56 protein-coding genes and 1 pseudogene (2 of these 57 only partly in view) are annotated in these 57,671 nt (G+C 32.3%); 29 read left to right on the top strand and 28 right to left on the bottom strand.

The window, feature by feature from the left end:
- Positions 1-221, top strand: the end of a protein-coding gene (locus ACFQ1R_RS09350; RefSeq protein ID WP_379925906.1) for a PepSY domain-containing protein. It extends 1,972 nt beyond the left edge of the window; the window shows 221 of its 2,193 coding nt (coding positions 1,973-2,193); its start codon lies off the left edge, out of view; it ends in the stop codon at positions 219-221.
- A 15-nt stretch (positions 222-236) separates the two neighbouring features.
- Entirely contained in the window at positions 237-587 is a 351-nt protein-coding gene (locus tag ACFQ1R_RS09345; protein WP_379925905.1) for a DUF6686 family protein, read from the top strand.
- On the opposite strand, the gene ACFQ1R_RS09340 is transcribed toward ACFQ1R_RS09345, so the two are convergent.
- Positions 584-1,138, bottom strand: a complete 555-nt coding sequence (locus tag ACFQ1R_RS09340) for a CvpA family protein (protein WP_379925904.1) — start codon at positions 1,136-1,138, stop codon at positions 584-586. The genes ACFQ1R_RS09345 and ACFQ1R_RS09340 overlap by 4 nt on opposite strands.
- 106 nt (positions 1,139-1,244) lie before the next feature.
- Here ACFQ1R_RS09340 and ACFQ1R_RS09335 point away from each other — a divergent pair, with 106 nt between their 5' ends.
- Together ACFQ1R_RS09335 and pheS are read left to right on the top strand one after the other, a co-directional pair.
- Positions 1,245-1,601 (top strand): hypothetical protein, encoded by a 357-nt coding sequence (locus ACFQ1R_RS09335; RefSeq protein ID WP_379925903.1) that lies wholly within the window; start codon positions 1,245-1,247, stop codon positions 1,599-1,601.
- Between the two features lie 136 nt (positions 1,602-1,737).
- Positions 1,738-2,757, top strand: a complete 1,020-nt coding sequence (gene pheS / locus ACFQ1R_RS09330) for a phenylalanine--tRNA ligase subunit alpha (RefSeq protein WP_379925902.1) — start codon at positions 1,738-1,740, stop codon at positions 2,755-2,757.
- Here the strand turns inward: pheS and ACFQ1R_RS09325 are convergent.
- A complete protein-coding gene (locus ACFQ1R_RS09325) occupies positions 2,741-3,280 on the bottom strand; it encodes a hypothetical protein (RefSeq protein WP_379925901.1) in 540 nt (179 codons plus the stop codon). The genes pheS and ACFQ1R_RS09325 overlap by 17 nt on opposite strands.
- A 153-nt stretch (positions 3,281-3,433) precedes the next feature.
- On the opposite strand from ACFQ1R_RS09325, the gene ACFQ1R_RS09320 reads away from it, so the two are divergent.
- The 4 genes from ACFQ1R_RS09320 (at position 3,434) to ACFQ1R_RS09305 (ending at position 7,364) form a co-directional block, all read left to right on the top strand.
- Positions 3,434-4,405 (top strand): NAD-dependent epimerase/dehydratase family protein, encoded by a 972-nt coding sequence (locus ACFQ1R_RS09320; RefSeq protein WP_379925900.1) that lies wholly within the window; start codon positions 3,434-3,436, stop codon positions 4,403-4,405.
- Between the two features lie 33 nt (positions 4,406-4,438).
- Positions 4,439-5,029: a HupE/UreJ family protein gene (locus ACFQ1R_RS09315; RefSeq protein WP_379925899.1), complete on the top strand. Its 591-nt coding sequence runs from the start codon at positions 4,439-4,441 to the stop codon at positions 5,027-5,029.
- 311 nt (positions 5,030-5,340) lie between these two features.
- Positions 5,341-5,772 carry a deoxycytidylate deaminase gene (locus tag ACFQ1R_RS09310; protein ID WP_379925898.1) on the top strand — a complete coding sequence of 144 codons (432 nt, stop codon included), beginning with the start codon at positions 5,341-5,343 and terminating at the stop codon, positions 5,770-5,772.
- Positions 5,772-7,364 (top strand): S41 family peptidase, encoded by a 1,593-nt coding sequence (locus ACFQ1R_RS09305; protein ID WP_379925896.1) that lies wholly within the window; start codon positions 5,772-5,774, stop codon positions 7,362-7,364. The genes ACFQ1R_RS09310 and ACFQ1R_RS09305 overlap by 1 nt, the downstream gene beginning before the upstream one ends.
- Before the next feature lie 55 nt (positions 7,365-7,419).
- Here the strand turns inward: ACFQ1R_RS09305 and ACFQ1R_RS09300 are convergent, their stop codons facing one another.
- From ACFQ1R_RS09300 to ACFQ1R_RS09290, 3 genes are read right to left on the bottom strand one after another with little or no spacing between them, the layout of a single operon-like run.
- Complete coding sequence (locus tag ACFQ1R_RS09300; RefSeq protein WP_379925895.1) at positions 7,420-8,025, bottom strand: FAD-dependent oxidoreductase; 606 nt, start codon at positions 8,023-8,025, stop codon at positions 7,420-7,422.
- On the bottom strand, positions 8,025-8,228 hold the full coding sequence (locus tag ACFQ1R_RS09295) for a hypothetical protein (protein WP_379925894.1): 204 nt from the start codon (positions 8,226-8,228) through the stop codon (positions 8,025-8,027). The genes ACFQ1R_RS09300 and ACFQ1R_RS09295 overlap by 1 nt, the downstream gene beginning before the upstream one ends.
- An 11-nt stretch (positions 8,229-8,239) precedes the next feature.
- Positions 8,240-8,827, bottom strand: coding sequence for a MarC family protein (locus ACFQ1R_RS09290; RefSeq protein ID WP_379925893.1), 588 nt, complete (start codon positions 8,825-8,827; stop codon positions 8,240-8,242).
- A 108-nt stretch (positions 8,828-8,935) separates the two neighbouring features.
- Between ACFQ1R_RS09290 and ACFQ1R_RS09285 the strand changes: the two genes are divergently transcribed.
- The 3 genes from ACFQ1R_RS09285 (at position 8,936) to ACFQ1R_RS09275 (ending at position 13,470) form a co-directional block, all read left to right on the top strand.
- Entirely contained in the window at positions 8,936-9,502 is a 567-nt protein-coding gene (locus tag ACFQ1R_RS09285) for a DUF3109 family protein (RefSeq protein WP_379925892.1), read from the top strand.
- Between the two features lie 285 nt (positions 9,503-9,787).
- Complete coding sequence (locus tag ACFQ1R_RS09280; protein WP_379925891.1) at positions 9,788-10,768, top strand: ribonucleotide-diphosphate reductase subunit beta; 981 nt, start codon at positions 9,788-9,790, stop codon at positions 10,766-10,768.
- 224 nt (positions 10,769-10,992) lie between these two features.
- Positions 10,993-13,470, top strand: a complete 2,478-nt coding sequence (locus ACFQ1R_RS09275; RefSeq protein ID WP_379925890.1) for a ribonucleoside-diphosphate reductase subunit alpha — start codon at positions 10,993-10,995, stop codon at positions 13,468-13,470.
- Positions 13,471-13,586: 116 nt separating this feature from the next.
- Here ACFQ1R_RS09275 and ppnP read toward each other — a convergent pair whose 3' ends face one another.
- Together ppnP and ACFQ1R_RS09265 are read right to left on the bottom strand one after the other, a co-directional pair.
- Positions 13,587-13,868, bottom strand: coding sequence for a pyrimidine/purine nucleoside phosphorylase (ppnP, locus tag ACFQ1R_RS09270; RefSeq protein WP_379925887.1), 282 nt, complete (start codon positions 13,866-13,868; stop codon positions 13,587-13,589).
- Between the two features lie 99 nt (positions 13,869-13,967).
- Entirely contained in the window at positions 13,968-16,391 is a 2,424-nt protein-coding gene (locus ACFQ1R_RS09265) for an inorganic phosphate transporter (RefSeq protein ID WP_379925885.1), read from the bottom strand.
- A 472-nt stretch (positions 16,392-16,863) separates the two neighbouring features.
- Between ACFQ1R_RS09265 and ACFQ1R_RS09260 the strand changes: the two genes are divergently transcribed.
- A complete protein-coding gene (locus ACFQ1R_RS09260; protein ID WP_379925883.1) occupies positions 16,864-17,199 on the top strand; it encodes a toxin-antitoxin system YwqK family antitoxin in 336 nt (111 codons plus the stop codon).
- 82 nt (positions 17,200-17,281) lie between these two features.
- Here the strand turns inward: ACFQ1R_RS09260 and ACFQ1R_RS09255 are convergent, their stop codons facing one another.
- The 3 genes from ACFQ1R_RS09255 to ACFQ1R_RS09245 all read right to left on the bottom strand — a co-directional run bounded on the left by ACFQ1R_RS09255 (position 17,282) and on the right by ACFQ1R_RS09245 (position 22,007).
- Complete coding sequence (locus ACFQ1R_RS09255) at positions 17,282-18,400, bottom strand: hypothetical protein (protein WP_379925882.1); 1,119 nt, start codon at positions 18,398-18,400, stop codon at positions 17,282-17,284.
- Positions 18,401-18,608: 208 nt separating this feature from the next.
- Complete coding sequence (locus ACFQ1R_RS09250) at positions 18,609-21,371, bottom strand: TonB-dependent receptor (protein WP_379925881.1); 2,763 nt, start codon at positions 21,369-21,371, stop codon at positions 18,609-18,611.
- A gap of 249 nt (positions 21,372-21,620) precedes the next feature.
- Positions 21,621-22,007, bottom strand: coding sequence for a carboxypeptidase-like regulatory domain-containing protein (locus ACFQ1R_RS09245; protein ID WP_379925880.1), 387 nt, complete (start codon positions 22,005-22,007; stop codon positions 21,621-21,623).
- A 160-nt stretch (positions 22,008-22,167) separates the two neighbouring features.
- Here ACFQ1R_RS09245 and dgt point away from each other — a divergent pair, with 160 nt between their 5' ends.
- Positions 22,168-23,508 carry a dGTP triphosphohydrolase gene (dgt, locus tag ACFQ1R_RS09240; protein ID WP_379926327.1) on the top strand — a complete coding sequence of 447 codons (1,341 nt, stop codon included), beginning with the start codon at positions 22,168-22,170 and terminating at the stop codon, positions 23,506-23,508.
- Positions 23,509-23,589: 81 nt separating this feature from the next.
- On the opposite strand, the gene ahcY is transcribed toward dgt, so the two are convergent.
- Positions 23,590-24,906 (bottom strand): adenosylhomocysteinase, encoded by a 1,317-nt coding sequence (gene ahcY, locus ACFQ1R_RS09235; RefSeq protein ID WP_379925878.1) that lies wholly within the window; start codon positions 24,904-24,906, stop codon positions 23,590-23,592.
- A gap of 136 nt (positions 24,907-25,042) precedes the next feature.
- Between ahcY and ACFQ1R_RS09230 the strand changes: the two genes are divergently transcribed.
- Positions 25,043-25,669 carry a 4'-phosphopantetheinyl transferase family protein gene (locus tag ACFQ1R_RS09230; protein WP_379925876.1) on the top strand — a complete coding sequence of 209 codons (627 nt, stop codon included), beginning with the start codon at positions 25,043-25,045 and terminating at the stop codon, positions 25,667-25,669.
- Between the two features lie 56 nt (positions 25,670-25,725).
- Entirely contained in the window at positions 25,726-26,460 is a 735-nt protein-coding gene (locus tag ACFQ1R_RS09225) for a geranylgeranylglyceryl/heptaprenylglyceryl phosphate synthase (RefSeq protein WP_379925874.1), read from the top strand.
- A 4-nt stretch (positions 26,461-26,464) separates the two neighbouring features.
- Here the strand turns inward: ACFQ1R_RS09225 and ACFQ1R_RS09220 are convergent, their stop codons facing one another.
- Both ACFQ1R_RS09220 and ACFQ1R_RS09215 read right to left on the bottom strand, forming a co-directional pair.
- Entirely contained in the window at positions 26,465-28,255 is a 1,791-nt protein-coding gene (locus ACFQ1R_RS09220) for a rhamnogalacturonan lyase (RefSeq protein WP_379925873.1), read from the bottom strand.
- 99 nt (positions 28,256-28,354) lie between these two features.
- Positions 28,355-30,418, bottom strand: coding sequence for a rhamnogalacturonan lyase family protein (locus tag ACFQ1R_RS09215; RefSeq protein WP_379925872.1), 2,064 nt, complete (start codon positions 30,416-30,418; stop codon positions 28,355-28,357).
- 266 nt (positions 30,419-30,684) lie between these two features.
- Between ACFQ1R_RS09215 and pnuC the strand changes: the two genes are divergently transcribed.
- From pnuC to ACFQ1R_RS09190, 5 genes are all read left to right on the top strand, one after another.
- The gene (pnuC, locus tag ACFQ1R_RS09210) at positions 30,685-31,323 is read left to right on the top strand and encodes a nicotinamide riboside transporter PnuC (protein ID WP_379925871.1); all 639 of its coding nucleotides are present in this window, start codon (positions 30,685-30,687) and stop codon (positions 31,321-31,323) included.
- The gene (locus ACFQ1R_RS09205) at positions 31,278-31,844 is read left to right on the top strand and encodes an AAA family ATPase (protein ID WP_379925869.1); all 567 of its coding nucleotides are present in this window, start codon (positions 31,278-31,280) and stop codon (positions 31,842-31,844) included. The genes pnuC and ACFQ1R_RS09205 overlap by 46 nt, the downstream gene beginning before the upstream one ends.
- Before the next feature lies 1 nt (position 31,845).
- Entirely contained in the window at positions 31,846-33,387 is a 1,542-nt protein-coding gene (locus tag ACFQ1R_RS09200) for a DUF4301 family protein (RefSeq protein WP_379925868.1), read from the top strand.
- A gap of 2 nt (positions 33,388-33,389) precedes the next feature.
- Positions 33,390-33,797, top strand: a complete 408-nt coding sequence (arfB, locus tag ACFQ1R_RS09195; RefSeq protein WP_379925866.1) for an alternative ribosome rescue aminoacyl-tRNA hydrolase ArfB — start codon at positions 33,390-33,392, stop codon at positions 33,795-33,797.
- A gap of 250 nt (positions 33,798-34,047) precedes the next feature.
- The gene (locus ACFQ1R_RS09190; protein ID WP_379925865.1) at positions 34,048-36,273 is read left to right on the top strand and encodes a TonB-dependent receptor; all 2,226 of its coding nucleotides are present in this window, start codon (positions 34,048-34,050) and stop codon (positions 36,271-36,273) included.
- Between the two features lie 54 nt (positions 36,274-36,327).
- Here ACFQ1R_RS09190 and ACFQ1R_RS09185 read toward each other — a convergent pair whose 3' ends face one another.
- Positions 36,328-36,768 (bottom strand): hypothetical protein, encoded by a 441-nt coding sequence (locus ACFQ1R_RS09185; RefSeq protein ID WP_379925864.1) that lies wholly within the window; start codon positions 36,766-36,768, stop codon positions 36,328-36,330.
- A gap of 243 nt (positions 36,769-37,011) precedes the next feature.
- On the opposite strand from ACFQ1R_RS09185, the gene greA reads away from it, so the two are divergent.
- Both greA and ACFQ1R_RS09175 read left to right on the top strand, forming a co-directional pair.
- Positions 37,012-37,485, top strand: a complete 474-nt coding sequence (gene greA / locus ACFQ1R_RS09180) for a transcription elongation factor GreA (RefSeq protein WP_379925863.1) — start codon at positions 37,012-37,014, stop codon at positions 37,483-37,485.
- A gap of 4 nt (positions 37,486-37,489) precedes the next feature.
- Positions 37,490-37,879, top strand: a complete 390-nt coding sequence (locus ACFQ1R_RS09175) for an HIT family protein (protein WP_379925862.1) — start codon at positions 37,490-37,492, stop codon at positions 37,877-37,879.
- Here ACFQ1R_RS09175 and ACFQ1R_RS09170 read toward each other — a convergent pair.
- Positions 37,874-38,224 carry a hypothetical protein gene (locus ACFQ1R_RS09170; RefSeq protein ID WP_379925861.1) on the bottom strand — a complete coding sequence of 117 codons (351 nt, stop codon included), beginning with the start codon at positions 38,222-38,224 and terminating at the stop codon, positions 37,874-37,876. The genes ACFQ1R_RS09175 and ACFQ1R_RS09170 overlap by 6 nt on opposite strands.
- A 9-nt stretch (positions 38,225-38,233) precedes the next feature.
- The gene (locus ACFQ1R_RS09165; RefSeq protein WP_379925859.1) at positions 38,234-39,373 is read right to left on the bottom strand and encodes a sensor histidine kinase; all 1,140 of its coding nucleotides are present in this window, start codon (positions 39,371-39,373) and stop codon (positions 38,234-38,236) included.
- Positions 39,374-39,581: 208 nt separating this feature from the next.
- Between ACFQ1R_RS09165 and ACFQ1R_RS09160 the strand changes: the two genes are divergently transcribed.
- The 3 genes and pseudogenes from ACFQ1R_RS09160 to aat all read left to right on the top strand — a co-directional run bounded on the left by ACFQ1R_RS09160 (position 39,582) and on the right by aat (position 41,686).
- Entirely contained in the window at positions 39,582-40,451 is an 870-nt protein-coding gene (locus tag ACFQ1R_RS09160) for a flavin reductase family protein (RefSeq protein WP_379925858.1), read from the top strand.
- A gap of 51 nt (positions 40,452-40,502) precedes the next feature.
- Positions 40,503-40,880 carry a DUF3127 domain-containing protein gene (locus ACFQ1R_RS09155; RefSeq protein WP_379925857.1) on the top strand — a complete coding sequence of 126 codons (378 nt, stop codon included), beginning with the start codon at positions 40,503-40,505 and terminating at the stop codon, positions 40,878-40,880.
- Between the two features lie 182 nt (positions 40,881-41,062).
- Positions 41,063-41,686 (top strand): annotated as a pseudogene (gene aat, locus ACFQ1R_RS09150) (leucyl/phenylalanyl-tRNA--protein transferase).
- A gap of 127 nt (positions 41,687-41,813) precedes the next feature.
- Here the strand turns inward: aat and ACFQ1R_RS09145 are convergent.
- Positions 41,814-42,815: an NADP-dependent oxidoreductase gene (locus ACFQ1R_RS09145; protein WP_379925856.1), complete on the bottom strand. Its 1,002-nt coding sequence runs from the start codon at positions 42,813-42,815 to the stop codon at positions 41,814-41,816.
- Between the two features lie 3 nt (positions 42,816-42,818).
- Complete coding sequence (locus tag ACFQ1R_RS09140) at positions 42,819-43,625, bottom strand: SDR family oxidoreductase (protein ID WP_379925855.1); 807 nt, start codon at positions 43,623-43,625, stop codon at positions 42,819-42,821.
- A 100-nt stretch (positions 43,626-43,725) separates the two neighbouring features.
- Between ACFQ1R_RS09140 and ACFQ1R_RS09135 the strand changes: the two genes are divergently transcribed.
- Positions 43,726-44,142 (top strand): winged helix-turn-helix transcriptional regulator, encoded by a 417-nt coding sequence (locus ACFQ1R_RS09135; protein WP_379925853.1) that lies wholly within the window; start codon positions 43,726-43,728, stop codon positions 44,140-44,142.
- A 198-nt stretch (positions 44,143-44,340) separates the two neighbouring features.
- On the opposite strand, the gene ACFQ1R_RS09130 is transcribed toward ACFQ1R_RS09135, so the two are convergent.
- Entirely contained in the window at positions 44,341-44,907 is a 567-nt protein-coding gene (locus ACFQ1R_RS09130; protein ID WP_379925852.1) for a DNA-3-methyladenine glycosylase I, read from the bottom strand.
- 97 nt (positions 44,908-45,004) lie between these two features.
- Here ACFQ1R_RS09130 and ACFQ1R_RS09125 point away from each other — a divergent pair, with 97 nt between their 5' ends.
- Positions 45,005-45,622, top strand: coding sequence for a thioredoxin family protein (locus ACFQ1R_RS09125; RefSeq protein ID WP_379925851.1), 618 nt, complete (start codon positions 45,005-45,007; stop codon positions 45,620-45,622).
- On the opposite strand, the gene ACFQ1R_RS09120 is transcribed toward ACFQ1R_RS09125, so the two are convergent.
- The 9 genes from ACFQ1R_RS09120 to ACFQ1R_RS09080 all read right to left on the bottom strand — a co-directional run bounded on the left by ACFQ1R_RS09120 (position 45,606) and on the right by ACFQ1R_RS09080 (position 54,487).
- Positions 45,606-46,325: a hypothetical protein gene (locus ACFQ1R_RS09120; protein ID WP_379925850.1), complete on the bottom strand. Its 720-nt coding sequence runs from the start codon at positions 46,323-46,325 to the stop codon at positions 45,606-45,608. The two genes, ACFQ1R_RS09125 and ACFQ1R_RS09120, sit on opposite strands and share 17 nt — an antisense overlap.
- 51 nt (positions 46,326-46,376) lie before the next feature.
- Complete coding sequence (locus tag ACFQ1R_RS09115) at positions 46,377-46,928, bottom strand: hypothetical protein (RefSeq protein WP_379925849.1); 552 nt, start codon at positions 46,926-46,928, stop codon at positions 46,377-46,379.
- Between the two features lie 33 nt (positions 46,929-46,961).
- Positions 46,962-47,654, bottom strand: a complete 693-nt coding sequence (truB, locus tag ACFQ1R_RS09110) for a tRNA pseudouridine(55) synthase TruB (RefSeq protein ID WP_379925848.1) — start codon at positions 47,652-47,654, stop codon at positions 46,962-46,964.
- Positions 47,654-48,439, bottom strand: a complete 786-nt coding sequence (locus tag ACFQ1R_RS09105) for an undecaprenyl-diphosphate phosphatase (RefSeq protein ID WP_379925847.1) — start codon at positions 48,437-48,439, stop codon at positions 47,654-47,656. The genes truB and ACFQ1R_RS09105 overlap by 1 nt, the downstream gene beginning before the upstream one ends.
- A 108-nt stretch (positions 48,440-48,547) precedes the next feature.
- Complete coding sequence (locus ACFQ1R_RS09100) at positions 48,548-49,699, bottom strand: PepSY-associated TM helix domain-containing protein (protein ID WP_379925846.1); 1,152 nt, start codon at positions 49,697-49,699, stop codon at positions 48,548-48,550.
- A gap of 64 nt (positions 49,700-49,763) precedes the next feature.
- Positions 49,764-51,920 carry a TonB-dependent siderophore receptor gene (locus ACFQ1R_RS09095; protein ID WP_379925844.1) on the bottom strand — a complete coding sequence of 719 codons (2,157 nt, stop codon included), beginning with the start codon at positions 51,918-51,920 and terminating at the stop codon, positions 49,764-49,766.
- A 190-nt stretch (positions 51,921-52,110) separates the two neighbouring features.
- On the bottom strand, positions 52,111-52,377 hold the full coding sequence (locus ACFQ1R_RS09090; RefSeq protein ID WP_379925843.1) for a DUF3098 domain-containing protein: 267 nt from the start codon (positions 52,375-52,377) through the stop codon (positions 52,111-52,113).
- A 182-nt stretch (positions 52,378-52,559) separates the two neighbouring features.
- Positions 52,560-53,438, bottom strand: coding sequence for a cell division protein FtsX (locus ACFQ1R_RS09085; protein WP_379925842.1), 879 nt, complete (start codon positions 53,436-53,438; stop codon positions 52,560-52,562).
- A 101-nt stretch (positions 53,439-53,539) separates the two neighbouring features.
- On the bottom strand, positions 53,540-54,487 hold the full coding sequence (locus ACFQ1R_RS09080) for a DMT family transporter (RefSeq protein WP_379925841.1): 948 nt from the start codon (positions 54,485-54,487) through the stop codon (positions 53,540-53,542).
- Between the two features lie 111 nt (positions 54,488-54,598).
- On the opposite strand from ACFQ1R_RS09080, the gene ACFQ1R_RS09075 reads away from it, so the two are divergent.
- Entirely contained in the window at positions 54,599-57,556 is a 2,958-nt protein-coding gene (locus ACFQ1R_RS09075) for a leucine--tRNA ligase (RefSeq protein WP_379925840.1), read from the top strand.
- A gap of 104 nt (positions 57,557-57,660) precedes the next feature.
- A protein-coding gene (locus ACFQ1R_RS09070) for a DUF6370 family protein (RefSeq protein ID WP_379925839.1) crosses the window boundary here: on the top strand, positions 57,661-57,671 show its 5' end (the start). It continues 301 nt past the right edge of the window; only the first 11 of its 312 coding nucleotides appear in the window; the start codon lies at positions 57,661-57,663; its stop codon lies beyond the right edge, outside the window.

The raw sequence follows: 57,671 nt of genomic DNA, 5'->3' as shown, positions 1-57,671 counted from the left end.
TATCGCAAGAAGCTAAAAAACAGTATGTGCAAGACGCTTTAAGTTTAGATGCAGCATTTGTTGCACAAACCTTGTACAATGGTGGTGTAGTAATGATTTGTGGTTCTTTAGCAATGCAAAAAGGCGTACTAAGTGTATTGGAATCTATTTGTGTAAAATACAATAATAAGCCGCTTAGTTACTATCAAAATAACCAACAACTAAAAATGGATTGTTATTAATTTAAAAACAACACTATGTGCCATAATTTAAAAATAATATCAAAAGTTAAAAGCGGAGAATTGGCTTTGTGTAATAAATGCAACATATATCATTTAGAGTTTAACAATATTTATTTTGAATTAAGTAGCGAGCAATATTCATATTTTAAATCCTACCTGTTAGGAATTGATAGTCAATTTTGGGAACAAAAATATGCCTGTGCTAGTTTTAAAAGAAAAATACCAATTCCATCAATGCAAGATAATCTGGTTTTAATGTTTAATAGACAAGAAATTGAAGAGTTAAAAACATTAATAAGTAGCAAACAAGGAAATAATATAATTTTAAATGTAGATGATATAGATTATACGTTTGTATTAAACTAATTAGTAGCTTTTTGTAAAGCACTTTCAGGCATATCTCTATCCTCATCCAAATCATCGCCAATAGGTTTTCCATTCACAATTATACCAGGAAAAATCAATGGAATTATAGATTTTACAGGTTCATAAACCTCAGAAGTTGCTTTATCTTCTTCAGTTGTAAAAGGTAATGTTCTATTCATTTTTTCAAAAATAATAAGAACAGCACTTAAAATAACAGCAACTTTAAGTCCGCCAAAAAGCGCACCTAAACCTTTATTAAAAAGTCCTAAAGCTGCAAAATCGGCAATTTTAGTTAAAGCTTTGCCCGCTAAGGCAATTGCTAAAACAATTAAAATTAAAGTACCAATAAATGCGACTATATTTATTGTGTTTTGGTTCCAGTCAACCTTTTCTTTTAAAAATTCTGAAGCAAAATTACTAAAATGAAACGCACCATAAACACCAGCAACCAAAGCAACCAACGATGCTATTTCAACAAAAAGTCCGCGCCAAAAACCACGTGCCAACCCAAAAATTAAAAAAGCTAGTAAAATTAAATCTAAAGCATTCATTAATCTGTTTTTTTGTAAATATATAATTTTTAAAATTGAAGTATCATGTCAAGCTAAGCTTTACTAACTTTGCAACTTTCAAAAATCAAACTTTTCAACCTAATAAATGGCTAGAGACGAACAATTAAAAGAACGCTGGGACTTGGTAGTAACCAAACTATCCAAACAATTTGCCGATGGCGATACGCTAGACCTAGATGCCATTATTTATTTAATAGGCGTGCAAGAATTAGGGCAGTTTAACCGCGAATTTAAAAAAGACCATAAACTCGATTTAATGCACATAGCCATTTGTAAGTTGCTAACCCCGTACGGCTATTACGAACTCGATTTTGTAGATGCCGAAGGTTGGCCACATTACAAAACCATTGAAACCTTGCCACACTTAAAAGCAGGCGAACAAAGTGTTTTAATGAAAGAAGCCATCGTAAACTACTTTTTAGAAACCGAATATATACAGTAGTTTTTGGACGTTACCACAAGGGTCGGGCTTTTCGTTACAATCTTTTTTGCTTTTAATGGCAAAAAAGGATTTCCACTGCAATCCCTAACGCAAATTCCGTAAAAAACAGTAAATTTGCCATCATTTTGAACGAATCATGATAGACAAGATAAAAGAACTTATAGCCGAAGCCGAAGCTTTTAAAGCCCAAACCAAAGAGGAAGTTGAAGCCTTCAGAATAAAATATTTAGGTAAAAAAGGATTGCTAAACGACTTTTTTGCAGAATTTAAAAACGTTGCAAACGACCAAAAAAAGGAATTTGGACAAGTAATAAATACGCTTAAAAAAACTGCTGAAGAAAAAGTAAATACCTTAAAAGAAGAGTTAGAAAGCAAGGAAGAAGTAAAAGGTATATATGGCGATTTATCTCGCCCAGGAAGTTCTGTTCAAATAGGTGCGCGCCATCCAATTTCAATTGTTAAAAATCAAATTATCGATATTTTTTCAAACATTGGTTTTAATGTAAGTGAAGGTCCAGAAATTGAAGACGATTGGCATAATTTTACCGCATTAAACTTGCCAGAATACCATCCAGCACGCGATATGCAGGATACGTTTTTTATTCAAACAAATCCAGATATTTTATTGCGTACACATACCAGTTCGGTACAAGTGCGTTATATGGAAAACAACCAACCGCCTATTCGTACTATTTCACCAGGTCGTGTTTATAGAAACGAAGCTATATCTGCGCGTTCGCATTGTTTTTTCCATCAACTTGAAGGTTTGTATATTGATAAAAATGTAAGTTTTGCCGATTTAAAACAAACGCTTCAATATTTTACAACCCAAATGTTTGGAAAAAGTAAAATACGTTTACGCCCATCATACTTCCCGTTTACAGAACCAAGTGCAGAGATTGATGTGTATTGGGGTTTAGAAACCGAATCGGATTACCGTATTACCAAAGGTACAGGATGGTTAGAAATTGGTGGTTGTGGTATGGTAGACCCAAATGTACTTGAAAACTGTAAAATAGACTCTAAAGAATATTCAGGTTTTGCCTTTGGAGTTGGTATAGACCGTATTGCAATGTTACTACATCAAATTAGCGATATTCGTTTACTTAGCGAAAACGATGTTCGATTTTTAGAACAGTTTAAATCGGCATTATAGTGTCTTGAGGCCTTTCAATTATAATATTATCGTTTTCTATTTTCTTATTCATTTGCAAATTCAAATTAGAAAATGAAACTAAAAACTCTTTAATTACAGAAAGTAATTCTGGTTTTTTGGTAGTCGATAAATTTGATAAACTTTCAAGTTTTAAAACTTTAGTTTCTAAGGCAGTAATTCTAGCTAAAATAGCATCACTATTAACCTCAAGCGGAATGTTTTGTTTTAAGTTAGTCATTAGCTCATTAACCGCTTTTTCATTCGCAATAAAAAAACTTAAATCACCTTTTTTTATATTGGTTATTATTGTTTCAAGTTGTTTGTATTCATTCCAGCTTGCAATAGAATCACCTGCTCTGGTGTCTAAAATATAATCGGTATATTTAAGTTTAGCAATGTCTTTGGCTTTTATGGTTTTACTTTCATTAGGTTTTTCAACAACCTGTTCCTTGGCATCTTGATTTTTTTTACAAGAAAACATCAAAGTACAAATACATAAAATGCTAAAAAATTTAATAGTCATAGGTTTAGGTAAAATAGTAACACAAATATATAGCATTCGTTTGTTTTTTTGAAAGACAGCGGTAAATCAAATTAACAATATTTTACATTTTAAATAAAATATTATCAATAAAAACTTATTATTTTTGAAAATTCTTTATAAATAATACATTGAATGAAGTCTAAAATATTAATAATTGGTGCATGTGGACAAATTGGTTCAGAATTAACATTTAAACTGCGCGAATTGTACGGTGATAAAAATGTAATTGCTAGCGATATAAGTTATAGTAATTTAGATGTTGTAAATTCGGGTATTTTTGAAATTGTAGATGCACAAAATTATGCAAGTATAAAAGTTTGTGTTGAAAAATATAAAATTGATACAGTGTATTTAATGGCAGCCATGTTAAGTGCTACTGGCGAAAAATATCCTCAAAAAGCTTGGGATTTGAATATGGAATCATTATTTCATGTACTAAATTTAGCAAGAGCAAAATTTATAAAAAAAGTATTTTGGCCTTCAAGTATTGCTGTATTTGGACCAACAACACCCAAAGAGTATACACCACAATATACCGTTATGGAACCAACCACTGTGTACGGTATTACAAAACAAGTAGGCGAGCGTTGGTGCGAATATTACTTTAATAAATATGGTGTAGATGTTAGAAGTTTGCGATACCCGGGAATAATAAGTTGGAAAACATTACCCGGTGGCGGCACAACCGATTATGCTGTTGAAATTTACCATAAAGCCATAACCAATGGTACTTATGAATGTTTTTTAAAAGAAGATACCGAACTACCTATGATGTTTATGGACGATGCCATTAAGGCTACCGTAGATATAATGATTGCAGATAAAGATGCCATAAAAATAAGGTCGTCTTACAACCTTTCGGCAACCAGTTTTACGCCAAAGGAAGTAGCCAATGCCATAAAAAAACATATACCCGAATTTAAAATAACCTATGCTCCAGATTATAGGCAAGATATAGCTAAAAGTTGGCCAAAAAATATTAACGACTCATACGCAAGGCAAGACTGGAAATGGAAACACCAATTTAACCTAGCCGATATTACAAACGAGATGCTAAAACAACTCAATAAAAAGTATAAAGCTACGTTAAAGAAATCTAATTAATTGTATCTTTGGTTTCCCTAAATTGTAAGTAGCATGTTTGATAATTTTTGGTTTAATGTTCAGTACGGTATCAACCACGTGTTAGATATTAACGCCTACGACCACGTTTTATTTCTTATCGTACTAACCGTACCATACCTTTTTAAAGACTGGAAACGCGTACTACTTTTAGTATCCATGTTTACCTTAGGGCATACGCTTTCACTAGTGTTATCGGTCTATGGCATTATTACTGTAAAAGCGCAATTAGTAGAGTTTTTAATACCAATTACCATATTAATTGTAGCACTTTTTAACGTATTTACATCGGGCAAAGGCGCACAAAAAGAAAAAGTAGGCATACTATTTCTATCAACATTATTTTTTGGCTTAATACATGGTTTGGGCTTTGCACGTGAGTTTAAAATGCTACTAAGCGATTCCGATAATAAACTAATTTTGTTACTAGAATTTGCATTAGGCATCGAACTAGCACAAATAATAATCGTATTTGCAGTATTACTTCTAGGCTATATTATGCAAACCGTTTTCAGGTTTAATAAACGCGATTGGATAATGGTAATTTCAGCTATCGTAGTAGGATTAGTAATCCCAATGATACTTAATAGCGAGTTTATAGCATAAATTTTTTTTGCGTTACCCAAGGGTCGGGCTTTCGCAAGTCGCACTCTGCGAGGTGCTCCAACAATTGCTCAATCCCTAACGCACCAATCAGCCAAATTAGCTACCATTCAGCCAACTTTTGTAAAACTTTAACGAACTTGCGTTGTAATTAAAATACGAACCAAGTATCTTCGTTATATTGTTTTGCGTTAGGGATAGTAGTGAAAATCCTTTTTTGCCATTAAAAGCAAAAAAGATTGCAACGTATAGCCCGACCTGATTCCTGAACTTTTTTCAGGATAAAGGTAACGCCATAATTATAAATAAAATTAATGCCAGAACAAAAGCAACTTAAATACGATAAAGCCTACTTACGAATTGCACAAGAATGGGGAAAATTGTCCTATTGCCAACGCCGTCAAGTTGGTGCGTTAATAGTAAAAGACCGCATGATAATTTCTGATGGGTATAATGGTACGCCATCAGGTTTTGAAAACTTTTGTGAAGATGATGAAGGTTATACAAAATGGTATGTGCTTCATGCCGAGGCTAATGCTATTTTAAAAGTAGCAGCTTCAACCCAATCGTGCAAAGGAGCAACGCTTTACATTACCATGTCGCCGTGTAAGGAGTGTAGTAAACTAATACACCAAGCTGGTATTGTAAAAGTAGTATACCATGAGGCTTATAAAGACGATTCTGGACTAAAATTCCTAGAAAAAGCAGGAATAAAACTAAAACAAATAACCGATTTAACAGCATAATGCCATACAAAAAAAAATACTTGCCATTAATTTTAGGTGTTGCAGTAGCAGCAGGTATTCTTATTGGCGCCAAATTAAATTTTAGCGATTCGACCGATAAATTGTTTTCTAAAAACAGTAAAAAAGATAAACTTAATAGGCTTATAGATTATATTGATTACGATTATGTTGATAATATCAACACCGATAGTATTGTAGATGTTACCGTTAATGGCATCTTAGAAAACCTCGACCCACATTCGGTTTACATTCCAAAATCGGAAATGCAAAGTGTAGCCGAAAACATGAAAGGCGATTTTGTAGGTATTGGTGTTAGTTTTTATCCATATCGCGATTCTATTGCAGTAATAAGAGCTATTGAAGGTGGACCAAGCGAGCAAGCAGGTATAAAAGGTGGTGATAGAATTCTTATTGCCGATGGCGATACACTTTTTGGTAATAAATTTAAAGATGGCGATTTAGTTAAAAAACTTAAAGGACCATTAAACAGTAAAGTAAATTTGAAAGTATATAGAAAAGGTGAACCAAAACTTTTAAATATTACCGTAAAACGCTCAAACATACCAATAAAAAGTGTAGATGCGGCGTATATGCTTACCAAAAAGCTGGGCTACATAAAAGTAAACCGTTTTGCAGAATCTACTTATAAAGAATTTGACAAAGCCTTAAAAAAACTTTTAAAAGAAGGCGCTACTGAAATTGCCTTAGATTTACGAGATAACCCAGGCGGATTTTTAGGTATTGCCGAAGAAATTGTTGATGAGTTTTTAGAAGATGAAAAACTTATTTTATTCACCAAAAATAAACGTGGTACAATTGAAAAAAGCTTTGCAACTAGTAAAGGCGATTTTGAAAAGGGAAAAATTTACGTACTAATAAATGAAAATTCAGCTTCAGCAAGTGAAATTGTTGCAGGGGCATTACAAGATAACGATAGAGGTACTATTGTTGGGCGTCGTTCCTACGGAAAAGGTTTGGTGCAACGCGAAATGGATTTGGGCGATGGTAGCGCGGTACGATTAACGGTTTCACGATATTACACACCAACAGGTCGTTCTATTCAACGCCCATATAAAAATGGTAATAAAGATTATTACGATGAATATTTTGAGCGTTTAAATAGTGGCGAATTGCTTGATCCAGAAAAAATTCAAGTTGCCGATTCGTTAAAATATAAAACGCCAAAAGGTAAAATTGTATATGGTGGTGGCGGTATTATTCCAGATGTTTTTGTGCCAATTGATAGTGGTATGGAAAATGAAACTTTAACTTATTTACAACGTCGTGGGTTTATTGGTTATTTTGTTTTTGAAACGTTGGAGAAAACTAGGAAATCATACACAGGTATTTCAAGACAAGAGTTTATTGATAAATTTGAAGTTAGCGAAGCTATGGTTTATGCTTTTCAAGAGTATTTAAATTTAAGAACGGAGTCTAAATTAACCTTTGTAGCTTACCACGATCAAGTAAAACAATACCTAAAAGCCACATTAGCAGACCAACTTTATGGTGCAGGTGCTTTTGAAGAAGTTTTCAATAAGCATGATATTATGATTGAAGAAGTTATTGATTTGAGTAACGGTAAGAAATAGGGCTTCTTTTAAGTGCTAATAGTTTTGTTTTTAAACCAAAAGCAGCTGTGGAGGATTAACCAATCTTATCATGCACTTTCACATGCTTACCGCCGTTCCAAAGCGTTAAAATATCGGTAGCTACATGCGCACCACTACCAGCACAAATTGCAAACTGGCTACGCCAACCCGCAAGCGAACCCGCAACATACAAGTTTTTGTCAACTAAATGGTCGGTGTTTTTTAACCAAATTCTATTTTTTTCAATTTCGGCTCTTGGGTGTGGTTCTATATAATTTTCTAATCCTTTAATGGTTATTAAGTTTGTATAACCAACAGCAACAACTACAATTGCAGCTTTGTATGTATGCTTATTGGTTTTAACTTGAAAAACACCTTCAATTTTTGAAAGTTCTAAAACCTTTTCATGTTCAATTTGTTCAACGTGTGGGTATAAGGTTTTTAATTGTGTTTTTCCATCGTTTAGAATAGATTCACCTGTAGTTCCAGGTGTTAAACCTAATACATTATTAAATAAAGCAGTTTGTAAATGCGATGTTTTTTGGTGTATAATAATGCCAATTTGCTTATTTTCAGCAAAGGGTTTACCATTAGCAGAACCCAATACCAAAGCACATTGCAAACCTGCGGCACCGCCACCAATTATTAACGCATCAAACATTAGTTACGGCCTTTTACTTTAGCTTCAATACGTTTAGAAATTCTAAGGATTGTCATCATTAAAATAACACAAAATCCTGATAGAATAGTTATTAAAGCTATAATGCTTTCGCCTTCAAAAGGCGTATTAAAATCAACTTTAGTAAAGTTAAAAGCAATAAGAGCTAAAGCAAGAACACTAATTATAATAGTTAAAATTTTCATGAGTATATAAATTATATGATTTCAAATAGCGCTTTAATGTTGTGGGCAAAAAGCTTTACAGCAATGGCTAAAAGTACCACGCCAAACACTTTTCTAACAATGCTAATACCGTTTTGCCCCAAAAATCGCTCAATGGTTTTTGATGTTTTTAAAACAATAAAAATAACAATAACGTTTAATATAATGGCAATTATAATATTTTCGGTTTTAAATTCAGCTCTTAACGATAGCAAGGTTGTTAAACTACCTGGACCAGCAATTAGTGGAAATGCTAACGGAAATACCGAAGCAGTATCGGCAGTGTGTTCTTCATGTTTATAAAGCGTAATACCCAAAATCATTTCCAAAGCAATAAAAAATAGTATAAACGAACCTGCAACAGCAAACGAGTTTACGTCAATACCAATTAAATTTAAAATGCTTTTTCCTAAAAATAGAAACGATACCATTATTATGCCCGAAATAATAGCGGCTTTTCTACTATTAATATGTCCTACTTTTTTACGTAAATCTATAATAATAGGAATGTTGCCTACAATATCAACCACTGCAAACAATACCATAAAAGCTGTAAATATTTCTTTAAAATTAAGTTGCATTTGTATGCGTATTAAAATTTGATGCAAAAGTACAGTATTGAAATTAATAACTATGACAGCTAAAAGCTAAAGTTTCGTTATTTTTGCCAACTACTACATAAAATAAATATGTTTCAAATAGGTAAAACCATTGTTTCAGAAGAAATTATAGAAAAAGATTTTTTATGCAATCTTTCAGCATGCAAAGGTGCTTGTTGCATTGATGGTGATGCCGGCGCGCCACTTGATGCAGATGAAGCCGAAATTTTGAAATCTATTTATCCTAAAGTGAAACCCTTTTTACGTAAAGAAGGCATAAAAGCTATTGAAGAACAAGGTGTTTATACAACCTCTGAACATGGCGATTTAGAAACACCGTTAATTAATGGTGCCGATTGTGCTTACGTTATTTTTGATAAGAAAAAAGTAGCACTTTGTGCAATTGAAGAAGCTTATAATCAAGGTGAAATTTCATGGAAAAAACCAGTTTCTTGTCATTTATACCCAATTCGTGTGCAAGATTACACCGAATTTTCTGCAGTAAATTATAATAAATGGGATATTTGCGATGATGCTTGCACACTTGGTAAAGAGTTGCAAGTACCGGTTTATAAATTTGTAAAAGAAGCATTAATTAGAAAGTTTGGAGCCGATTGGTATGCCGAGTTAGAAACCATTGCCAACAACTTGAAATAGCTTTAAAAACCGCCCAAAACACCTTTAAAACAAGGGTTTTAAAAATGAAAATCTATTTTTTTTCTGTAAACTTTTTGAATTTATAAAAAGCATAAAACACTAATTATCAAATAATTAATCTTTTTTATTTGTAAACTTCTCATACCTAGTGTTTTTTGTAATTGTTAAAAACTTCTTAACAATGTTTATAACTAAACCTTTCATTTTTAACATCATTTTTCAATCTTTGTTACTTCCCAAATCGACATAAATCAATTGTCTAATTTTAATATAAACACAACAACAATGTCTCAAGCTATCGAACCCATTTTACAAGAAAACAAAGATCGTTTTGTTATTTTTCCTATTCAACATCATGATATTTGGGAATGGTATAAAAAATCGGAGGCAAGTTTTTGGACCGCAGAAGAAATTGACTTACATCAAGATCTTACAGATTGGAAAAATAAATTAAATGATGATGAACGTTATTTTATAAAACACATTTTAGCATTTTTCGCAGCTTCTGATGGTATTGTAAATGAAAATTTAGCTGAAAATTTTGTAAATGAAGTACAATATAGTGAAGCGAAATTCTTCTACGGGTTTCAAATCATGATGGAAAACATTCATAGTGAAACCTATTCACTTTTAATAGATACCTACGTTAAAGACGAAAAAGAAAAAGACCTATTATTTAATGCCATAGAAAATTTTCCTGCTATTAAGAAAAAAGCAGATTGGGCTTTAAAATGGATTGAATCGCCAAGTTTTGCAGAGCGTTTAATAGCTTTTGCTGCTGTAGAAGGTATTTTCTTTTCAGGTGCGTTTTGTTCAATTTTTTGGTTGAAAAAGCGTGGTTTAATGCCAGGATTAACATTTTCAAACGAATTAATTTCTCGTGATGAAGGTGTGCATGCCGATTTTGCAGTGCATTTGCATAACAAGCATTTGGTAAATAAAGTGCCAAAATCAAGAATTAGAGAAATTTTAGTAGACGCATTAAATATTGAGCGTGAGTTTATTACAGAATCATTACCAGCAAGTTTAATAGGTATGAATGCCAAATTAATGGCGCAGTATTTAGAATTTGTAACTGATAGGTTGCTAACTGAATTAGACTGTGAAAAAGAATATAACACAGCCAATCCATTCGATTTTATGGATATGATTTCACTACAAGGAAAAACCAATTTCTTTGAAAAACGTGTGTCTGAATACCAAAAAGCAGGTGTTCTTAATAAAGAAGAAGAAAAAGATAAGTTTACGTTTGATGCAGATTTCTAATAGAAATTAATTCAAAAAAGTAAATAATCTAAAAACTTATATTAAGTGTTATTCTCATGCACTTATACTGAATTTATTTCAGTTATATGAGAAATTTCAATTTTATCAAACCAACTAAACCAACTAAGTATTAAACTAATTGTTAATTAGATTAGTATTTGGAATAAGTAATTAACCATTTTTCTGAAGGTGTATCAGGAAATTTAAAAAACAGTGTAATAATTATGTATGTAGTAAAAAGAGATGGCAGAAAAGAACAGATTATGTTCGATAAAATCACCGCAAGGGTGCGAAAATTATGTTATGGATTAAACGAATTAGTAGATCCATTAAAAGTAACCATGCGCGTCATTGAAGGCTTGTATGATGGCGTTACTACTAGCGAACTTGATAATTTAGCTGCCGAAATTGCTGCAACCTTGACTACGGCACACCCAGATTACGCACGTTTAGCTGCACGTATTTCTGTATCAAACTTACATAAAAACACCAAGAAAACCTTTAGTGAGGTTATGCACGATTTATATACTTACATAAACCCAAGAACAGGCAAAGAAGCACCACTTTTGGCCGATGATGTTTATGAGGTAATAATGAAAAACAAAGATGTTTTAGATTCAACAATTATTTATAACCGCGATTTTGGGTATGATTATTTTGGGTTTAAAACCTTAGAACGTTCTTATTTATTAAAACTTAATGGCGCTATTGCAGAACGCCCACAACACATGTTAATGCGTGTGGCAGTTGGTATACATTTAGACGATTTAGAGTCGGTTATTGAAACCTACGAGTTAATGTCTAAAAAATATTTTACACACGCTACACCAACACTATTTAATGCTGGCACACCAAAACCACAAATGTCATCTTGTTTCTTGTTAACTATGAAAGATGATAGTATTGATGGTATTTACGATACATTAAAGCAAACAGCCAAAATATCGCAATCTGCAGGAGGTATTGGTTTAGCAATACATAATGTTCGTGCTACAGGAAGCTATATTGCTGGTACAAATGGCACAAGTAACGGTATTGTGCCAATGCTTAAAGTATTTAACGATACCGCTCGTTATGTAGACCAAGGTGGCGGAAAACGCAAAGGAAGTTTTGCAATGTATATTGAAACATGGCATGCAGATATTATGGATTTTCTAGATTTAAAGAAAAACCATGGTAAAGAAGAAATGCGCGCACGCGATTTATTTTACGCTATGTGGATTTCCGATTTGTTTATGAAACGTGTTGAAGAAAATGGCTCTTGGACGCTTATGTGCCCTAATGAATGCCCAGGTTTAGATGAAGTACATAGTGAAGCGTTTGAAGCCTTATATTTAAAATATGAAGCTGAAGGAAAAGGCAGAAAAACCATTAAAGCGCGCGAACTTTGGGAAAAAATATTAGAATCTCAAATTGAAACAGGCACGCCATACATGCTGTATAAAGATGCCGCAAACCGTAAATCGAACCAACAAAATTTAGGAACCATTCGTTCTTCAAATTTATGTACCGAAATTTTAGAATACACATCTCCAGACGAAGTTGCTGTTTGTAATTTAGCATCTATCGCTTTACCAATGTTTGTTAAAAATGGCGAATTCGATCATAAAGAATTGTTCCGTATTACAAAACGCGTTACCAAAAACTTAAATAAAGTAATTGATAGAAACTATTACCCAGTAATAGAAGCAGAAAACTCAAATATGCGTCATCGTCCTATTGGATTAGGGGTGCAAGGTTTGGCAGATACGTTTATACAACTGCGTATGCCTTTCACAAGTGATGAAGCAAAACAATTAAATCAGGATATTTTTGAAACGTTATATTTTGCTGCAGTTACTGCCAGTATGGAAGAAGCTAAGGCAGATGGTCCGTATCAAACTTATGAAGGTTCACCAATAAGCAAAGGGCAATTTCAATATAACCTTTGGGGCTTGAAAGAAACCGATTTAAGTGGTATGTGGGATTGGGATAAATTACGTAAACAAGTACTAAAACATGGTGTACGTAATTCACTTTTAGTAGCGCCAATGCCAACAGCATCTACATCTCAAATTTTAGGAAATAACGAATGTTTTGAACCATATACATCAAACATTTATACACGTCGTGTTTTATCGGGTGAATTTATTGTAGTAAACAAACATTTACTTGAAGATTTAGTAGAATTAGGACTTTGGGATGATAATTTAAAGCAAGAAATTATGCGTGCTAATGGTTCGGTACAAGGTATCGATATCATTCCACAAGATATTAAAGAACTATACAAAACCGTTTGGGAGTTAAGCATGAAAGACATTATCGATATGTCTCGCCAACGTGGTTATTTTATAGACCAGTCACAATCACTTAATTTATTTATGGAAGGTGCAACTATGGCTAAATTAACCTCTATGCATTTTTATGCATGGAAAAGCGGTTTAAAAACAGGTATGTATTATTTACGTACTAAGAGTGCTGTTGATGCTATTAAATTCACGCTACAAACTACTAAAAAGGAAGAACCTGTAGCAGAAGAAACTATAGTAAACCAAGAAGTAGAACAAGAACAGAAAAAACATATTGCAGAAGTAAATGCCGCTAAATTTGCTAAACAGCATAAACCTGTTGAAGTAGAACCTATGAGTGCAGAAGAAATGAAAGCACTTATAGCACAAGCAAAGGCAGCAGAAGGTGATGATTGCCTAATGTGCGGATCATAATAAGTTTTGCCCCAAGTTATTTAAAGTGTATTTGAAAGTAGTTTTTCAAGTATAATGTTTAAAAAAGAAGCACCTCAATTGAGGTGCTTTTTATTTTATTATATTTAAAGTGTTTTTTATTTATACTGGCACAAATAAGATGTTTGAACAGAAACTTTAACCTGAAACTTTTTATTAGCATCAATTTCATATGCCTCACCAGCTTTATATGTAACCCATTCTGAAGCTTCTGGTAATAAAACCGTCATTTCACCTTCTATAACACGCATGGTTTCGTGTTTTGAGGTTCCAAATTCATAACTACCAGGGTTCATAACACCTAAGGTTGAATTTCCTATTGCTGTGGTGTAACCTATAGATTTTACATTGCCTTCAAAATATTCGTTTACTGAAATCATTTTTATATCATTTTAATTTTAAACAAAAGTAAATAAATTATAGAAACAACAAAGCCAACACTGTAAATGCTGGCTTTGTTTTAGAATAAAAATTATATATTATTCTTTTGTTTCAGTCGAATCTGTTGAATCTGTTTGCTCTGGTGATTCAGATTGTTCTTTCGTTAAATCACTTGAATCTTTTGACTCTTTCGAATTTTTTAATTCTACAGGTTTTGTTGATTTTGGATGATTTACAATTACAGTAGCTGGTTTTACCGAACTATCATGTGCATTGTAATATTCTTCCAAAAGATTCATAGAAGCATTCAATAAATCTTTTGTTTCTAAAAGTAAACTAAAATATAAAGTTGTGTTTTTAGGGCTCGATTCTTCAGTACGAGTACGTTCTACTTGTTTTTGAATTTTAGAAGTTACTAAGCCTAAAATTTCTTGTTTTCTTCCTAAAATGATACCTATTTCTTCAAAAGATCGAGAATCAAAAGCTTTTTGGGTATTGTTAAAAAAAGTATCAAAACGTTCATCAACTTCTTTTAATTCTTTAATTTGATTAAATTTTAATTTTTTATGATTGTTTTGTACGTGTTTATAGCTCACTTTAGTAATATATTCTAAAGACTGAGTCATGTCTTGAAGATAGCCTAAAATATGTATATAAAAGTTACTAGCACCAACACTTGAGTCATCTAGATTTTTAATAAAATAGAAAATGTTATCGCGCAATTCATCAACTTCGCTAGATAATTTTACTATTTGTTTTTTATTCTTTTTTAATAAATCCAAGTCTTGTTTTGCAAGACCATTTATGGCATTTGTATATATTTTATTGCCACGTTTTACAACATTTGCAATATTATTTGCGCTTTCATGTATTACGCCTTGTATAGAGCTGCTTTCTGCTTTAGTTAAGCTGTCTTCAGTCTTAGCTTCGGTTGTTTGTTTTCTGTGCGCTATATAATTTCTTACTAATAGCAAAATTGCTACTAGTAATAAAACAGGTACCATAACTACTACATTCCAATTTAATAAATAAGCAATTGTTGCAGCTGCAATAAATGCAATAATTGCAGTAAAAAACCAGCCACCAATAACATTTAATACACCAGCTACACGGTAAACAGCGCTTTCTGCACCCCATGCTCTATCTGCTAAAGACGAACCCATGGCTACCATAAATGTTACATAGGTTGTAGAAAGTGGTAGTTTCATAGATGTAGCTACCGAAATTAAAATTGCAGCAACCATAAGGTTTACAGCTGCTCTAACCATATCAAAAGCAGGAAGTTCATCTGTTTTGGTTAAAGCTAAATTAATTTCTGGCTTTTCAAACTGCTTGTCAATCTTATCTTGCCAAGTTTTTGGTAAAATGTAAGAAGCCATTTGAGAAAAACCAACAGCAAGCCTAACAAAACCGCGAGATAAATAATTAGGTTGAAAACGTTCTTTACCATCGCCTTCTCTAGATAAATTTATTTCTGTTTCAGTAACCGATTTTGCCTTTTTAGAGAACCATAAGGTTACTATCATAATAAAACCAGAAATTATTAATAAAATAGTTGGTGTTGGCACGTTATCAGACAGGAATCCCATTTCAAAATTTTCAGGAGCAATACCTGATTCAGCCCAAGCTGTATAAGATTGCCAACCAGTAATAGGAACACCAATAAAATTAACCAAATCATTCCCTGAGAATGCTAATGCTAGTGCAAAAGTTCCAATTATAATAATAATTTTATATATGTTTTGTTTAGCAAAAGAAATTAAGGCAAAAGAAATAGAAGACCAAATAATAAGGCATAGCAATATTATTGTAAAAGAATTTGATTTTAGAAATTCTTTAATAGTTACGCCTCCTATAATATCATAACTTTGTTTTGCAAATGTTGTGCCGCCAATACCTTTTATAAAAATGAAATAGGTAATAGCGGTAATTGCTAAACCTCCAAAAAGTGCACCTACCCAATTTGACTTTTTCTCGTAATTAAACGAAAGTAAAAATCTAGCTACCCATTGTACAGCAATACCAATTGAAAAAGCAAGAGCTACAGATAATAAAATTCCAAAAATAATTTCGGTTGCTTTGGATGTGTTAATGTAATTTACAACATCCAGAAAATTACCACCATTTTTACCAATTTTAATAAGTGCCATAGCTACCGATGCTCCTAATAAATCAAATACAATAGAAACAGTAGTAGAGGTTGGCATACCTATAGTGTTAAAAAAATCTAACAGCAAAATGTCTGCTATCATAACCGCCATGAAAATAATCATGATTTCATTAAACATGAATTGGTTTGGATTAAAAATACCTGAACGTGCCACTTCCATCATGCCACTAGAAAATATGGCTCCTAATCCAATCCCTATACTAGCAACTATCATGATTATTTTAAAAGGAACTGCTTTGGAACCGATAGCAGAGTTTAAAAAATTAACGGCATCATTACTAACACCTACAATTAAATCGGCAATAGCTAAAACCGCAAGGGCAATTATCATTAATAAGTAAATACTATCCATTATATTGGTAAATAAGTTTGCAAATATCTTATGTATTTAAAAATGCTAAGTTATGTAAATGTTATATTTTATTTGATAAAAACAAGATTTTACACTTTTTTTGATTAAAAAAATGCTGAATTTCAAATATATGAAGGTGTTAACAGGTTATATTTGAAATAAGTAATCAAAAAAAGCTGCCTCGGCCTAAGGCAGCCTTATTAGAAATCATGATAATGTAGTCGACAAAAACTAAAAGATTATATGAAAAACTAATTGTTATGTCTTAAGACAATGCTAATTTCATTGTTTTAAATTAGCTAATTGTAACTATAGTATTAAGTAATTATTATCAATTCGACAATATTTAACATTGATAAATAGTTGATTTACAATTTATTAGTATTTTAATGTTAATTTAATGTTATGTAAATGTTGTTTAAAAGTTAATTTATTGCTATATTTGACATATAATGTTAAAACCCCCATAATTATGAAGAAGTTAGTTTTATTATTCGCCTTTTTAATAGCAGTATCATCTTTTGGCCAACAAAAGAGAGATTTAAAATTTAATAAAGACACTAACCTAATTGAAGTTGTTTATTATCATGACAATGGAGCTGTAAGTCAAACTGGATTTTACACTGCAGATGGTAAACTACAAGGTGAGTGGTTAAGTTTTAGTGCAGAAGGTAAAAAAACAGTTTCAGGTAATTATGATAATGGAAAAAAAGTCGGCAAATGGTTTTATTACACCAATGATGTTGTAAAAGAAGTAGATTATAGTAACAATACTATAGCAAGTTTAAAAGAATCTGAAATTCAATAAAGTAAATTTTTTTAAATAAACTAAAAACAAAAAGCATCCCAATTTGGGATGCTTTTCTATTTTATTAATTTTTATTTACTAATTAGTTAGAAGTCCATGCAGCCCAAGTTGGTAAGCTAGCTCCATTACCAGCTCCAGTTTGAGTTGTAACATAAGTAGCTACAGTATTATTTGCAGTTGCGAAATTGATTCCGTTAACTTTAAAATCACCAGCAGAAATTCTAGCAGTAGCACCAGTACCTGAATCTAATTTAGCGAAAGTAGTAGGCATATCATTAGCAACAAATAAGTTTGTGTAGGCTTGTTTTCCACCACCTTCTTTAAAATTGATAGCTTTTTCTGAAGCTGTAAATTTAGCTTCTGAACCTTTTACTATAGATACATTACTTAATTTAGCATCTGTCATAGGTAAAGCTATATCATTAGCTTGATTGTTAGAACCTTCTATACCAGCATTCGAAACACCAGAAATGTATACGTTATTTATAGTTCCAATATATCCATCAGCAAAATCTAAAGAATCATCATAAGAGTTTATTAAAACTAAGTTAGAAGCGTTTACAGCACCACCAAAAAATTCAACAGCATCATCACCGCTTTCATATGTGTAAATGTTATTTACTGTAGTTCCACTACCAACTCCAAAGAATGAAACACCATTATATTCTTTACTATCACTAAATTTAGAACCTGTGTAAGAGATTTTTAAGTAAGTAATAGATCCTGAGTTGTCAGCATTGTTGTTGCCTCCATATAATAAACCACCAACTTCTGAAGTTCCGTTATCACCAGTGTTTACTTTAGCATCACCACAAATAATTAAACCACCCCAATTTCCTTCAGCAGGAGTTGTTTTACCAGATGTCATGATTACTGGTTTTGCAGCTGTACCGTTTACAAAGATTTTAGCACCTCTTTCAACAGCTACAAATATTGTTTTAGCTTTTTCTGTATCAGCAGTAGGATCAGATTGAATTTTTGTTCCAGCAGGGATAATTAATGTAGCACCAGATTTTACAACTAAACCACCAGTTAGTGTGTATGTTTGTGTAGCATCTAATGTTACAGTTCCATCTGTAATATTACCTTTTAAATTATCCACTTTTAAATCAAACGTACTACTACTAGTAGGTTTGTCGTCTTTACTACAACTTGTTAATCCAAGTGCTAAAATTGCTATTGCTAAAATCGATTTTCTCATTTTTTTTTAAATTTTGTTTAAGTTTTTTTGATAGTACAAATGAACATGTTTAGTGTTTTTGTCGCGTTAAGCGAGTATTATTTTGATGTTAAGGATTTTTGAAAATCTCAGGTTTAATTAACATTAAATTTACATGACTTTTTAATTAAAAAAAGAGGTGATTTAATAACTTAAACACCTCTTTTTTTTAATAATTTAAATTTTATTGCTAGAACTTATAATTTAGAGACAAACTTAGGTTTGACCCTATTTTATAAGAACTTGCTAAAACATCAGCAGTTTTAATTAGTGGTGCTTTACTTTGGTCCGTTTCCCTTCTATAAGTTGGGTTTAATATGTTTTTATAGGATAATCCCATTTTTAAATTTTTTGAAAGATTAGACTTTAGTATAAAATCCAATCTACTTATTGATTTATCTATAAGATTTCCTCTTTCTGAAGTTCCTAATACAGCTAATTTATCTGAAACGTAGGCATAAGTAAGTGTTGCTGTAATGTCTTTACCATTTTTAAATTGTTTTAAATAAGAAATGTCTGAATTTGCTAAAAAGTCTGAAGCTCCAGATAATTTTGAGTTTTGATAAGTGAAATTTGCACCAAAACCATTTTCAGTAACTACTTTTATGTTACTTAAATCTTGATCTTGATACATGTACGATCCATTAAATCCAAAAGATAATTTTTCTTCTAAATCACTATCATTATTAAAATTAAAAATGTTTTTTCTTAGTTCTATTTCAACACCAGCAATAACTGCTTTTTCACCTGTATTAGCATAAGTAATGTTTCCAGATGATGAATTGGTGAACATTTCATTTATTGGGTTTTGAATTAATTTCCCAAAAGCAGTTACAGTAAGTATTTCATTATTACTAGGGTATAACTCCCAACTTAAATCTGCATTGTAATTTGTTGAAGCGTATAATTTATCGTTTCCTTCATAAGATTGACCAACTTCTTGAAAAAGAATTCTCACTTTCTCTTTAAATTGAGGTAACGTATAGGTGTTACTAGCTGCAAATTTTAAATTTTGTTTGTCATTTAATTTGTATTTGGCAATTAAACTAGGTAAAAACTTTACAGGTGCATACGTGTTACCACTTCCATCTGGGAAATCTAAACTCACATAATAAACATATTGTTCTATTTGTTCGAATCTACCTCCTATAATAACAGATAATTGTTCATTGAAGTTGTATAGCACGTTTCCGTATACGGTATGGATATTTAAATGACCGTTATAAAGTTGAAGGAGTCTACTAGAGCTGTCACCTGCTGATAAATCAAAGTTTGTAGCATTTAAATATAAATCAGTATTATTAAAATTATCTCTAGTAAAAGTAGTTTTATTGGTTTCAGGGAAAAATGAATATTGTTGAGAATTGAAATCAACATTTTTCATTTTGCCAGAGTATCCTAGTGTTGCTTTTCCTTTAAATTCGTCATCTGCTTTTTTATTAAAGTTATAGGATACTGAAAGATTTGCAGAAAATTCTTTTTCATCTAAGCTTTGGAAATATCTATGGTTGTTAATACTGCTGTTTTTAAAAAAAGTATAAATTGATGATCCATCACTCGTTGGTACAAAAGTATTTTGCATACGATCTGGAATTGTATTATCCAAAATGCTGTAACCAATATTCCATTCAGCATCCCATAGATCGTTAAATTTATGTTTACCTAACAATTGGTTTACTAATAATTGCGTTTTATCAAAAGTTCCACGTTTAATAAAGCCAATGATATCTTGCCCAGGAAACTCAACATTTTTCCCATCATATTCACTGTAATCTTGTGAAGATGAGTTTAAAAACATAGCCGTATAGAGAATGGAGTTTTTGTTGTTTATTTTGTAATCAGCAGTACCCATTACAGTTGAATTGGTATTGTGTTTATATGATTTTTTAAAGAAATCAGCATTAGCAGTACCTTGTGCTGTAATATTAGTTCTGTAAATACCTTCAATATATTTATTATCTGCATCAAATGATGCAGTAATAAACGTGCCTAAACTGCTTTCTGAACCCAAACTGAATTTTCTTCCACCAGATAATGCATAGCTATTATTTAATGTGTTTTTACTAGTTTGTCTATCCCAACTTGTTGCATAATTGTATGGTAATAGTGGCTTACTTGGTGCTTTTCCATAATCAAAACCAGAATACGATGGACCATCTTGTAAGTAAAAATCATCAACTTTTAAAACATTTGTATTAGCACCTAAACCTAAACCAATAGAAACGTATGGAGAACCAGAGAATTTTTTAGATACAATATCAATATTAGCACCACCAAAATCGGCATAGTTTTGCGATTCAAATGTTTTACTAATACCTACATATTCAACAATATCGGTAGTAAAAATATCCAAATTTATGTTTTTATTTGAAGGGTTATTTGATGGTAATGGCAAGCCGTTTAAAGTAGTAATGTTGTATCTATCACCTAAACCTCTTACAAAAATGCTTCCAGAACCTTCTTGTTTTGAAATACCACTAACTTTAGTTACAGCAGTTGCTACATCACTAACACCTTTTCTAGAAAGTTCATCTGCACCAATAGACGCTTTAAAAGCAACTGCTTTCTTTTGTTCTAGTAATAAAGCAGTTTCGCTTTCTCTTTTAGTAGTTGTAGTAATAACAACTTCGGCTAAAGAAGCTGCACTTGCACCCATAGGTACATTTACTGTTGTTACTTTATTAGCAACAACTGTTACTTTAATTTCTTGAGTTTCGTAACCCACAAAACTGAATATTACAGTGTAACTTCCAGCTTCTAAATTTTCAATGCTATATAAACCATCAATGTCTGAGGTTGTTCCTTTTGTAGTGCCTTTTATTAAAACGTTAGCAAAAGCCAAAGGTTCGTTGTCGTATTCTTTGTCTGTTAATTTACCAACCACAGAACCAGTACTTTGGCTATAAGAAATTGCTGCAACAAACAGCATTATAAATAGGGTGATTTTTTTCATTTTTTTAGTTTTTATCTAGGCGCAAAGAACGTTAGGTTATGTGAATAGGGTGTTATGAGTAAGTTAAACAATGGTAACATAAGGGTTATCTAAATGTTATGAAACAACTTATTTGTAAACATTAATTTAACATTGGTTTGTTTGTAATTGGCTAGTAAATAGAAGTTAAAAACAGGTAATACCTAATGTGTAAAACAAAAAAAATCAACAAGTAATTGTTGATTTTTAAATATATAAGTGTGTTATAATCTAATTTAAAACAGGAAGCGATTTGTCATCCTTTTGTGCAACACTTGTTATTAAAGCAAGTTCACTTAAAGAAATGGTGCTTGCTGCTAATGATAAGTTTACTTCTGTAGGATTTAAAGCATCAACATGAACGTTCATTTCTTTAGTTTCATAACCTGCAAAACTACAAACCAGTGTATAATCTCCAGCTTCTAAGTTCTCAATAACAAATAAACCAGTTATATCTGTATTAACTTGAGTTGCAGTTCCTTTTATAGAAACATTTGCAAGTACCAACGGACTGTTGTTTAATTCATTATCTAAAATTTTACCAACTATTAAGCCTGTGTTTTGTGAAAACGAAAAAGCAGTAAAAAGAAAAATAGCTGTATAAAGTAATTGCTTCATAAATAACATTGTAATTATACCGCAAAATAAAAGGTTTCTTATTAGTTGAATGTTATGTAAATATTAAACAACAGTCATTATAATGTTACCGTAATGTTATCAACTTTTCAATTTTAGTTTTGTTGAATTTAAGTATCTTGCCAAAGCTTAAATTTATATGATGAACTGGGAACAACTTTTATCCTTAAAACGCTTTGGCGATACCAATAAACGCATACGAAAAGAACAAGATGAAACACGTTTAGGCTTTGAAGTAGATTATGATCGTGTTATTTTTTCTTCAGAATTTAGAAGTTTACAAGATAAAACACAAGTAATACCATTATCGGAAACAGATTTTGTCCATACACGTTTAACCCACAGTTTGGAAGTTAGCGTAGTTGGACGATCTTTAGGTCGTTTGGTTGGAAAAAAATTATTAGAAAAACACCCGCATTTACAAAATGTGCATGGGTATCAAGCTAACGATTTTGGTGCTATTGTGGCTGCAGCGGCTCTGGCTCATGATATTGGAAACCCACCATTTGGACATTCGGGTGAAAAAGCTATTGGCGAATTTTTTAAAACAGGATTTGGCAGTAAGTATAAAAACCAACTAACTACTAAAGAATATCAAGATTTATGCGACTTTGAAGGAAACGCTAACGGTTTTAAAATTTTAACCGAAAGTAGAGCAGGACGCGATGGTGGTTTACGATTAAGTTATGCTACCCTTGGCGCATTTACCAAATACCCAAAAGAATCGTTGCCTAAAAAACCAACAAAACATATTGCCGATAAAAAATATGGCTTTTTTCAAAGTGAAAAAGAACCTTATGTTGATATTGCAAATGAATTGGGTTTAATAAAACGTAGTGATAAAGACTTAAGTTTTGCGCGTCATCCATTAGCATTTTTAGTTGAAGCTGCTGATGATATTTGTTATACTATTATCGATTTTGAAGATGGCATCAACTTAGGTTTAATACAAGAAGAATTTGCTTTAGAATACCTGTCTAAAATAATAAGAGACAGTATAAAACCGGAAAACTATTATGCCCTTTCTACTAAAGAAGACCGCGTTGGCTATTTGCGTGCTTTAGCTATTGGAACGCTTATAAATGAAGCGGTTGATATTTTTATGAAACATGAAGATGCAATTTTAAACGGCGAATTTGATAGCGCATTGCTTGATAAAAGCAAATACAATGCTCAAATAAACGACATTATTAAAATAAGTATTGAAAATATTTATCAATCTACCGAAGTTATTGATAAAGAAATAGCGGGTTATGGTGTTATCAATACGCTGTTAAATACCTATACAAATGCAGTTAATAATAGTTTTGAAGAAACTGCCTCAAACTACGATAAGCTTATTTTAAAAGGATTACCCAAAAGTATAAAAGTAAACGATACCAGTTTATATAACCGTTTATCAAGTGTATGTTATTATGTGTCTTTATTATCTGATAGTAAAGCTATATTAGAGTATAAGAAGATAAAAGGTATTTTGTTTTAATTAGGTAAAGTTTTAAAACAAAAAATCCCAAACAGTTTTGCTTGGGATTTTTATTTTGAGATTCCTTTTTTTAAAAGGAATTTAGTAACGGTAATATTCTGGTTTAAAAGGTCCAGAAACTTCTACACCAATGTATTCAGCTTGGTCTGGTTTTAACTCTGTAAGTTCAACGCCAATTTTTTCTAAGTGTAATTTTGCTACTTTTTCATCTAAATGTTTAGGTAACATATACACGTCGTTTTCGTAAGCATCACTATTAGTCCAAAGCTCTAATTGTGCTAATGTTTGGTTTGTAAACGAGTTACTCATTACAAAACTTGGATGTCCAGTTGCACAACCTAAATTAACTAATCTGCCTTCAGCAAGAATGATAATGTCTTTTCCGTTTACGGTATATTTATCAACTTGAGGTTTGATGATGTTTTTTGTATGTCCGTAGTTTTTATTTAACCAAGCCATATCAATTTCATTATCAAAATGCCCAATGTTACAAATAATGGTTTTATCTTTTACAGCTTCAAAATGCTCACCACGTACTATATCTTTATTTCCAGTAGTTGTAATAATGATATCTGCATTTGGAGCAACGGTTTCAAGTTTTTTAACTTCAAAACCATCCATGGCAGCTTGTAATGCACAAATTGGGTCAATTTCTGTAACTGTTACAATACTTCCAGCACCTTTAAAAGATGCAGCTGTACCTTTACCAACATCACCATAACCACAAACAACTACGCGTTTACCAGCTAGCATAACATCGGTAGCACGACGAATAGCATCAACCGCACTTTCTTTACACCCGTATTTGTTATCGAATTTACTTTTTGTTACCGAATCGTTTACGTTAATGGCAGGCATTGGTAATGTTCCTTTTTTTACGCGCTCATAAAGTCTGTGAACACCAGTTGTGGTTTCTTCACTTAAGCCTTTAATGCCTGATACTAATTCTGGATAGCGGTCTAAAACCATGTTAGTTAAATCGCCACCATCATCAAGAATCATGTTAAGCGGTTTTCTTTCTTCACCAAAGAAAAGTGTTTGTTCAATACACCAATCAAATTCTTCTTCGGTCATATCTTTCCAAGCATAAACCGATGTGCCTGCGGCAGCAATGGCAGCAGCAGCTTGATCTTGTGTAGAGAATATGTTACAAGAACTCCAAGTAACTTCAGCACCTAATGCTTGTAAGGTTTCAATTAAAACTGCTGTTTGGATAGTCATGTGTAAACATCCAGCAATTCTAGCACCTTTAAGAGGTTGTGAGTTGCCGTATTCTTCACGCAAGCTCATAAGTCCTGGCATTTCAGCTTCGGCTAATTCTATTTCTTTTCGTCCCCAATCAGCAAGCGACATATCTTTCACTTTATGCGCTACAAATGGAATTGTTTTTGTATTCATATCAACTTTTTATTTTTCTTTAGTTATAATAAGAAAACATCTTTGGAATCGTATTTAAAATGGTTAAATTGCTCAACAAAAATGTTTAATCTGTCTTAGACGGTGCAAAGATAACTAATAACTTTTAGAATATTAAATGCCTCTTTATAAAACCATTACTCCAAATTCACAAACTACTGTTAAAATCTGGAAGATTACGGAGTCTTTTGATGTTCTAATGGAAGAAGTTGACTTAAAACCAAAAAGTTTAGAGCGTGTTTTAGGTATGAAAAGTGAATTGCACCAACGCGGGTTTTTAAGTGTGCGTTGTTTATTGAAAGCGTTTGGTTATGATGATGTTGATTTACATTATGATGAAAATGGTAAACCGTATTTAAAAGATGGCAAACACATTTCTATTACACATTCGTTCAACTTTTCGGCAGTTATCATTAGTGACTCCAAAATAGGCATTGATATTGAAAAACAACGCAGTAAAATAAGCATTATTGCCAATAAATTTATTGATTATGAGTTTAGTTATCTTGATGAAAACGCTTTAAATTATATAAATAAGTTAACAATAATTTGGTGCATTAAAGAATCGTTATACAAACTTTTTGCAACACCAGGATTAAGTTTTAAGCAACATTGTTTAGTAATTCCAATGTCTGATAATGAGCAAGAAACAGTGGCATGGATTGATTATGAAGCACAAAAAAGCAGGTATAATATTCATTTTTTAGAATTTGAAGGGTTTACATGTGCTTATGCTATAAATTAAAATTAAGATTTTGAGAACCAATAAATCAAGACAACAAAAACAACATTCGTGAATTCGTGGTAAAGAAAAATATCATATATCAAAATATATTAAAATCTATCACATCTAAAGAAAAACTATTAGCAGTTTTAATTGATCCAGATAAATTTACGGTTAACAATACTGAAACTTTTATTGAAAAGATAAACCAGTCTATAGCAACACACATTTTTGTTGGTGGTAGTACCGTTAAAGCAAATGCCGCTGAATTATTGGTTTCTGAAATTAAGAAATACACTGGCTTACATGTAGTATTATTTCCAGGAGACGTAACTCAAATTACCAATGAAGCCGATGGGTTGCTATTTTTAAGCTTAATTTCAGGAAGAAATCCAGAATATTTAATTGGAAAGCACGTAGCATCTATTTCAAAATTAAAAGATACCACTTTAGAGGTTATTCCAACAGGTTATATCTTAATTGAAAATGGCAAAGAAACAGCCGTACAGCGTGTAACCGAAACACAACCCATGCCAAAAAACAATATTCAAAACATTGTTGATACTGCAAAAGCAGGCGAATTGTTAGGAATGAAACTCATTTATTTAGAAGCTGGAAGTGGCGCAAAAGAACCTGTCAACCCAGAAATTATCAGTTTAGTTAAACAAGAATTGCAAGTACCATTAATAGTTGGTGGAGGTATAAAAACCAAAAAGCAACTAGATAATGCCTATAAATTTGGCGCAGATTTAGTTGTTATTGGTACTGCTTTAGAGGAAGATGAATTATTTTTTGAAGTTTTGCACAAATAAGAAACTATTTTTTTGCTAAATAAATATGTGGTGTTTTTGGGGTTTTCATTCCATAGCCTAAATAAAAGCTAGTATGCGCAGGTTGGTTATAAGCTACATTTTGCCATGCAATACTAACCCGATATAATGGGTCGTGCATTAATGTAAATATGCGTTCATTTGTGAAATTTGGAGTCGAAAATATAACTAATTCTGTGTTTTCAGAATTTCTATAAATTATTTCTTCTCTCCAATCGCCTAAAATATCAGCAATTAAGCATGGGTTTGATTTTGTGCCATTATTACTCTTTAAACTCATACCATCATAATTATATGCATTAAGTAAAATATTTGTTTTTTTATTTGAAGCATCCCATTTTGTAATAAGGTTTTTGTCAACTATCTCTCTAAGTAAATCACCATCAAACCATGCAAACATATTAAAACTTGCACCTCTACCAGCAGTTGGGTAGGTAGTGGTTATTAATTCACCTTTGGAGCTATAAACACCTGAACCATCGGATGCCCAACTTTCAGCTCCTAAATAATTAGGGTCAATATCAGCGGTAACGCCTCTTCCTATGTCACCTTTGCCTTTTACACTCCATATAACGTTACCTTGTTTTGGATCTCTAAAATCTATAGCAGGAATGGTTGTTCCGTTGGCAACTTCATGGCACATAAAATATTCTAAACCATCACGTTCTGGGTTAAAATCACCTAAATGAGCAGCATCGCCATGCCCAAATCCAGTTGAGTATAAACCAGTACCATCATTATCAATAGCACAAGATCCGAATTGAATTTCATCTTTGCCATCACCATCTAAATCTCCTACAGCTAAGTTGTGATTTCCTTGTCCAAAATAGGCTTCATTTCCCTTGGTATTAGTGTCAAAAATCCAGCGGTTTGTTAGTTTGCCGTCACGATAATCAAAAGCTGCTAAAACGGTTCTAGTATAATAGCCTCTAGTAAATACAACGCTTGGTCGTTTTCCATCTAAATAGGCAATGCATGCCAGAAATCTATCTACTCTATTACCATAACTATCACCCCAATCGGATACATTTCCTCTAGCAGGAATATAATCTTGAGTGGTTATGAACGCACCCGTTTCACCTGAAAATAAGCTTAAATATTCGGGACCTTCTAAAATATAGCCGTTTTCACTACGAAAATCGGCGTTAGCTTCTCCTAAAACAGTTCCTTTACCGTCAATAGTGCCGTCTGCTGTTTTGCACACTATTTCTGCTTTTCCATCACCATCTAAATCATACACCATAAATTGTGTGTAATGTGCACCAGAACGGATGTTTTTGCCTAAATCTATTGTCCATAATATAGTGCCATCCATTTTTAAACCTTGTAGAATGGTGTTTCCTGTATAGCCTTTATGCGAATTGTCGTGCGAGTTGGTAGGCATCCATTTTAAGATGATTTCGTATTGTCCATCGCCATCCAAATCACCAACTGAAGCATCATTTGCTTCATAGGTATAAGTTCTACCGTCTGGCGTTATTCCGCCTTCAGGCTTCGAAATTGGTATTTTTTTATAAGTTTTATTCCAAACATCAACAGGTTTTGAAAGTGGTTGTTCTTTATTATCAATTATAACAGAAACACTATACTTTTCATTTGAAGTGGTATGATCTACATAATTACTAGCACCTGTTAAGGGTAAAGTGTTTAGTTTTTTAAAACCACGATAAACATTGTATGATGCATTTTCAAATTCTGATGCTAATATGCGCCAACTTATTAATACTTCGTCAGTATTTGTACGAACAGCCAAAACACCTCGATCTAGATTTTCCATTTGTTTTTGGGAAAAGCCAAGATAAGATACGAGCATAATAGCCACAAAAAAAGTTGAAGTTAAAAAAGAAGTATTAGCATTTTTAGTCATTTAAACGGATTATTTTAAAATTACTTTAAATGTTTTTACACCTGTGTCTTGAGTTATTTTTAAAAAATATAAACCAACAGATTGCCCTTTTAAGTTTATGCTTTTTAAGTTATACGTGTCTTTTTCTAATACTTTTTCACCTAAAAGATTATAAACTTGAATTGTTCCTTTTGTTAAACCATTTAAATATAGTTCGCCTGTAGTTGGGTTTGGATATAATTTGATTTGATTTTTATCCTTTAAAAAATTATCATCTGTAGATAGCGTGCTGCCATCTGCTAAATAAATATTTGGAGCAGATGGTGTTGCCATACCATGACCTAAAAAGAAACCAGTATGAGCAGGTTGGTTGTAAGCTACATTTTGCCATGCAATACTTGTGCGATAAACGGGATCGTGCATTAAGGTGAAAATACGCTCGGAAGTAAGGTTTGGTGTTGATACAATTGCTAAGTATGAATTATCTGAAGCACGCCAAATAATTTCTTCTCGCCAATCGCCTAAAATATCAGCAATTAAACAAGGAGTAGATTTTGTGCCATTGTTACTAGCCAAAGCAAGACCATTGTAATTATAAGCTGTTAAAACTCTGTTTGTGCTATTTGTTGTTTCATTCCATTTGGTTATCACGGTTCTGTCAACTAATTCTCTTAATAAATCGCCATCATACCAAGCAAGCATATTATAAAATGTGCTTCCAGTTGTAGAAGTTGGATAGGTTGTTGTTATAACATTCCCTTGAGAATCATGAATACCAGAGCCGTTAGAACCCCAACTTTCTGCACCTGGATATCTAGAGTCAATATCTGCGGTAGTTCCTCTTCCTATATCTCCAGAGCCTTCAATGCGCCAAAATACGTTACCAGTATTTGCATTTCTGTAATCCATAGCTGGAATGCTAGAGCCATTTGCAATTTCATGTACCATAAAAAATTCTAAACCAGGACGATTTGGGTCGAAATCTCCTAAATGCGCTGCATCGCCATGTCCAAAACCTGTATTATATAAAACAGAACCATCATCATCAATAGCCATAGAGCCGTAATTTATTTCATCTTTTCCGTCACCATCCAAATCGCCTACAGCTAGGTTGTGGTTTCCTTGTCCAGTATATTGGCTTCCTGATACATCAGAATCAAACACCCAACGTTTTGACAAGGTGCCATTTCTATAGTCATAAGCAGCTAAAACTGTGCGTTTATAATAACCTCTGCAAAACACGACACTTGGGCGTACACCATCAAGGTAAGCTATGCAAGCTAAAAAACGGTCCATTCTATTTCCATAATTATCACCCCATCCAGATACCCAATTAGATGTACTACCTCTTGGTGGGTCATAAGGCTCATCTTTTATAATAAAAGCGCCTGTTTCACCTGAAAAAATACTCAAATACTCAGGACCTGCCAAAACGCGTCCATCGGTACCACGATAATCTGCATTTATATTGCCTAAAATATCACCGGTACCATCAATAGTACCATCTGCTGTTTTACATGCTACTTCAGCTTTTCCATCACCATCTAAATCATACACCATAAATTGAGTGTAATGTGCTCCAGAACGAATATTTCTACCTAAATCAATTGTCCATAAAACAGTACCATCCATTTCTAATCCTTGTAAAATGGTATTACCAGTATAGCCACTTTGAGCATTATCTTTTGCATTAGTTGGATACCATTTTAATACTATTTCATAATCACCATCACCATCTAAATCACCTACTGAAGCATCGTTGGCTTCGTAAGTGTAGGTTACATTATCTGGTGTTGTTCCACCGGTAGGAGGTGTAATTGGTATTTGTTTGTATATATTATTCCAAACTGTGGTTGGACTTGATAAGTCTTGTTCTACCCCATCAATTACTGCAGAAACACTATAAGTACCATTAGTTGTAATGGTATCTTCAAAATTACCTGCACCTGTAATTGGTGTAGAGTTTAATTTTGTTGCACCTCGATATATATTGTATGAAGTATTAGTGAATTCTGTACCAAGAATTCGCCAGCTTATTAATACTTTAGTACTACTTGTTCTAACAGCTAATACACCACGGTTTAAATTTTCCATTTGTTTTTGTGATACAACTGTTAATGGAAATAATATTAGCACAAATAGAAAAATTTTGATTGACAAAAAGGGGGTTTGGTAGTTTTTTTTCATATTAATGGTTCGTTGGTTCAGAATATAAAGATATTTTTAATGAATAAATATACTATCCTGCACTACCATGCTTTCGTTTAGAATGTTAGATTTGTAATAATTAAAAGAAATCTACATCTTAACAGATGTTTTTAAGTAGATGGGATGCATTATTAAACTGAAAAAAACACGTAATGAACCAAATAATTGATTGGTTTTTAAATTCATATAAAGATAAAGAAACCTTCATAATTATTTTAGAAGCCATTGTTCTGTTTACAGGAATTGCAAGCGTTTGGTATGCAAAAAAAGAAAATATTTTAGTCTATCCTACAGGTTTGACGGCAACAATTATTTCGGTATATATTTTATTGAAAGATGAATTGTATGGTGACATGATGATGAATTTCTATTTTTCAATTATGAGTATTTATGGCTGGTGGAATTGGGCAAGAACTAAAAATAATGAAAAAGTAATTAAAATTTCTAGAACAACTACCAATGAAAAATGTATAGGTATTGGCTTATTTTTATTAACCATTGTTGTAACCTATATGGTTTACAGAATTTTTGGAAACCAAATAACAGCATCCAATTACGTAGATATGTTAACATCGGGTATATTTTTTACAGCCATGTGGTATATGGCAAAAAAGAAAATTGAAAATTGGACACTTTGGATTATAGCAGATATCATTACCATACCACTCTATGCGTATCGAGGTTGGGGCATGTTATCGTTTCAATACCTTATATTTACAATTTTGGCTATACAAGCCTATTTTTTATGGAAGAAAAATTTAAACAGCAACCATCAAACTGCAAAAAAGTAGTATTGTTTGGACCTGAAAGTACTGGAAAAACAACCTTATCAAACCAATTAGCGAGGTATTATAATTCGGTTTGGGTGCCAGAGTATGCACGCGATTATCTTCAAAACAAATGGAATGATGAACGTAAAACTTGTGAACCTGATGATTTATTACCAATTGCCCAAGGTCAAATTGAACTTGAAAACAAATTAGCAAAAAAAACAGATACAGTTTTAATTTGTGATACCGATTTATTAGAAACTAAAGTGTATTCTGAAGCCTATTATTTAGGATATTGCGATCCAGTACTTGAAAAATATGCCTTAGAAAACACTTACGATTTGTATTTTTTAACTTATATTGACACGCCTTGGGAAGCAGACGATTTAAGAGACAAACCAGAAGAGCGAGAAGCGATGTTTAAAGTTTTTGAAAAAGCACTAATAGAAAATAATCGCCCATATGTTTTGTTAAAAGGAAACAAAAAACAACGTTTAGAAACCGCAGTAATGCACATAGATAAATTACTAAATAAGCACTAAAATGTTTACAGAACAAGATATTCAACAAATTGAAAATCATGGATTAACCATTGATAAAGTTAATGCTCAAATAAGTCTAATAAAAAAAGGTATGATTTATTCAAACCTCTTAGAAGCAGCAACTATTGGTAATGGTATTTTAAGAAAAGACAAACAACAACAACAAGATTGTATTGATTTTTTTGATAATAAACGCGATCAAATTTCTATTGTAAAATTCGTGCCAGCATCGGGTGCTGCAACACGAATGTTTAAATTTTTGTTTCAGTTTTTAAATGAATTTGATGAAACTAAAGAAACAATTGAAGCTTATTCTGAAAAAAATAAACTCTTTAACGAGTTTTTAAATGGTTTAGAAAAGCTTCCGTTTTACGAAATTGTAAGAGAAAAAATTAATGAAACCATCCCAAATTTTGATAGTTTAGCTAAAGGAAAGCAATGTGTTTTGTTTGTAAAAACCATGTTAGATGCTAATCAATTAAACTATAGTTTTTATCCAAAAGGGTTATTACCATTTCATAAATACGAAAATGAAGCGTCAACAGCTTTTAAAGAACACATGTTAGAGGCAACATTATATGCCTTAACAAATAGCAACGCAAACTTACATTTCACCATTTCTGAAGTACATAAAGATATGTTTGAAAACGAATTAAAAAAGGTTAAAAATCAACTTGAAAAAGAGATTAACACCAAATTCAATGTATCGTTTTCATATCAAAACAAAGGAACAGATACCATTGCTATCACATCTAAGGATGAACTTTTTAGAACAGAAAATGGCAAATTAATGTTCAGGCCAGCAGGTCATGGTGCTTTAATTGAAAATCTAAATATGCTTAATTACGATTTAATTTTCATAAAAAACATTGACAATATTGTTGTATTAGAACAAAACATTGAAATTTCAGAGTATAAAAAAATGTTAGCAGGTATTTTATTGCAAATACAACGTCAAGCTTTTAAATATTTAAATAATTTAGAAGACGATGAAATATCTGAAGATGAAGTGAACAACATCGAATTATTTGTGGTTAATCGTATAAATGTAGAATTTGATGAAGCTTATAATAATTATACCTTAAAAGAAAAAAGAACCTATTTGCATAACAAACTTAATAGACCAATTAGGGTTTGTGGTATGGTTAAAAATGAAGGCGAACCTGGTGGTGGTCCATTTTGGGTAAAAGATGAAAATGGTACTGTTTCACTTCAAGTAGTAGAATTTGCGCAAATTGATATTGAAAAAGAAAATCAAAGCGACATTGTAGATAACGCAACCCATTTTAATCCAACCGATTTGGTTTGCGGTGTAAAAAATTACAAAGGTGAAAAATTTGATTTAACAAAATACGTCGATCCCAAAGCTGCTTTTATAACCATGAAATCTCAAAATGGTGTTGATATAAAAGCCTTAGAACTTCCAGGATTGTGGAATGGAAGTATGGCGCATTGGAACTCTATTTTTGTTGAAATTCCTGTATCAACATTTAATCCTGTAAAAACAGTAAACGATTTATTAAAACCTGCACATCAAGTTTAAAGATGTATGATAAAGACGCCTTATTACAAGAATTAACTTTTAAAGCCGTTAGAAGTTCGGGTGCTGGCGGACAGCATGTAAATAAAGTATCTTCAAAAGTTGAACTTGCTTTTAATTTATTTGAATCTGAAATTTTTAATGAAGATTTAAAAGAACGACTCATAAAAAAACTTCAAAGCAGATTAACAAAAGAAGGTACTTTAATGCTTCAATGCGATGAAAGTAGAAGTCAGCATAAAAATAAAGAACTTGTAATAAAACGTTTTTTTGAACTAATTGAGCGCAGTTTAACAGTTCCTAAAAAACGAATACCAACAAAAATACCAAGAGCTGTTATAAAAAAACGCTTAAAAAGTAAGCGTAACCTGTCTGATAAAAAGGCAAATAGAAAACGTCCTAATCTGGATTGAAAAATAATTATCAATTATCAATTGTTAATTATCAATTGTTTTTATCTTTGCGGCGTTCTCAAAAAAGGGGTGCCAATAATCGGCTGAGATCATACCCAATGAACCTAGAACAGGTAATGCTGTTTAGGGATTAAAATTGAAAATTCAAAGTGTTACGAACGTGGTAATATTTTGCAAAATTCAATAAAACAATAATTATTAACCATAAAGAATAATTACCTCTTTTTATTCGATTATAAACATAATCGTAATGAAAAATTTATTTCTTTTTTTAACACTACTCGTGTTATCAGTCAGTGCAACTGCGCAAAACAATCAAATTTTACAAGATTCCACTAAAACACAAAAACTAGATGAAGTTTTAGTAAATGCCGTTAGGGTGAATGCTACATCGCCCATTACACATTCAAACATTACCAAAAAAGACTTAGAAAAACGCAATTTAGGTCAAGATTTACCTATTTTGCTTAATTATTTGCCATCGGTAGTCACAACTTCAGATGCAGGTGCAGGTGTTGGTTATACAGGTATTCGCATACGTGGAGTAAGTGGTCAAGGCACCAATGTAACCATAAATGGTATTCCATATAACGACACCGAATCGTTAGGTGCTTATTGGGTAGATTTACCCGATTTTTCATCATCTGTTGAAAGTTTACAATTGCAACGTGGTGTAGGAACTTCTACCAATGGTTCTAGTGCTTTTGGAGCAAGTATTAATATTTTAACCGATGCTGTGTCAAGAGAAGCAAATGCTGAAATTGCTAATAGTTTCGGAAGTTATAATACCCGAAAGCATAGTGTGAAATTTAGTAGCGGTTTGCTTAATAATCATTTTGAATTGTCTGGGCGTTTATCTCAAATTAATTCTGATGGTTATATAGATAGAGCAACTTCCAATTTAAAATCATACTTCCTTCAAGGTGCTTATAAAGATGAAAACACCTTGATAAAAGCATTGGTTTTTGGAGGGCATGAAGTTACCTATCAAGCTTGGTATGGTACACCATTGGCAAGAATAATTGGTGATGAAGCCGGTATTGAAGCTTTTATTTCTGAAAACTATTTAAGTGATGCTGAAGCTGAAAATTTAAGAAATTCAGACAGAAGATATAACTATTATACTTATGAAAATGAAGTTGATAATTACAAACAAGATCATTATCAACTGCATTGGAATGAGCGTTATAATAATAATTGGTCTACTAACGTGGGTTTAAATTATACCTATGGTCGTGGTTATTATGAACAGTATCGTGTTGATGATGATTTTGCAAACTATAATTTAGACGAAATAACCATTGGTGGCGAAACCATAAACAGTACCGATTTAATTCGCAGACGTTGGTTAGACAACGATTTTTATGTAGCCAATGCTAATGTAAACTATAAAGATGCTGCATTTGATGTAACGTCAGGAATATCATATAGTAGCTATTTAGGGAAACATTTTGGTGAGATTATTTGGGCACGATACGCCAGTAATTCTGAAATTGGTGACCATTATTACGACGGAAAAGGTGATAAAAAAGATTTTAGTTCTTTTATTAAAGCAACTTTTAAGTTAAACAACAAAGTAAGTTTGTATGGCGATTTGCAAACACGTATGGTAGATTATACCACATCGGGCACAACTTCAGATGGCGAATTATTAGTTGATGAAACTTATAACTTTTTTAATCCAAAAGCAGGTATAACTTATGAATTCGACTCAAAAAACAATGTGTATTTCTCGTATGCCAGAGCAAATAGAGAACCAAGTAGAAGCGATTTTGAAAACAATCCAAATATAAAACCAGAACAATTAAACGATTTTGAGTTGGGTTGGAGACATATGAATTCATCCTTTAAAGTGAATGCGAATATTTACTATATGTTGTACAATGAACAGCTTATTTTAACGGGCGCTATTGATGATGTTGGCGCGCCAGTACGGGAAAATAGTGGTAAAAGTTATAGGTTAGGTTTAGAGGTTGATGCAGCAATTCAAGTATCAAAACAATTTGCAATTCAGCCAAATTTCACAATTAGTTCAAATAAAAACAACGAAACCATTGTTTCAAAAGATGGTGCTTTGGTTAATTTTGGAAAAACAAATATTTCATTTTCGCCAGAATTCATAGCAGCTAATGCTTTGGTGTTTCAGCCAATAACTAACTTTCAATTATCATTTTTAAGTAAATATGTTGGCGTACAATATATGGGTAATACAGATTCTAACGCTTCAAAATTAGAAAGTTACTTTGTAAACGATTTGAATATTTCTTATGAAATTAAAACGAAGTCCATATTCAAATCCATATTAATATCTGGTTTGGTTAGTAATATTTTTAGCGAAAAATATATTTCCAACGGGTATTATTATACGTATGATGATGATTGGTCAGATCCAAATTCTATAACAACCATTGAAGGTGCAGGTTATTATCCACAAGCAACAAGAAATTTTTTAATTGGAGCTACCTTGAAATTTTAACTTTTTGCCCCAAATTATATTTTAAAAGCGACTCTTTTTTTAGAAGTCGCTTTTTTAGTTATTATAAACCCTAATTATAGAGCCAGTAACTTCAACTTTATATCGAATTAAAGGATATGTTCCTGTTGTGCCTTCTCGTTTAATACCATTTAAAATATCATATGAATTGCCATCATTACAACTGCAAGTGGCAATAATACCTTCAACATTTAATTTTGAACAGGTATTTATTTGGTGATTTGGGTCGGTTAATTCAAAAGCATTATAGTTTGTACCACCAGCATAAAAAAGTACCACGCCTTTTATACCATATGGGCTATCTAAAATAACGAAGTTGTTAGCAAATTTCAGTTTGTTAAATTGCGGTAAATTGGTGTTTATTAAACTTCCAGTGTCAAAAGTGTAATTTGGCAGATAAGGGTTTTTAGTAATTGTATTATCGGCACTACAACCAGTTAAAAGTATAAAACAAATTATATAAAGAAAAGATTTCATTTTTAAATAAATCATAATTTTCAATTTACAAGATTAAACAAATTGAATTAAATATTTGTAAAATTCCTCTTAACATTCTTATTTTTATTTCACACGGTAAAGAATGTACTTTAATAAGGAATTCATAAATTATTGACTAAAATTTTGTACTTTTGTTACTCAATCTCGTGTGTACGAGATTTTTTTATGCTGAACGCCTGATTTAGGATTTCAGCATTTTATTATTAATAAAACGATGAAGTTATGAGTAAAGTATCATACTATACACCTGAAGGATTAAAAAAATTAAGAGACGAGCTTAAACAATTAAAAGATGTAGAACGTGTAAAAGCATCTAGAGCTATTGCTGAAGCTAGAGATAAAGGCGATTTAAGTGAAAATGCCGAATATGATGCCGCAAAAGAAGCACAAGGCATGTTGGAAATGCGTATTTCAAAACTGGAAGAAGCCTTAGCTGGCGCGCGTATTATTGACGAATCGCAGCTAGATAATTCAAAAATATTGGTACTATCTAAAGTGAAAATAAAAAACCAAACCAACGGTATGGAAATGGTTTATACTTTGGTAGCCGATGGTGAAGCCGATTTAAAATCTGGTAAAATATCGGTAAATTCACCTATTGGAAAAGGCTTGTTAGGAAAATCGGTTGGCGATGTTGCAGAAATACAAGTGCCAAATGGTGTTATGAAGTTTGATATTATTGAAATTTCAAGATAACAAAATGGCTACAATATTCACTAAAATAGTAAACGGCGAAATACCATGTTATAAAATAGCTGAAACCGATGATTTTTTAGCATTTTTAGATGTAAACCCAAATGCAAAAGGGCATACATTGTGTATTCCTAAACAAGAAGTGGATAAAATTTTCGATTTAGACGAAGCTTTATACACTGGGTTAATGCAGTTTTCAAGACGTGTAGCTATTGCTATTGAAAAAGCCATTACTTGTAAACGTATAGGTGTAACCGTTATAGGTTTAGAAGTGCCACATGCGCATGTTCATTTAATTCCGTTGCAAACTATGGAAGATGCGCGTTTTATTCAAAAAACAAAACTAACTCCAGAAGAATTTCAAGAAGTAGCCAATAGTATTAAAGCTTACTTATAATTGGCTATAAATTAAAATAGCTACAATACAAATAGCAATTATAATACCCCAAGTTATAGCTAACCAAGAAGCTTTTTTTAAGTGTGTTGATGGTTTTAAAGTTGCAAATGCTTTTTTATGATAATCAAAAACACGCTCAATATCATCTGTCCAATTTACAGGATAAATGGTGCTTTTGCAGGTTTTACATGTTAAATTATATTTAATTTCAGAAGTAATGGTTTTGTAAAAATTAGTTTCAATAATTTTTTGGCTACAAGTTAAATGCAAACCATCATTACTATAACAGGTTGGACAATTGTTATTTAAATCTACTTCTTTTATAAATACAAATTTTTCAGCCATAGTTTTAAATTATGCACGTTTCAATTGAATTTGAAACGTTGTTCCTTTTCCTATTTCAGATTGTAAAACTTTTATTTTTCCATCATGAAAATCTTCAATAATACGTTTTGTAAGTGATAAACCCAAGCCCCAACCACGTTTTTTTGTGGTAAAACCGGGTTCGAATATTTTATTGAAGTGTTTTTTAGAAATGCCTTTCCCAGTATCGGCAACTTGTATCATGATGTTGTTTTCTAATTGTGAAATTTCAACTGATAGTTTTCCGCGACCTTTCATAGCATCAATAGCATTTTTCACTAAATTTTCTATTACCCAACTGTATAACTGTTTGTTTAAATTTACTAGTATTTCGTCTTCAGGAATGCTAATTTCAAAATCTATTAAATTTGAAGAACGAGCTTTTAAATAATCGTAAGAGTCTATGGTTTCCTTAACAATATCAGTCACTTCCAAAGTTGGTATAGACCCTATTTTACTAAAACGTTCGGTAATGGTTTGTAACCTATCAATATCTTTTTCAATTTCAACAATATAACTTGGGTTTACATTTTCAGATTTTAAAATTTCTGTCCAACCTATTAAAGACGATAAAGGCGTGCCTATTTGGTGTGCTGTTTCCTTTGCCATACCAGACCAAAGTTTGTTTTGTGTAGCATTTTTATTGCTTCGGTAAAAGAAAAAAATAACGGCACCAAATAAGAAAACGATAAGTAATAAAGCTAAAGGGTAATATTTTAGTTTGTTTAGTAAGTCGGAGTTTCCATAATAAATGATGCTATTGTTTGGCTTTACTAGAATAGGAATGTTTTCCTGTTTAAATTTTGTAATTAATTTTTGAACATATAGAGAATCTTTAATTTTTTCATCATCTATATTATTGTAAGTTTCTAAACTTCCATCTTCTCTAATAACAAGCATTGGGGTTGTTGTGTTACTAGTTATTATTTTTAGAGAGAGTTCTAAATTGGCATTGGTTTCCGAATTTATAATGTCGGTTTGTGCAAACGACCAATTTTCCATTTTGGTACGTTCTTCTTCTTTAAAATGTTGAAAAAACTCGTAAGTTTTCCATAAAATAAGCGATACTACAGCAAAAGAAGCTATTATAATTATCCAACGCAACGCATTACTATATTTTGTAAAAATCATTCTTTTTAAATAATATGTAATATAATGCAAATCTGTTAATATTATTGTTCAAGTTGTTAGTAAATTGGTTTTTTGTTGTTATTAAGAATGGTTACATTTGTTTAGATAGTTAAAATTTAATATTTGTAACTAAACGAAACCAACTTGATATTTTGTTAAGTTAATAATGAAAATAAATTGTTAGTTTTGTTGAAATTAAAAAAGTTTGATGCTTTCAATAGATCCGAAAACCTTATCAACCAGTAAATTACATAGCTATCTGTTAAGTGCTGTTGCACCAAGACCTATTGCTTTAGCTAGCACGCTAGATTCTGATGGAAATGCCAATTTATCGCCATTTAGTTTTTTTAATGTGTTTAGTGCAAATCCACCAATTTTGGTTTTTTCGCCAGCGCGTAGGGTAAACAATAACACAACAAAACATACGCTTGATAATGTGATAGCTACTAAAGAAGTTGTTATTAATGTGGTTAATTTTGATATGGTTCATCAAGCATCATTAAGTAGTACCGAATATCCGCATGGTGTAAATGAGTTTGATAAAACAGGCTTAACAATGCTAGCATCGGATATAGTTAAGCCATTCCGTGTTGCAGAATCACCTGTGCAAATTGAGTGTAAAGTAAACGAAATTATTGCTTTAGGAACTGAAGGTGGCGCAGGCAATTTAGTAATATGCGAAGTAGTAAAACTTCATATAGACGATGATGTTTTAAATGAAGATGGCAGCATAAACCAACAAAAACTAGATTTGGTGGCTAGAGCAGGTGGTAGTTATTATAGTCGTGCAAAAAAAGGTTTTTTTGAAATACCAAAACCATTAGCTACATTAGGTATTGGTGTTGATAGTTTTCCAAAAAAGGTAAAAAACAGTATGGTATTAACAGGTAACGATTTGGGTATGTTGGGCAATATAGAAAGCTTGCCAACAGAAACAGAAGTTGCTAATTTTATAGAAGATATAAGCGTAAGATACCCAAATATAAAAACAGCAACACACAGGCAGAAACATAAATTAGCACGTAATTATTTGAGTTTTGGAGATGTTGAAAGTGCATGGAAAATATTACTATCTTAGTTGTTTTGATAGTACACAAAGTGAATAATAATAAGAATAAATACAGATTAAATGGAAGTTCAAGGAAGAATTAAAATGGTAGGCGAAACTCAATCTTTTGGAGGTAATGGGTTTAGAAAAAGAGAAATTGTAGTAACAACAGAAGAGCAATATCCACAACATATTATGGTAGAGTTTGTGCAAGATAAATGCGATTTACTTAACAGCTACAAAGAAGGACAACAAGTAAAAATCAGTATTAATTTACGTGGTAGAGAATGGGTTAACCCACAAGGTGAAACCAAATATTTTAACTCAATTCAAGGTTGGAGAATTGAAGCATTACAAGCAGCAAGTGCCGATGGTAATTTACCACCAGTAGCACCAGCCGCCGCTTTTGAACCAGCAGGCGATTTAAATGAAGATGAGCACGACGATTTACCGTTTTAACAAATCCCTGCCAAGGCGGGAATCTCATAAAATAAAACCTCAATGTTAATTTTTAGCTTTGAGGTTTTTTACTTTTTATGTTTTTGCGAGGCACGAAGCAACTTCATCAAATTGGTTCCTAATTAAAAAAAGATTGTATTAGAAAAATGCGCTTTGCAATTTACAAAATATAGAAACTTTAAATGCACTTTCTAACCCAAGACATAAAATTTCCTGATGTAAACGAAGCTACGCCAGATGGGTTGTTGGCAATTGGTGGCGATTTGTCTTTTGCGCGTTTACTCTACGCTTATAAACATGGTATATTTCCTTGGTTTAGTGATGATGAACCTATTTTATGGTGGTCGCCAAATCCGCGCTTTGTGTTGTTCCCAGAAAAGTTGAAAGTTTCAAAAAGTATGAAACAGGTATTAAGAAACAAGGGCTATATAGTTACTGTAAACAAAGACTTTAAAGCAGTAATTACAGAATGTTCTAAAATAAAACGTGCAGGACAAACAGATACTTGGATAACAAATAGTATGATTGAGGCTTACATAAACCTTCACAATTAAGGTTATGCAACATCTGTTGAGGTTTGGGATGGAAACGAATTGGTTGGCGGCTTTTATGGTGTAGATTTAAACAACGGCGTATTTTGTGGCGAAAGCATGTTTTCTGTAAAAAGTAATGCGAGTAAAATAGCCTTTATTACGTTTATACAAAACACCAATTACAAATTAATTGATTGTCAGGTTTACACCAATCACCTAGAAAGTTTAGGTGCTGAAGAAATTTCAAGAGAAGTATTTTTAAAATATTTATAAGATTTTAAAACTTTAATTTATCAGAAAAAAAGCTTAATTCGTTTAAAAGCAAAAATAAAGTTCATTGAAACGGAACTTTATTTTTGCTTTAGCGGTAACTTTAAAGGACACCATCAAATAGACAAAACTACTTTATCTTTACAATTACTTTCCCTTTTGCACGACCACTTGAAACGTAAGTCATAGCCTCGTTCATTTTTTCAAACGGGAACACTTTATCCACGACAGGACGAATGACACTAGATTCAATTAATTTCCCAATTTCTGACAACTGGTTTCCGTTGGCATGCATAAACAGAAACGAATAATTTACACCAAGTTTCTTTGCCTGACTTCTGACCTTTCTACTCAAAAAGAAAATAACCGTTCTCATTAACAAATTAAAGCCCATTTCTTTTGCAAAAGTTGTATCAGGTGGACCTGAAATTGAAACAACTTTACCACCTGACTTCAAAATTCGCAACGACTTTTCAAGTGTTTTTTCATCTTGGCTGTTCAACACCAAATCGTAATCCTTCAAAATGGTTTCAAAATCTTGTGTTTTGTAATCAATCACAACATCAGCACCTAAACTTTTCACCAACTCAAAATTACCAGCACTTGCGGTTGTAGCAACAGTTGCACCCAAATGTTTCGCTAACTGAATGGCAATCGTTCCAACACCACCAGAACCTGCTTGAATAAAAACCTTTTGACCTTTTTTGAGTTTCGCTTTTTCAACAAATGCTTGCCAAACCGTTAATGCTACTAATGGCATTGAAGCTGCTTCTTCCATAGAAATATTTTCTGGTTTCAAGGCAACGTCATTTTCATTGACAGAAATAAACTCCGCAAATGTTCCTATTTTAAAATCAGCAGGACGAGCAAATACAGCATCGCCAACTTTAAAACGACTTACTTTTGTCCCAACTTTAGTCACAATTCCTGCAACATCATGTCCAAGAATCAATGGCAATTTATACGGCAACATCAACTTAAATTCTCCACTTTTCAATTTGGCATCTAACTGATTGATAGCTGCCGAATGGACTTTAATGAGCACTTCATTTTCCTTAACAATTGGTTCTGGTACTTCAACAAGTTGTAATTTATCAGTCTTGCTATAGCGACGTATTGTGTATGCTTTCATATGCTAATTTTTAAATTTGTTAATATTTTTTATTACTGAATTTTCAAAGGTTTTATAAGAGAAATACTGTATCGCAGGAAACAATGAAGAGCCCTTACCTACAGGGTTATTAAATTTTGGCGTTTCATTTTCAACCAATCTCAACAACGTTTCTAAAACGGCAGTTGGCTCTTCCGACTTTGAAAATAAATCATTCGTATACGCTTCAAGCGTTGTGCGGTATGCGTCGTAATCAATTATTTTATTTTCTGCAACTTTAGAGTTTGTAACAATATTGGTTTTAAAACCAACAGGTTCTACCATACTTACTTTTACATTAAATTCTTTCAATTCAAAACGAAGGGCTTTGAAATAACCTTCCAAAGCGTGCTTGGATGCAGCATAATACGCACCACCAGGAAGACTAATTAATCCCATAATTGAACCAACCGTAATAATTTTTCCAAAACGTTGTTTTCTAAAAAAAGGTAACAGCTCATTGGTCAACTTTATAGTTCCCCAAAAATTGGTTTCAAATTGTTCTTTTCCTTGCTCAATAGAAGTTTCTTCGGCAAGTCCAGACAAATAAAATCCTGCATTATTTATCAAAACATCTAATTGCTTAATTTCGTTAAAAAGTTTTTTTCCAAAAGATTGGATAGAATTTTCATCCGTAATATCTAACGCTAATACTTTGAAAGACACGACTGATTTTATCTTTTCTGGATTTCTACTTGTACCAATGACATTGTATCCTCTTTTGTGTAGCTCGTTTGCGAGTAAATAACCAAAGCCTGAAGATGCCCCCGTCACTAAAATATTCTTTTTCATTTTTTTCTTATTTCGTTTTTTATTTTCTAAATTTGCTTGCAATTTGCAAGTGCAAATATACAAACAACTTTTAATTTGCAAGTGATTTTAAAAATAATTTATGAAAAAGAATAATAAAAGATCAGATTGTCCTGTTAGTAGCTCGCTTGACGTTTGGGGCGACAAGTGGTCGTTGTTAATTGTTAGGGATTTAATATTCGCAAAACAATGCACTTATGGCGACTTTTTGAAATCAGAAGAAAAAATTGCGACCAACATTTTAGCTTCTCGACTTCAAATGCTTGAAGAAAACAATATCATTACAAAATCAGACCATCCAGACAGTAAAGCAAAAGTTCTATATCAATTGACGCAAAAGGGAATTGATTTATTGCCTTTAATGATTGAAATTAACCTGTGGGCAGAAAAATATTATGTCCTGCCAGCCGACAGTAAAGCAATGTTGAAAGAAGTGAAAAAGAACAAAGAAAATTTTATTAAAACGATAACCAAAGAATTGAAAAAAAGAAATAACTGACAATGTATAAAAACATAACTAATATGGGCTTTTCGAGAGGTTTTTGTATATTTTTAAAGTCGCCAAATTTTTAATTTGGTTATATTTATAAAAACAAAAAGTAAACATAAAAAATTAAAAACTGGTTTGTGTGAAATCCGAAAAGTCAGCGACTATTAACATGCTACATTTCATACACAAGGCCGTTAAAAGAACCTATTAAACCTCCACATACCTAAAGCATCCAACTTCATGGTCATTTACCATGCCCGTAGCTTGCATGTGGGCATACATAACGGTACTACCAACAAACTTAAAACCGCGTTTTTTTAAGTCCTTACTTAAAGCATCACTTTCGGGTGTTGTGGCAGGTGCTTCTTTATAATTTTTAATTTTGTTTTTAATAGGTTTACCGTCAACAAAACGCCAAATATACTTGCTAAAACTACCATATTCTTCTTGAATTTTCATAAACAATTGCGCATTGGTTACTGTAGCATAAATTTTAAGTTTGTTTCTTATAATGCCAGCGTCTTGTAAAAGAGCATCAATTTTATCTTGGTTGTAGGTGGCTATTTTTTTGTAGTCAAAATCATCAAAAGCAGCTCTAAAATTTTCACGTTTACGCAAAATGGTAATCCAACTCAAACCTGCTTGAAAGGTTTCTAAAATTAAAAATTCAAAAATGGTAGCATCATCATAAACCGGAACGCCCCATTCTTGGTCGTGGTATGCTTCATATAAAACATCGCCTATGCACCAACCGCATTTGTGTTTTTCAACCATAAAAGTAATTTTGTAAGTTTTAACGTAAAAGCATGACAAAAGTCATCTAAATTAAAATATGAAGGTACTATTTTTGTACTATAAATAGCATGGTATTATGGATTTAATTATAAAAAACAGTTTAAAAAATAGTTTAACTTATTCTGATTACAGAGATTTGGTTAAACGCTTATCCGAACAAAATGCTACCACAGGGTTAGAGCAAACGGAAGCTTTAATTAACTTTACCAAACTAAACGAAAAACGCATGAAGCGTTGGGATAAAACCCTTAAAATTCCTGTGAGCGCTCAAAATAAAATTGCAGAATTTACACAAAACATTACTTGGTTGGTTATTGCCGAGAGTTGGTGTGGCGATGCAGCTCATGTTTTGCCAGCAATAAATAAAATTGCAGAATTAAATAATCATATAAATTTAAAAATAGTACTTCGTGATGAAAATTTGGCATTAATGGATTTGTTTTTAACTAACGGAAGTCGTTCTATTCCAAAATTGATTATAATTGATGATGAAACGGGCGATGTTTTACATACTTATGGGCCAAGACCAAGTGAAGCGACAAGTTTTGTAAACCGCTACAAAGTTAAATATGGCCCGTTAACACCAGAGTTTAAAGAAGATTTACAGCATTGGTATAATAACGATAAAGGTCAAAATATTATAAAAGATATTACTGAAATGCTTTGCGAATTTCAGCCTAATGTTTGCCAATAAAACTGAACGTTATAGAGCCTAATTGTGTTTTTTTAGAAGCATCTGCACTAAAATAAGAGCTTTTAGCATATTCTAAAGCATGTTCAACTAAACATTCATTTTTTGAAGTTGATGCGTTATTATAATAGGCGTCTATCACTTTTCCGTTGGCATTAACAGTAATGTTAATTACTATTTTTCCATCAACTTCACATAAATATACAGGTATAGGAATTGATACTTTTTTTCTGTCAACTAATGAAAAACTAACGGTACTTTTTGTATTAACACCTTTGGTTTGTTGCTGTTTTAGTACATCGTTCACTTTGCTGTAAGACGATAATTCTTCTTTGTTTACAGCTGGTTTTATGGGTTTGTTTTCACCCAAACTGTTCGACTCATCACCTTCACCATCGTTTTCTTCACTGGTTTTAGGCACATAATCTTCAGGTGGTGCAATTTGTTGGTATGCTTGCGAAAAGTGTTTGTTTTTATCAGCTTCATTAAAAGCGCTATTAGTTTCAGCTTTGCTGTTTAACTTTTCTAAAGTTTCTATTATTTTTTTCTCTTCTTCGGTTAGTTCTTTTTCGGGTTCTAATTCGTAAAAACTTTCGGCAACAGCATCTTGCTTGTTTTTAAAATTTAAATTAAAAACAGTTAATACTATGGTTCCAGAAATTAGGAAGGTAAGAAGTAGGGCTTTATGTTGATTTGTTAGGTGCAATCAATTTGTTTTATAATACATGATTATATACGACAAAGTAACACAAAAAGTTTAGAATACCATAAATTCTAGAAATATTGATACACTAGATATGCCTTCAAGGTTTTGGTTGCCAAAGCGTTTTCGGGTAAAATCTAGCCCAATCATAACAGAATTATTATTTGAATCCATCTTACTTTGGTACCCTAATCCAAGTTTATACATATTGCCTTTTTCAAACGATTTGCCCATACCTAAAAGTGTTCCGTAGCCAACACGTACAAATGCGTTATCGTCTTTCCCAAAAATTTTATTTTGTAATGCTAAATAAGCAGGAAAAAAATGAAGTCCTTGTTTTGAATGCCAATCGTATTCAAGGTTTAAGCTTATTAAAGTTCTATTATCAAATTGATAGCCAATGGTGTTATTTACAAAAAGCGCACTTGGTTCAATTAGCGTGCTGGAATCATCATCGTCAAAAGCTACATAATCTTCATTAATACTTAAAGTAGTGGCTAATGAAAATTTATAAAATAAGCCGTTGGTTTTTATGGTTTCATTTTGAGAAAATGACGTAAATGAATATCCAAAAAGCATTAGCATTAAAATAAGTAAAGCTTTCATATTTGGTATTTTAAATGAAATTTACGCCAAAAATTAATCTGAAGGAAGATTTTTTATGAAACTTTCAATAGATTCGGCATTAGCTACATCAAAATCGCCAATTTTAGTTCGCCTTAATGCTGAAAGATGCGCACCAGATTGAAGTGCTTTACCAAAATCATTAGCAAGTGAACGAATATAAGTGCCTTTGCTACAAACCACGCGAAAATTGATGTTAAAACCATCAATGTTTGTTATTTCAAATTCTGAAATATTTATGGTTCTAGGTTTAATTTCAACTTCTTCACCAGCTCTGGCAAATTCGTATAGGCGTTTGCCTTCTTTTTTTATAGCTGAAAAAACTGGTGGAAATTGTTCAATATCACCAATAAATTGTTTGGTGGTTTCTTTTATTAATTCGGGAGTAATATGTGCAGTTGGAAATGTTTCGTTAATGTTGGTTTCCAAATCGAACGAAGGTGTTGTGCTTCCTAAAACTATGGTACCTGTATATTCTTTTATTTGTGCTTGAAAGGTATCAATTTGTTTCGTCATTTTTCCTGTACAAAGCACTAATAAACCTGTTGCTAATGGGTCTAAAGTGCCTGCATGTCCTACTTTTATTTTCTTTATTTTGAAAGCTTGACGGATTTCCCAACGCAGTTTGTTTACTACTTGAAATGAGGTCCAATGCAGTGGTTTGTCTATTAGAAGAATTTGACCAGATTGATAATCTTCAACAGTCATTAAATAATGGTTAGTTTTTGAACAAAGAAATGGATTAGAAGTATTAATGCTCCAGCAACTATTCTATAATACCCAAATATTTTAAAACCGTTTTTACTTAAATAGGTTATAAATGATTTTATTGCAATTAAAGCCACAACAAAACCAACTACATTGCCAATTATTAAAAGGTTTACTTGATCGTGCGTTAACTCGAAACCTGCTTTATAATAATCATAACTTTTTTTAACGGTTGCGCCTAACATGGTTGGAATGGCTAAGAAAAATGAAAACTCCGCAGCTACGGTACGCGATAATTTTTGGCTCATACCACCAACAATACTGGCACCACTTCTGGAAACACCAGGAATCATAGCTAAACATTGAAAAAAGCCAATTTTTAAAGCTGTTGTGTATGAAATCTCGGTGCCTTCTTCATTTCCAAACCAATCGTCAACTTTTAAAAGTAAAAAGCCACCAATTATTAAAGAAATTGCTACGGTAATTGGGTTTTCTAATAAACTATCAATAGCATCACTAAAAAGCAATCCTAAAATAACCGCAGGAATGAAAGCCACAAAGAGTTTAAAATAAAAATCTAAACTTTGAAAAAAGCGTTTAAAATACAGAACAATTACAGACATAATGGTTCCTAATTGAATAACGATTGTGAATAGTTTTGTAAAATCTTCGTGTGCAATGCCAAAAAAAGAAGAAGCAACAATCATGTGTCCTGTTGAAGACACTGGTAAAAACTCGGTAATGCCTTCAATAATGGCTAAAATGATAGCTTGTAGTATATCCATGAAGCAAAAATATCAAAAAGCAACTATCAAAACCGAAAAGTGCATTAGTTTTTGGAATTTTTTTTAAAAAATATCCTTTTTCAATTTTATAAAAAATTACAATTGAGGCTAATAAATGATCTGTTTTTTGCTCTTATTACGGCGTCCATACCAAATTAAAAAGCCAGTAATAGGTAAGCTTGCAATTAATAAACTAATTAAAAAAGCAAATATTTTGCCTGCCAATCCAAAAATTGCACCTGTGTGAATGTCATAATTCATTCGCATCAATTTATCTGAATTAGAAGCATTTGCAAGTTTTCCGTAAATATGACTTACTTCTTGATCTTCTAAAGTGTATTGATTAAAATAGCGGTAATCGGTTTTCCAAAATGTACCTTCATTTAAATTAGCATTTGCTGCTATTGGAGATGTTTTAGTTTCAGGTGGATGTACTTCAATGGAAACCGCATTTGGATACTCTTGTTGCATATAAATAAATGCTTTATCCAAAGAATTTTCGGGTTTAGGAATTGTTATTTGTTTAGAAATTGGCTCGTTGTATAGTAAAGATTTTTCGCCACCAATAAGCATATAATAACTATAAGCAAACCAAGGAAACCCCCAAACTAAACCTGTAATAGAAAAAATTAGAGCAATGGCCATAACATAAAAACCTGTAATGTTGTGCAAATCATAATTTTTGCGTTTCCATTTTAAGCCTTCTTTCCACCGAAACCAGAAACGTTGTTTTGCAGCTTTTCTGTTTTTAGGAAACCATAAAATAAACCCGCTAATAATCATTAATACAAAAACTAAGGTGGCCGATGCAATTACAGTTTGCCCAATTTCATGTGGTAGCCAAAGATAAAAGTGACCATCAAGAATAAACCGAAAAAACCCCGAATACATATTTGCAACTTTCAAAACTTTACCCGAATATGGGTTGATGTGGATTATTTGGTAGTAATTATTAGCTTTAATAGTATCATCATAATGAAAGAAAATAGCTTCTGCTGAATGTTCTTTGCCTTTGTATTGAATGGCATGTAACTTTTTGTTAGGTAATTCTTTACGAGCTATGGCTTCCAATTTTGAAGGAAGTAAGAAAGGATCATCTTGTTTTTTAACAAAACGATAGGATTCAGTAAGGTTTTGTATTTCTTCTTGAAAGGCATATAAACAACCTGTAATGGCAATAATAAATACAATAATTCCTGAAGTTAAGCCTAACCAAAGATGGATGTTTCTAACTGTTTTTTTGAATGCACTTTTTTTCATTTAAAAATAAGTTAAACTCCTCACCAAAATGAGGAGTTTAATTAAAACTAAAAATGTAATTAAATTAAAACTTATATGTTAACCCAGCAACCAAACTGCGTAAACGTTGCGGTGTAATTGTTGACCAACCTGTATAATATTTGTCATTTAAAAGATTATTTACTTTTAAAGTTAGATTGAATTTGTCATTATTATATGATAATGCTGAATTTAATATAGTATATTCAGGTAGTGAAAATGTTCCTATATTACTTCTGTTTAGTGTTTTGTGTTCGCTAGCATAATTTCCACCAAAACCAATTCCAAAACCTTTCAAATCACCTGTTTTTATCGTATAATTTGCCCATAAATTAATTAAAGTTTCAGGTCCTGCTTCCTCAGGGCGCAACCCTAAATACCCATCACCAGCAGTTTCTTTTACCACTTTGCTTTTATTATTACTATATCCAGCAATAATGTTTAGGCCTTTAACAGGATTTACAGTTACACTTAATTCAACGCCTTTACTATCAACTTCACCACCTTGAATTGATGCATTTGGATTGTTTGGATCGGTCATTAAACGGTTTTCAACATTTATATTGTAGTAACTAAGCGATGCAGAAATGATATCTTTGTATAAATTTGTTTTTATACCAAATTCATATTGATTAGCGTGTTCTGGATTAAAAGTTGCAGTTCTTGTATTTGTTCCATCTACATCAACTTGTCCTGGTTCAACGTTTTTAAATCCGTTCATATAATTTCCAAAAATTGAAACTTTATTTTCAATAATTTGATAAACAGCACCAAATTTTGGTGAAACAGCAACTTGACCTTTTACTTCTTCAGCAGCATAGTAGGATGTTTTTCCTCTAAATTCATCAATTCTAACACTTGCCATTACCGATAATTTATCTGTAATGTTTAAAACATTAGAAACATAGGCACTTACTACTTGCGATTCTGTATCCGAATTAGGCTCAATGGTTCCAGCTAACAAATTGTCAATACCTGCTTGGGTTAAATTAGCTTCACCAGAATCGGTTTGGTTTACTAATGAAATAGTTCCTGATCCAACCCAATTTGTACTGCCGTTTATTACATTTGATTTTAAATAATCAATACCAAAAACCATTCTATTTCTTAGATTTCCTATTTTGTAATCGCCAATAAAATTTTGTTGAATATCTGTAGCATAAGTTTCACCATTTCTTTTTGATATAAATCGTGTAAATTCGTCGCCATTTGCAGAATCCCATAAATATGAATAATAGCCATCAGTTTTACTAGAATTTCTAGAAAGAACGGTTTGCGAAGTCCACGAATTGGAAAGCTTATAAAGCATTTGAGCTTGCATATTAAATGTTGGATTGCTTATAGATAATTCATTTGAGGTATATGATTTTTTATAGTTTTTCTCAAATAAATCTATTGAGTTGAATGATAATGGTGAATATCTACTCAAGAAAATCATAGGCGCATTGGCTGAATTTCGATTTGAAAATTCAGTGTTAATTAAAAAAGACAGTTTGTCGGATACTTTGTAACTCAATGAAGGTGCAAAGAAAAATGATTTACTAAAACCAGCATCTTGAAATGAGTTTTCCTTGTTATAAGCTGTGTTTATTCTTAAAGAAACATCTGAATTTAAAGGTGTATTAATGTCTGCTGTTAATCTGTCGGCACCATAAGTTCCAGATACATAGCCAATTTCTCCTCCAAAAACTGAATAAGGCTTTTTTGTTACTATGTTTATTAAACCACCATAAGAGATTAAACTACTTCCGAATAAGGTTCCAGATGGACCTTTTAATACTTCAATATTATCTACATTTATAGGGTCTATGGTTCCGTTGTTTATGGATGGTAAGCCATTAACCATTGTTGGTTGTACTGAAAAACCTCTCATTGAGAAAAATTCTGCACCATCGCCACCACGACCTGTTGATTCCCATAATCGCGTAACGCCTGTAGCATTTTTTAGTGCATCATTAAAATTAGTAACTACTTGTTCTTTTAATAATTCATTAGTAACTGTATTGTAAACTTGTGGATTTTCAATATTGTTTAATGGCATTTTAGATACCGTTGTACTTTTTTCTCTTTTGTATTTTAGTTGACCTTTTATTACAATTTCATTCAAATTTTGAACAGAATCTTTTTTTTGGTCATTATTTTCTTGACCATTTGCATAACAAACAAATAGTAGCGATGCTAAAAATATTTTTATCGATTTCATTTTTATTTAGATTAATTAAAAATAACGATGCAAATATAATCAAGATGATAGAACCTGCAAATATTATTTTGAATAAATCTAAATAAGGTTCTGTTTTTTGAAGTTTTGAAACGTGAATGAGGTGTTTTTTGATAGAATTAATTGCGAAAAATTCTATGCCTAAGTTGAAAAGCGCGTTGGTTTTTGGAATTTATTTTTCGGTTTTTGATTCTTTTGGGTTTAATAGTATGGCATAAATTTCAATACCAAAACCTAAAAGTACTAGCATTGGTGCTAAACGAATACGGCGAAAACTAAATATTTCTGGGTTAAAAATAGTTGGGTCGTCGCTACCACCACCAGACATTAAAATAAAACCTAAGGCAATACAAGCTAAACCTATAAACATGAATTTATAGTTTTTTTTACCAAATATAAAAACGGCTTTATTGGCTTCTTTTTGTTTTTGTTCTCCCATGATTGTTTAAAAGTATTGGTGCAAATTAACATAATTAATTAAATACTACACGTTAACACTATTATAAATTACTTAATTTACTATTAGTTGTGGTTTGCGTTAGGGGTTGAAGCGGCATCCTTTTTTGCCATTAAAAGCAAAAAAGATATAGCGGAAAACCCGACCCTTGGGTAACGCCCAAATTAATAATATAACGCATCTGTTTTTAAATTTAAGAAGCGTTGGGTTGCAAAATGAGTACTTATCCAAGTTATAACAATGCCTAAAGCAAAAACAACGGCAAAAAGTAACACAATTAAAATTGGAGTATTTAGTAAACCTAGTTCTGGGAATGTTTTATTTATGTAATATAATACTATTGCCATGCCTATCAAGGCTATTACTGCGCCAATAATACCTAAACGAATGCTTTTCCAAACAAACGGGCGACGGATAAATTGTTTTGTTGCGCCTACCATTTGCATCGTTTTTATGGTAAATCGTTTTGAGTAAACTGCTAAACGGATGGAGCTGTTTATTAATAAAACCGCTATTAATGTGAAAATACCGCTAATAACTAAAACCCAGAAACTAATTTTTTGAACGTTTTCGTTCATTAGGTTTACAAGGTCGTTGTCGTAAGTTACTTCGTCAACAAAGGTTTTTGAAGTTGCTTCTTCTGAAATTAATTCAAGATGATCTGATGTTACAAAATCGGCTTTTAAGTGTACATCAATGGAGTTTTGTAATGGGTTGTAACCTACAAAATCCATAAAATCTTCACCGTTTTCTTCTTTTAAAAATTCGGCAGCTTGTTCTTTTGAAACGTATTCAATGGTTTTTACATAATCGGCCATTGCTAAACTTTTTTCAAGTTGCTTAATTTCAACTTCTTTAGCGGTTTCTTTTAGGTAAATGGTTACAACTACTTGTTCTTTAAAATGGTCGGATACTTTTTTGGCATTTAAAACCAACATACCCAATAAGCCTAATAAAAATAAAACCAATGCAATGCTCAATACTACTGAAAAGTATGAGGAAATTAGTCGGCGTTTTTGATCTTTTTCAAAAGATGAACTCATAAATAATGGATTAACGATGTAAAAATAGTAAAGTATTCTATTATGCTAAGTATTACAACGTTTAAAGTTTTAATAATGTTTTACAATAAATTAAAAGAAGCCTATTTTTTTTGTGGTTTGCTAATAATATAAACACCAGTAGCCACAAGTACACAGCACAAAATTTTAATAAAGTTTATGTCTTGCGCGTATTGACTTTGTACAAAAACGTATGCCAAAATGCTAACCAAAATAAAACTAACTACGGGTTGTAAATACACGTAACTACTTGTAACAGAAGGTGACAAATGGTTTAATGAATAGATGTTAAATAAGTATGCAAAAAAGGTTGTAAATAAAACCACGTAACCAACAGTTAAATAAGTATTGGTGGTAAAGGCCTCAAAATTAGTGTTTAAAAAATCTGAAATTCCAAACGGGAAAACATACATAAACCCAAAGAAAAACACCCAACTAGCTACGGTAATAGCGTGGTATTTTTTCATTAAGGTTTTAGCCAATACAAGATACAATCCATAGCTACATGCATTCAGGAAAACAAACAAATTACCTAAAAATGAACTTGTTCCAACAGTTTTGTTACCATATAAAATTAAAAAAACAGCACCAACACCAGCAATTGCAATACCAATTACTTTGTTATTAGTGACACGTTCTTTCAAAATAAGAATACTAAAAATTAAAACTAAAACAGGTGTTGCTGTTTGTATGATAGAAGCATCAATAGGCGATGTTAAATTAATACCATGAAAAAAAAGTAATTGGTTCGCAGCACCTCCAAACAACCCACAAAGTGCAAGCATTAGTAAATCTTTTTTTTCAACTTTTTCTTTAACAAACAAGAATTTAATGCCCCAAAAAAGAAGCATACAACAAGAAAGCCTAATAAAAACAAAAGCCGTTGGGTTAATTTTATCAGGCATAATGCCTTTTGCTATAATGTAGTTGGCGCCATAAATAATGTTAGCGCCTAACAATGCTAAATGCGCTTTGGTGGTATTTTTTATCAAACCAAAATGATGTTTAAGCGGCGAAATTACAAATTGCATTCTAAACAAAACTTTAAATAGCAGTTATATTTAATGATATATAAAGCGAAACGCTTTTTGTTTTCTTTAGAAAGCGTAAATTTGCGCTTTTAAAAGCAGAAATACAGAGCGATGATATACAATTTCAACGATATAGAAGCCAAATGGCAAAAATATTGGGCAGAAAACCAAACGTTTAAAGCAGAGAATAATTCGGAAAAACCTAAATTTTATGTGTTAGATATGTTCCCATATCCAAGTGGAGCAGGCTTGCACGTTGGGCATCCGCTTGGGTATATTGCATCTGATATTTATGCACGTTACAAACGCCATCAAGGGTTTAATGTATTACATCCACAAGGGTATGATTCTTTTGGGTTGCCTGCGGAACAATATGCCATTCAAACTGGGCAACATCCTGCGATTACAACTGCTGAAAACATCAAAACCTACCGCCGTCAATTAGACCAAATTGGGTTTTCATTCGATTGGTCGCGTGAAGTTCGTACATCCGACCCGAGTTATTATAAATGGACACAGTGGATTTTTATTCAATTATTTAATTCTTGGTATAATACCGATTCGAATAAAGCCGAGGATATTTCAACATTAGAAAACATATTTGCTTCGGAAGGAAATTCAAAAGTAAATGCGGTTTGCGATGACAATATTGAACCGTTTTCTGCTGAAGATTGGAAAGCTTTTGATTTAAAAAAACAACAACAAATATTACTACAATATAGACTTACTTATTTAGCCGAAACTGAAGTTAACTGGTGTCCTGCATTGGGAACGGTGTTGGCAAATGATGAAATTGTAAATGGTGTTTCCGAACGTGGTGGACATCCTGTAATTAGAAAAAAAATGACCCAATGGAGTATGCGTATTTCGGCGTATGCCGAACGTTTGCTTCAAGGGTTGGAAAAAATAGATTGGACCGATTCTTTAAAGGAAAGTCAACGTAACTGGATTGGAAAATCGGTTGGAGCATCCGTTAAGTTCAAAGTTCAAAGTTCAAAGTTCAAAGTTGAAGAACCAACAACCAGCAACCAACAACCAACAACTATTGATGTATTTACTACACGTCCCGACACCATATTTGGCGTAAGTTTCATGACGCTTGCACCAGAACACGAACTAGTATCAAAAATAACAACACCAGCACAAAAAGCGGAGGTTGAAGCCTATATTTTAGCAACCGCAAAACGTAGCGAGCGTGATAGAATGGCCGATGTAAAAACCATTTCAGGCGCGTTTACAGGTGCGTATGCCGAACATCCGTTTACCAAACAACCTATTCCGGTTTGGATAGGCGATTATGTTTTGGCAGGTTACGGAACAGGTGCGGTGATGTCCGTTCCATGTGGCGACCAACGCGATTACGATTTTGCAAAACACTTCAATATCTCCATTCCAAATATTTTTGATGGTGCCGATATTTCTCAAGAAGCTTATGCTTCAAAAGACAATGTTGTGATTGCCAATAGCGATTTCCTTAACGGATTAAACTATAAAGAAGCCACCAAAAAAGCCATTCACGAGCTTGAAAAATTAGGTCAAGGCAAAGGAAAAACCAATTACCGTTTGCGCGATGCCGTTTTTAGTCGTCAGCGTTATTGGGGTGAACCATTCCCAGTGTATTATGTAAATGGCATGCCACAAATGATTGATGCAAAACATTTACCAATACGTTTGCCCGAAGTTGAAAAATATTTACCAACCGAAACCGGCGAACCACCATTAGGTAACGCCACAGTTTGGGCTTGGGACACCAATAAAAATGAAGTTGTTTCCAACGATTTGATTGACAATAAAACCATTCACCCATTAGAGTTGAACACCATGCCTGGGTGGGCAGGAAGTTCGTGGTATTTTAACCGCTATATGGACCCCGACAATACCGAAGCATTTGCAAGTAAGGAAGCTTTGAATTATTGGAAAGATGTCGATTTATACATTGGCGGAAGCGAACACGCCACGGGGCATTTACTATACTCACGTTTTTGGCAAAAATTCTTGTTTGATAAAGGATTGGTACCTGTTGATGAATATGCTAAAAAGCTAATTAACCAAGGAATGATTTTGGGGACTAGTGCTTTTGTTAATGTGTTGAGGATAGAAGATTACTCTGATAAAGTGGTTTTTGCTTCATCAGATTTATTAAAATCAAATATCTCAAATAAGGAAAATTTTACTGAGTTTGCGTTAAAGATCTCAGAACCTATTTTTAAAATGACAGGTTCTAATTCAAAGGTAGAACAAGTTTATTTATTGCATACGGATGTGTCTTTAGTGAATTCATCGGATGAATTGGATATAGAAGCTTTTAAGAAATGGCGACCTGAATATAAAAACGCAGAATTTATTTGTGAAGAAGATGGGACTTTCAAAGTAAAACGCGAAGTCGAAAAAATGTCCAAATCCAAATACAACGTAGTCAATCCAGACCAAATTTGTGTTGATTATGGCGCCGACAGCTTACGTCTTTACGAAATGTTTCTTGGTCCTTTAGAGCAATATAAACCTTGGAATACCGCTGGTATTACAGGTGTGCATGGTTTCCTTAAAAAACTATGGAAATTGTATGTTGGCGAAAACGGATTGCTTGTAAATGATACAGAACCTTCAAAAGAGAGTTTAAAAACACTTCATAAAACCATTAAAAAAGTACTGGAAGATATCGAGAATTTTTCATTCAACACGTCGGTTTCTACGTTTATGATTGCGGTAAACGAATTGACTTCTCAAAAATGTACTTCAAAAGAAATTTTAGAACCTTTGTTAATTTTATTGTCACCGTATGCACCTCACATTGCAGAAGAATTATGGAATCAATTAGGGCATAACGAATCGATTTCATCAGCACCTTTCCCAAAATTTGATGCCAGTCATTTAGTAGAAAGCAGTAAAAATTACCCAATTTCTTTCAACGGAAAAATGCGTTTTACCTTAGAATTACCTATGGATTTTAACGCACAACAAATTGAAGAAGCAGTAATGGCAAACGAAAAAACCCAAGAACAATTGCAAGGTAGAACGCCTAAAAAAGTCATTATTGTTCCTGGTAAAATTGTGAATATTGTTGGCTAATGTTATTGCGAGGCACGAAGCAATCTGCTTCTTGCTTAGTTCGAATTTCAATTTGAAATATTGCTTCATGCCTCGCAACGACAACTCATTTAAAACAATGAATTATGAAAAAATT

Source organism: Mariniflexile jejuense, assembly GCF_042675665.1.
GTDB classification, from domain to species: domain Bacteria; phylum Bacteroidota; class Bacteroidia; order Flavobacteriales; family Flavobacteriaceae; genus Mariniflexile; species Mariniflexile jejuense.
Note: the sequence above shows the minus strand (reverse complement) of the source record. Positions and strands in the feature narration are given on the sequence as shown.

Bases quoted from the DNA above. Each gene is read 5' to 3' on its own strand.
- ACFQ1R_RS09255 (WP_379925882.1), bottom strand. From the start codon at position 18,400: ATGAGAAAATCGATTTTAGCAATAGCAATTTTAGCACTTGGATTAACA.
- ACFQ1R_RS09115 (WP_379925849.1), bottom strand. From the start codon at position 46,928: ATGAAAGCTTTACTTATTTTAATGCTAATGCTTTTTGGATATTCATTT.
- ACFQ1R_RS09285 (WP_379925892.1), top strand. From the start codon at position 8,936: ATGTTTCAAATAGGTAAAACCATTGTTTCAGAAGAAATTATAGAAAAA.
- ACFQ1R_RS09200 (WP_379925868.1), top strand. From the start codon at position 31,846: ATGTTTACAGAACAAGATATTCAACAAATTGAAAATCATGGATTAACC.
- ACFQ1R_RS09140 (WP_379925855.1), bottom strand. From the start codon at position 43,625: ATGAAAAAGAATATTTTAGTGACGGGGGCATCTTCAGGCTTTGGTTAT.
- ACFQ1R_RS09340 (WP_379925904.1), bottom strand. From the start codon at position 1,138: ATGAATGCTTTAGATTTAATTTTACTAGCTTTTTTAATTTTTGGGTTG.
- ACFQ1R_RS09250 (WP_379925881.1), bottom strand. From the start codon at position 21,371: ATGAAAAAAATCACCCTATTTATAATGCTGTTTGTTGCAGCAATTTCT.
- pnuC (WP_379925871.1), top strand. From the start codon at position 30,685: ATGAACCAAATAATTGATTGGTTTTTAAATTCATATAAAGATAAAGAA.
- truB (WP_379925848.1), bottom strand. From the start codon at position 47,654: ATGACTGTTGAAGATTATCAATCTGGTCAAATTCTTCTAATAGACAAA.
- arfB (WP_379925866.1), top strand. From the start codon at position 33,390: ATGTATGATAAAGACGCCTTATTACAAGAATTAACTTTTAAAGCCGTT.
- pheS (WP_379925902.1), top strand. From the start codon at position 1,738: ATGATAGACAAGATAAAAGAACTTATAGCCGAAGCCGAAGCTTTTAAA.
- greA (WP_379925863.1), top strand. From the start codon at position 37,012: ATGAGTAAAGTATCATACTATACACCTGAAGGATTAAAAAAATTAAGA.
- ACFQ1R_RS09280 (WP_379925891.1), top strand. From the start codon at position 9,788: ATGTCTCAAGCTATCGAACCCATTTTACAAGAAAACAAAGATCGTTTT.
- ACFQ1R_RS09155 (WP_379925857.1), top strand. From the start codon at position 40,503: ATGGAAGTTCAAGGAAGAATTAAAATGGTAGGCGAAACTCAATCTTTT.
- ACFQ1R_RS09175 (WP_379925862.1), top strand. From the start codon at position 37,490: ATGGCTACAATATTCACTAAAATAGTAAACGGCGAAATACCATGTTAT.
- ACFQ1R_RS09265 (WP_379925885.1), bottom strand. From the start codon at position 16,391: ATGGATAGTATTTACTTATTAATGATAATTGCCCTTGCGGTTTTAGCT.
- ACFQ1R_RS09130 (WP_379925852.1), bottom strand. From the start codon at position 44,907: ATGGTTGAAAAACACAAATGCGGTTGGTGCATAGGCGATGTTTTATAT.
- ACFQ1R_RS09320 (WP_379925900.1), top strand. From the start codon at position 3,434: ATGAAGTCTAAAATATTAATAATTGGTGCATGTGGACAAATTGGTTCA.
- ACFQ1R_RS09305 (WP_379925896.1), top strand. From the start codon at position 5,772: ATGCCATACAAAAAAAAATACTTGCCATTAATTTTAGGTGTTGCAGTA.
- ACFQ1R_RS09095 (WP_379925844.1), bottom strand. From the start codon at position 51,920: ATGAAATCGATAAAAATATTTTTAGCATCGCTACTATTTGTTTGTTAT.
- ACFQ1R_RS09345 (WP_379925905.1), top strand. From the start codon at position 237: ATGTGCCATAATTTAAAAATAATATCAAAAGTTAAAAGCGGAGAATTG.
- ahcY (WP_379925878.1), bottom strand. From the start codon at position 24,906: ATGAATACAAAAACAATTCCATTTGTAGCGCATAAAGTGAAAGATATG.
- ACFQ1R_RS09295 (WP_379925894.1), bottom strand. From the start codon at position 8,228: ATGAAAATTTTAACTATTATAATTAGTGTTCTTGCTTTAGCTCTTATT.
- ACFQ1R_RS09185 (WP_379925864.1), bottom strand. From the start codon at position 36,768: ATGAAATCTTTTCTTTATATAATTTGTTTTATACTTTTAACTGGTTGT.
- ACFQ1R_RS09105 (WP_379925847.1), bottom strand. From the start codon at position 48,439: ATGGATATACTACAAGCTATCATTTTAGCCATTATTGAAGGCATTACC.
- ACFQ1R_RS09335 (WP_379925903.1), top strand. From the start codon at position 1,245: ATGGCTAGAGACGAACAATTAAAAGAACGCTGGGACTTGGTAGTAACC.
- ACFQ1R_RS09125 (WP_379925851.1), top strand. From the start codon at position 45,005: ATGGATTTAATTATAAAAAACAGTTTAAAAAATAGTTTAACTTATTCT.
- ACFQ1R_RS09075 (WP_379925840.1), top strand. From the start codon at position 54,599: ATGATATACAATTTCAACGATATAGAAGCCAAATGGCAAAAATATTGG.
- ACFQ1R_RS09170 (WP_379925861.1), bottom strand. From the start codon at position 38,224: ATGGCTGAAAAATTTGTATTTATAAAAGAAGTAGATTTAAATAACAAT.
- ACFQ1R_RS09160 (WP_379925858.1), top strand. From the start codon at position 39,582: ATGCTTTCAATAGATCCGAAAACCTTATCAACCAGTAAATTACATAGC.
- dgt (WP_379926327.1), top strand. From the start codon at position 22,168: ATGAACTGGGAACAACTTTTATCCTTAAAACGCTTTGGCGATACCAAT.
- ACFQ1R_RS09215 (WP_379925872.1), bottom strand. From the start codon at position 30,418: ATGGAAAATTTAAACCGTGGTGTATTAGCTGTTAGAACAAGTAGTACT.
- ACFQ1R_RS09230 (WP_379925876.1), top strand. From the start codon at position 25,043: ATGCCTCTTTATAAAACCATTACTCCAAATTCACAAACTACTGTTAAA.
- ACFQ1R_RS09300 (WP_379925895.1), bottom strand. From the start codon at position 8,025: ATGTTTGATGCGTTAATAATTGGTGGCGGTGCCGCAGGTTTGCAATGT.
- ACFQ1R_RS09275 (WP_379925890.1), top strand. From the start codon at position 10,993: ATGTATGTAGTAAAAAGAGATGGCAGAAAAGAACAGATTATGTTCGAT.
- ACFQ1R_RS09220 (WP_379925873.1), bottom strand. From the start codon at position 28,255: ATGGAAAATCTAGATCGAGGTGTTTTGGCTGTTCGTACAAATACTGAC.
- ACFQ1R_RS09190 (WP_379925865.1), top strand. From the start codon at position 34,048: ATGAAAAATTTATTTCTTTTTTTAACACTACTCGTGTTATCAGTCAGT.
- ACFQ1R_RS09205 (WP_379925869.1), top strand. From the start codon at position 31,278: ATGGAAGAAAAATTTAAACAGCAACCATCAAACTGCAAAAAAGTAGTA.
- ACFQ1R_RS09085 (WP_379925842.1), bottom strand. From the start codon at position 53,438: ATGAGTTCATCTTTTGAAAAAGATCAAAAACGCCGACTAATTTCCTCA.
- ACFQ1R_RS09100 (WP_379925846.1), bottom strand. From the start codon at position 49,699: ATGAAAAAAAGTGCATTCAAAAAAACAGTTAGAAACATCCATCTTTGG.
- ppnP (WP_379925887.1), bottom strand. From the start codon at position 13,868: ATGATTTCAGTAAACGAATATTTTGAAGGCAATGTAAAATCTATAGGT.
- ACFQ1R_RS09245 (WP_379925880.1), bottom strand. From the start codon at position 22,007: ATGAAGCAATTACTTTATACAGCTATTTTTCTTTTTACTGCTTTTTCG.
- ACFQ1R_RS09080 (WP_379925841.1), bottom strand. From the start codon at position 54,487: ATGCAATTTGTAATTTCGCCGCTTAAACATCATTTTGGTTTGATAAAA.
- ACFQ1R_RS09135 (WP_379925853.1), top strand. From the start codon at position 43,726: ATGAAAAAGAATAATAAAAGATCAGATTGTCCTGTTAGTAGCTCGCTT.
- ACFQ1R_RS09310 (WP_379925898.1), top strand. From the start codon at position 5,341: ATGCCAGAACAAAAGCAACTTAAATACGATAAAGCCTACTTACGAATT.
- ACFQ1R_RS09260 (WP_379925883.1), top strand. From the start codon at position 16,864: ATGAAGAAGTTAGTTTTATTATTCGCCTTTTTAATAGCAGTATCATCT.
- ACFQ1R_RS09165 (WP_379925859.1), bottom strand. From the start codon at position 39,373: ATGATTTTTACAAAATATAGTAATGCGTTGCGTTGGATAATTATAATA.
- ACFQ1R_RS09090 (WP_379925843.1), bottom strand. From the start codon at position 52,377: ATGGGAGAACAAAAACAAAAAGAAGCCAATAAAGCCGTTTTTATATTT.
- ACFQ1R_RS09145 (WP_379925856.1), bottom strand. From the start codon at position 42,815: ATGAAAGCATACACAATACGTCGCTATAGCAAGACTGATAAATTACAA.
- ACFQ1R_RS09290 (WP_379925893.1), bottom strand. From the start codon at position 8,827: ATGCAACTTAATTTTAAAGAAATATTTACAGCTTTTATGGTATTGTTT.
- ACFQ1R_RS09325 (WP_379925901.1), bottom strand. From the start codon at position 3,280: ATGACTATTAAATTTTTTAGCATTTTATGTATTTGTACTTTGATGTTT.
- ACFQ1R_RS09315 (WP_379925899.1), top strand. From the start codon at position 4,439: ATGTTTGATAATTTTTGGTTTAATGTTCAGTACGGTATCAACCACGTG.